A 54,405-nucleotide genomic window follows, 5' to 3' on the forward strand; every position below is an offset into this window, starting at 1 on the left:
TACTACTCCGGTCGAGTCCGGAGCGGGTGCACTCACTCCCCCGAAATGCGGTGCGGAGTGGAAAGGGGAATGAAACGATGGAGCACCTTTACCGCTCTTGGACTGTGAAGCGTGACGACGTAGCAAACCCTGTCACGTTCCACACCAACTCGAAAGCTGTCTCCTGGTGGGCAGAGGCTCCCGGCAATGCGGAGTTGAAGGAGAACATCCGGCGTATTGCATGCGGCATGGGATCGCGCGGATTCTGCGGACACTGCAACAACGGTATTCCACTGGTGCCTACGCTTCCCACTCCGCAGCCTGCGTAGTCCGGCAGTGCACAACGGTTCTTAGCGAGGGTTCGATTCCCTCGGTGCGCGCTCGTTTCCCAAAACCGGGAAGCGTGAAAGGGGAATAGATCATGGGATACATCAACGTCGGTGCCCGCATCAACGGTGAGCGCGTGAAGACGAAGAAGACGCTGCGTGAGGCTCTCAAGGACGCTCCGGAAACCGTGGTGTTCGACCGTACGTCCATCCTGGACGGAAGCAACGGTGAGAACATCAAGGGTGACGCGATTCCGACGGCGGACACCCTGACCGTCACCGGCCCGGACCCGTACAACAACCGCGCGTGGTTTGCGTCGGTCAAGCAGACCCCGACCGGCCCGAAGGTCATTCGGTAGCATCAACAGCCCTAGAGGTTACGGCCTCCGCCCCGGTTCGAGTCCGGGAAGGGCACTCACTCCCCGAAATTCGGGTGAGCGGAAAGGGGAATGATGGCAACGAACGACTACTGCTTCGTTGTTCCGGGAACAGTCACGGTTCGTGTCTCTGCTACGTCGGAGGCGAACGCACGTGAACTGCTGGAGATGGAAGCAGGCGACTCTCTCGAACTTGATACCGTCGCTCCGATACAAGTCGGGCCGCTCTCCATCGGCACGTTGGACCTGGTCGGCCCTGCGGCAAAGGTGGACTCGGTGGGTGAGGAGTTGACAAATGATTCCTTGCCGGACGCTGATTTCAGCGTCTCCACCATCGCTCGTGTAGCCGTGCGGAGTCTTCCGGGTACCTGGGACGTCTGTCCTGGAACTCTTGGCGTCAGTGCCTCGATGAGTGAAGGCGTCATCGGAGCTGAATACGTGCTCGAAGTCGTCGATGGAAGGCTTAGCCTCTTCGACTTCGTCACTTCGTGCTCGCTCGCAGTCATTGATGACAGTGCTTCGCTGGTTGAAATGGCGAAGGAAGTCGCAGACGCAATCCTGAAGCACGTCACTGCTGGTTGAGTGCTCGACCCAGTATCAGTTCAACAGCTCCGACTGGTGTCGGCGGTTCGATTCCGTCACGGAGCACTCGTTCCCCATCTCGGGTGAACGGTAAGGGGAAATGAAAAATGGAAAGCAACGGCACCATTTGGGTGTGTGTCGACTGCCTCATGCACCACGCTAACGGCGAGTGCGGTTCCTGCCACGACGAGGAGCACGGGCATGACGAGGAGCCTTTGAGCGCCATTACGGCGCCATTCCATGTGGCCATGGGTATGGCTTCCGAGGACCACTCCGACAACTGTCTTCGACACCCTCTGGAGTGCGAGTGGTGTTTCTCCCCGGCCACGCATGCCGTGTGGTGGGAGGAGCCCGATGGCACACGGCACGGTGAACCGCGTTGTATCGAACACCTGGACCCGGACGACACTGCGGTTGCCGGGGGAACGGCACCCATTCCCACGCCGTTTCCCGTCCCGGACGATTACGAATGCGACTGCGAGACCGACACCTTCAGCACGTCGCAGTGTGCGGGATGCGGTTCGTACCTGCACGGTGAGCGTCACGCAATGACCCTGTTCAAGGGGTAACAACGGCCCTAGACCTTATGGTGGTCTCCGGCCCGGTTCGACTCCGGGCTAGGGTGCTCGCTCCCCCGAATTTCGGGGTGAGTGGAAAGGGGAATGGATATGATGTTCAACTTTGAGGAACTCAAGGACGAGCGCACGGGACATCCCGTGTTCCTGGTGCGACAGAACGAAGGCTGGCATCACTACGCCATCCTTGGTGTAGTCCGCCAGGCGACACGGTCACGCTTCAACCTGCCGTTGATGTGGACGGCGGCGCTCTCCTTGGAGACCGACCCCATGCGCTGGCCGGAGAAGTCCACCAGTGGACTCTACGCCGAGAAAGAGCACGCAGCCATCTGGTTGCGTGGCGCTCGGGACGCTCTCCTTGTCGGGTCGAAGGATGCCGCACGGGCAATCCACGACGAAGAAATTCGTCAGATGACCGCGCCCAGCCTGTGCCCGGTATGTGAGGGCAAGGCCGTGGGTGACCCGAATACGCACCCGCAGGCCAAGAAGGACTCGTTCGGAAGGGATCGTCGTGACGACATCCGATGTCGCACATGCGATGTCGAGCTGTTCCGAATCAACGAGACGCTTCCCTACGGGCGTCGTCCCTTGTGGCAATTCGCGGGTGTCGTGCACTACGGCGAAAGCCGGAGTGCGTGTAATGAACTCAGTACGGCGGATGCGTGCGTGACCGACATTCCGAAGGTCACATGCGAAGAATGCATCCGCATCGTGCACCAGCCTGTCTAGCAGTGCAGCCCTAGAGACGTCAGGTCTCCCAGCCCGGTGCGACCCCGGGTGGGGCACTCACTCCCAGAAATTGGGTGAGTGGAAAGGGGAAACATGAAAGACGCAAAGGTCGTTCCGGCCACCACCGAGGAATATCGGAAGATGCTGGATTTGATCGGCCTGCACACGCGGGTTGTCGAAGATGGTATCGACGCGATCTGGTGGCTCGGCATGCGATCCTTCCGGCTCGCCTTTCGGCGCGAATTGAACGGATGGTGGAGTTTCTACACGGTCACTCCCCTAGGCGAGCTGGACACCGATATGTGGATGTCCGCTTATGCCAGTGCGGACACACGCGAGTTCATCACCAACTACATCGCCAGTAAAGACCCGCGTAAGCGCTGATGGTCGTTGGGGAGGTTCGACTCCTCCCGGCGCACAAGGTTCCCTTTGAGGGGGACCAGAAAGGGGAATGGAATGCAAAGGATTGAATGGCGTACGGTGCCCGGTGAGGCCGGGTTTGCCTACGCTGTGCAGGGAGGCCAGAGAGTTGCACACATCGTGCGCTCAAACGGCTCCTGGTCCGCCTTCGTGACGCATCCCACGCTTTCAACTGCCGGGAACCGACGGTCCGAGAAGGAAGCTAAGGCGTACGTCAGGGACTTCCTCAAGAAGAGGAGTGAGAATGCCTAGCTGCATGGACGCTCTCACCGGTGACGACAGGCACGAAGATGTTCGCAATGCCGACTACGAGGTACATACCGAGGAGTCGTTCGCCGCACAGAACTGGTGCGGTGACTGCATTCTCGAATACATCGAGTGCGGCATGGGCCGAAGCCTTCAGTACGTCACACAGCTTCGTCCGCTGGATACTCCGCAGCACAAGCAGGTCTTGCGTGAGTTGACGGCACTCAGCATCACGTGCAGGCAGCCCTGATCAGTTCGGTGATCGTTGCCGGGGTTCGATCCCCCGGCAGGGTGCTCGCTCTCCTGATATTCGGGAGGGTGGAAAGGGGATACACAATGCCGTTGCAGCCGGATATGGCTTCGATGGAATGGTTTTGCAAGCCGCTCAACCTGATCTTCAAGTGGTCGGGTGGCTCGTCCATCGAAGTCGGTCGCTACGAGGATTTCTCGGAGCGCCGCGTCTGGGATCAGTCGGTCGGCGTTTACGACCACGCCAGTGGCACTATCACCATCAGCGACTACGCGGGTTTCCGGGACAAGATTCAGCAGTGGATCATCGGGAACATGCCGGAAGTCACTGCGGAGAATGTGCGTGACCTGGTGGAGGGATTCGGAACCTCGAATCTCGTACTGTACCCGAACACGATGGAACTTCATCTGCGGAACAAGCTCGACCCTGAGGGCTGCGTTCTCCTCGATGCGGATTACGTCAGTGAGCTCGTCTCTGACTCCGACTATGACGAGGACGGCTGTCTCACCGACGAGGCCGCTCAACGTGTGGCCGAAAAGCTGAACTCGTCAGATGCAACGTTTCGTAACGTCTTCGGCTGACAGTCCCCACTCCCCCGTGAATTCGGCGGGCACGGATCAGATCCGAGAGTGGGACCATGCGGAAGCTATTTCCGCAGCAGGAAAGGGGAATGGATATGCAGGAGTTCACTGGCCCGGAGATCATCGAAGCCGTACGCAAGTGGGGCAACTTGGATGACTCCCCCGAGGCGGCTGCCTGGCTGTGGGAAACCCTCACCAAGATGAACTTGTGGCTCGAACGAGGAGACGGCATCGCCGTCTACGAGAACCAGGATCTCAGTCATTCCGAGCTCGGAGACAAGCGGTTTGTGTCCTTCGGCTCGTCCGCTGCCCAGCTGGAGACCGACACTCCGCCCAAGCAGTTGCCCGATACGAACAAGTCGATCAACTGGCGCTACCAGCTCATCGGTACATACAAGGGCGACCGACTGTCCTTCTGAGCTCCAACCGCCTGCCAGAGTAGGACTCCGCCGGTTCATGACCGGAGGCAGGCGCTAACCCGATTTTCGGGTTCTAGAAAGGGGAGGATTTTGGCGACAGAGGTGCATTTGTCAGTCAACTGGAAGGGTTCCCGTGAAGTAGCGGTGACTGTTTCGCAGTGTATCGACCGGATTGGTCAACGTGTCTTGTCCGGCGACTGTGCCACCACTTACCGAGCGGAGGACCGCAAGGGAATTTGGCACAGCATCGTGGCCATCGATAACAAGCTCCCCTCGCGGCTGGTGGATTCCGGCGTTGTGGAGGTGTTCGTGGTCGCCGATATCGAGAACTGAAGTAGAAGGTGATTGGTCCCGCGTTTTGGCGGCTCATATCAACGTAGGGAATCACCCCTAGTGATTCTGATGTGGGCACACGGTTCGAATCCGTGGCGGGGCACCACTCCCAAGAGGAGCTGATAGGAGGGGGAGTTCATGTCATTCGTTGATCTCGCGGTCAAGGTGAGGCTACTCACCCGAACGTGTTCCGTATGCCGCGAAAAGGTCGAGATCGTTTGGGTAACCAATGAGGTTGCCCGAGTTTCCGGCGGTACGACGTGGCGCGCTGCGGACAAGCAGCGCAAGGAATGGTGGGAAGGGCACAAGAGAAAGTGCTCTCCTACCTGATCAGCAGCCCTGTTCCGATGTGGTCGGACAGCCGGAGCGAGACCGGCACGGGGCGCCATGCTCCCGAGAATTTCGGGGGCAGTTGGAAAGGGGAATGCAGTGAGCGAGTTCATTCGTCGGATAGCTGCACAGTTCGACCCTCCGCCGGAGCCCTACGGGTGGATCATCACCAAGGACCACCTGTTCACCTCCGGCGACGAGATCAACGATGCGGGCCGAATGGGACCGGCAGACATCGATCCGTCGATAGCGGACCGACTCATGCACGGCGAGGGTCGTGAGTTCCGCACGTTGGACGGTGACGGGGAGCTGTACCACTCCGGCCGCATCCTCACGCCGAACGACGAGGAGGGCGGTGGTGACGAGGACTGGGCCCCCCTGCATGACTACAGCAGGCCGGGAGCCGGAGCTACCGACATCGAGTACTACGACAAGGCCAAGGAGGCATGGGTGGCGCTGTAGCGCTGCCTGGCCCTGTGAGAGTCCGGGAGACCGGGCGGTGGGTGCGACTCCCACCCAGGGCGCGAGGGGCTGTCAGAGGCTCCTACTAGGCTCCGCCTAGGCAACAGCGACAAAGGGGATACAGCATGAACGTCAAGACGGTCGACGCCCGTGTGGTCGAGGATGGTCTCCGCATGATCGTTCAGAACGTTGGGCGGCTGCGGATCAGGGACGGGGTCTACGCCGACCTGTGGTCCTGCACGCTGGCCTTCCCTGACGACGCTTCAGACATGTTCTGGATCAACACCGGCCAGACCGCACGGACCATGTCCGGCGTGATCTTCAGTGGTGCGGTAGTCGACCAGGGACTCAACCGGCACCCGGACATCGAGTCCGTGGTCCAGATGCTCTGCCAGGACGCCGTCAACGTCGAGAACTCCAGCAACCGCTTGGACGTCTACGTGAGCGACTTCCTGAAGTGCGGCGAGCCCCTCGACCAGGAGGAACTGGAGAGCCACGCCAGCCACTACCGGCAGATGCAGCGAAACACCGAACAGCTCCGAGACTTCCTGGGAGGGAAGTACGACTCCTACTTGCACAAGACGGTGTGGACTCGCTGATAACTGAACAGCAGCCTCAGGTCTGGTTGACCTTCGTCCCGGTTCGATTCCGGGATGGGGCGCTCACTCCTCGAAATTCGGGTGAGTGGAAAGGGGAAATGGATATGACGAAAGCACTGGGCGTTCCCGGACCGGACGAGCACGGTGGTCACATGGTCAAGCGGCTCACGACGAAGCCCCAGTGGACGTTCGAATGCCAGGACTGCCACATGCGTGGCGACGCTGGCGTCTTCAGCGTCGGCGTCCGGGGGTGCGCGAAGCGCCCGGAGAGCCTCGACTACCTCAGCATCTCGATGTTCGACGGCCTCGACAACATGACCACGCAGGACCGGGCCGTGGCCGCGCGAGAGCACTGGAAGGGGTTTGCTGACAGGATCGGGATGAAGATCCAGGGCTGGACCCCGGTCGATAGCGATCCCGAAGTGTGCGCCCGCTTCACGTTCTGGCCGCACGACGGGAGCCACGAAGCAAACGAAACCGGAGGCAATTACGAACTCCGGTTCGGTCAGAAGGGATCTCACCCCCACGAGGTTCACGCGGTCCGCGTCTGACCGCACACCCCGAAATCCGTCAAGGCGGATACACCCAGGTTCGAGTCTTGGGCGGGGGCCATGCGGTGAATATCCGCAGCAGTGAAAGGGGAGAGCATGAGCGGCACGGAGCAGTACAACGGATGCGCCAACTGGGCAACCTGGTACGTGGTTTCGCATCTGGACAACGTGGAGGACTGGTACAACGAGTCTCGGCGTATCGCCAACCGCAGCTCGAATACCAAGGATCTCCGTGAGTACGTGGAGGGCCTTCTCTTCGAGCCCATCAACGAGAACGCCTACCACGCCGACCAGGAAACGCAGCGCGGCTTCCAGCACAAGATCAGCCGCAAGGAATTCGAAGACGTCGACTGGGACGAAGTCCACGAACACGTCCTCGACGAAGGCTGAACAAACCCCGACCGTACTCAAGCGGCTCCCATGTGCAATGCATGGGCGGGGGCCGGGCTAATCCGATTGCCCCGAAAATCGGATGCGAGAGGGGAAAGTGGCTATGGACAAGCTGGACGAATTCGTTGCTTCCTACGACGGCGACGTAGGGCGTGCTCTGCTGGCCTTCGCTGGCCGGTTCGGCATCACGCCGTCCTACTTCGACCGGTACGGCATTGACAGTTACCTCACCCAACACCGGGCGGAGGAACTGACCGACGAGGAGTGGGAGCGTCTCAAGGAGCACTCCGACGACCCCGAGAAGCGTTACATTCTCGTGCTGCCCGATCTGGAGACCCGATTCATCAACGAGCGGTTGCACGCCGCCGGAATCGAGAGGCATGAGATCTAGACCTGTCCATAGGAAGCCCCGCTAGGTGCGGTAGGAGCGTTGCAAATGCGTTCCGGGGCGCTTGCTCGCCTGAAATTCGGGCGGGCGGAAAGGGGAAAAGGTATGCCGAAGTACGGACCCGACGTCGCCGTTCTCATCAGCACGGAAACGGGACACGTCATCATGCCGGGTGCCCGCGTGAAGGACTTCCGGCACGAGGAGCGGGAGTTCAAGTTCATCTCTCGGCTTCCCGGCGACGGCAGCTCGGGCAGGATCATCATTTCGGCTTCGGTCGGTGGTGAGGTCTTCCCAAGCGTGCTCAACGCGAAGATCATCGTCCTCGCGGACGCCGGTCCTCGGTGGAAGGTCACCAAGGACGACACCGAGATCGGCCGGGCCGAGCAGTGGGGCAACGACCGCCACGTGCTCAACATGGACAACCCGAAGACCGCCGGTGACTGGTACTGGCGGGCGCTGGACGCGGGCTGGAGCCGTACGGGCTCCCTGGAGCTCCGCGAGTCCGAGCGGGGTATCTGGGAGGTCCACGCCATCCCGGAGCCCTACACGCACGGTCAGGGGTACACGCACAAGGACACAGGCATCCGGGTCATCGATACCTGGCTGCACAGCACCACGTAGTACTGCGCTGACGGTCGCAGGGCGGTTCGAGTCCGCCCGGCGCACTCACTCCCCGAAATTCGGGTGAGTGGAAAGGGGAGAGATTATGGCGACGATGGACATCACGCCGGAGACGAACCAGAATTTCCCGCTCCAGATGTGGGCCATGAACCTCGGTATGTACGAGGTCACCGCCGACAACTGGTCCGAGTTCTTCGTCCGTATCCGGCTGTACGCGGAGCTCATCGACGGCCCGTTGCTCAAGTACGTCGAGACCAACAAGCCCGTCGAGATCACGCCGGAGCTGGCCAAGCAGCACATTGGGTGCAGGCTGGGCGGAATGAACGAGGAGCGCGGCGCCTGGTGGCTCCGTCTCATGAAGTCGCGGGCGCGTGAGCTGGAGTACGCGGTCGAGAAGTTCGACCCGTCCGTCGAGTTCCCGCGCACCGACGAGGACGACGAGCTGTAGGCGTGCAGCCCCGAGGACCCTGTTGGGGTCTTATCCGGTTCGACTCCGGCTCGGGGCTCCATGCTTCCCAGAACAGGGAGGCAGTAGGAAAGGGGATATGACATGACGGACTTCCGTATCCGTGTGGCGCTGGACGAGAGCGGCCAGCAGGACATCGACAACGGAAAGTTCAGCGACGTCGAGGAGTTGGCGGCCGAGACCAAGGAGAAGACGAACTCCGGCGAGTGGGGGTGCTACAACCTCCTCATCGAGAAGGCCGTCCTCGGCGGCTGGGAGGTCATCGAATCCCTCGGATGCTCCGTCCACAAGGGCGGCCTGGAGGGTACGTACGGCTCCCCCAAGGAGATCTCCGACGACGACCTGCGTGCGTCGGTGAACGATCTCTGGGAGCCCGCGATCATCGAACACGCGCCGCAGGTGGTGACGCTGCCACTCGGTCTCGCCGTCGGGCTCGATAAGGCGTACGACATCGAGCTGGGCGTCATCGGCTTCATTGCGAAGTCGAACACCGGCAACGCCGTCCTTCACGTGGGCAACCACCAGACCGGCACGTCCGGGTGGCACAAGGTATCCCACGTCGTCCTGACTCCGGCCGAGCGCGAGAAGCTGATTGCTGAGCTGATCGCACAGCGCTGAACAACGCCCACCGCCCGGAAGTTGCGGGTAGGTTCAAAGCCACGGTGGGCACTGGGCACGCTCCGGCCCGTTAATTCGGAGTGGTGAAAGGGGAATTCAGATGATGCATCTCACTCCTGCCCAGGTTGAGGAGCTTGCTCCTGGTGCCTTTGGCTGGGAGGCTTCGATCCTCATTCCGCTGCGGGAGTTTCCCGAGATTCAGGGGCGCCGGATGGTGCAACAGCGGGACGCTTACCAGCGAGGGTCGGAGCGGCTGGTCATCGAGTGGGACCGTGACTGGAATCTTCTCGCCCTGGCCCGGAACGGCGTTTGGGTCGAGAGGATGAGTTGGGTGCGGCTCCAGCTCCTCGTGCTGAAGGAGATTCCGCAGGAGATCGATGGTGAGACCGCGCAGCAGTTCCTCTCGGAGCTCTGCGACTTCGAACTGTGCGCCGACTGCGCGGGAGACGCTGATGATCACATTGCGATCATCGGCCCTCTTGGGAAGTGGCACGCACTGTGCCTCTTCGAAACTCCGGAAGACTGCCGGATCTCTATCCGGCCCGAAATGAAGTTCCAGGGTAAGACGGTCCGCTCTCGGGTGTATCTCGAACGGAAGCATTCGGACGAGGTCATCAGCAGTACCTACGTGCTGGCGGGAGGTGAGCCGCGTGAGCGGTTCGCGCGCTATTTTGACTCCGCGCTGGAACCGGAGATGAGCGAGGCTGAGCAGGAAGCCGCGCAGGACGTGCTTCGTGAGTACCGGACGGAGCAGCATAACAAGCGCTGACGGTCGCAGGGCGGTTCGAGTCCGCCCGGCGCACTCACTCCCCGAAATTCGGGTGAGTGGAAAGGGGAGATATGAAGCTCAATCCTGATGCCCTTGCCTCGTGTGGTGACGTGGAACTGGACGAGCGGGATGGCGTGCAGGAAGTAGACCACGTCATGATCCGCGAGTGGGTACTGTCGGAGAACGAGTTGCCGCCGGAAAGCGCCCGTCCGTTCGCTGAGTGGCTCCACTTCGAGTGGAACAGCTTCAACGAGGACGGAGATTGCACCGTCCGACAAGTTATCGAGGGTGGCCTGGTTCACTGGCGGGGCGGTAAGTAGCAAGCAGCCTCTCCCCCAATTAGGTCGGGCACCCGCGTCATGGCGGAGAGAGGCGCAGACTCCCCTTGCGATAAGGGTGAGTTGAAAAGGGGAGGAAAGAATGAGCAAGCTCAGTCCGCACGTGAGCCTCTGGCGCTATGAAATCAACGCCACCGCGCACGACTGCGACGGAGAGCACCACCGCGAGTCGGTCCTGATCAGCCACGAGGACCCCGACCGGATCGTCTTCAGCCGGGGAACACTCTTCGCGCCGGGCGGGCCGTCGGCGGTTCACCTCACGCCCATGTCCACTGAGAACAAGGGCTGGGCCAGCATTGGCAACGCCACCGACGAAGGCGGCCGGGGGTGGTCCTACCACTGGGAGCGCGTCACGGACCGAACGGTCCTGGACACGTACCTCCAGGAGGTCGAGGAGGGCCGTCACAGCCTCCCGCAGACCACGCTGGAGCGGTTGGTCCGGTACCGGTCCCTGGCGCTCGTGCAGGAGGCGTTCCCGGACGCCACCGGCATCGGGGTCAATCCGGCACCTCCTGAGGGCAAGCTGTGGGAGATCACCGATATCTTCGGTGACCCGACCCACGCGCCGAAGACGCTGTGGGCGGGTCCGGCTGACGAGTGCCCGCTGCCCATGGCCTCGGTCAAGAGGATCTCCGGGGACCTGGAGTTCCTGTACACCAACGAGCTCGTGGAGTACGGCTCGTACGTGCGCCTGCACTGATGCACAGCCCACTCCCCCGCTCCGGGCGGGCGCTGGTTCGCGACCTAGAGTGGGCGCCATGCTCTCCAATTCGGGGCGCAGTTGAAAGGGGTAGACATGACGTTCGTTGTTATCCGACCGAACAGCAACACCAACCAGAGCAAGGACTTCCTGGTGGTGGACAGCGCTGCGTGGGCACGCTACGCCGACGGTGAGACGGCTTCGCTCGGCTCGGTCGAGCGCGTCGCGACGAATGAGGAGGCGGAAGCAATCCGGGATCGCCTCAACAACGTGACCGCCTAACGCACCACCGCTCCGAGGACTTGACTGGAAGTCCTTGTCGGTTCAAATCCGGCTCGGAGCACCATGCCTTCGCACATCGGAGGCAGTAGGAAAGGGGAATGCACATGGTGTACATCGAAGGAATGCGCAAGCTCACCGAGGTCTCGCGCAGCCGGAAGAACATGGACAAGGTTCTGGACGCCATCGCTGACGTGGAGAACGATCGAGACACCCTGGAGAGCTGGGCGGAGTCGGTCAACGAGCTCCGGGACAACCTGTCGGCCTTCGCTGAGAAGACCCGTGAGCTCGACTCGGACTACTTCGACGACGGCGTGCAGGAGAAGCTGCTGGACGCCGTTGCCGCGCTCGAACCGTTCCTCCCGGAAGAGGACTCCACTGTGCTCGTCATCGCGGAGAAGTTCGACGAGGTGAAGGAAGGTCTGGAGGAGCTGGAGTCGCAGCTCGAAGACCGGGAGTACTCGGCCGCCGAGCGTGACGGCCAGTGGGAGTCCATTCAGGAAGCTCTGGGTGTGCTGGTGGAGGGGCTGGACGGGATGTCCGTCATCGGCCCGACGACCACGCAGGCAGAGGCCAACCCGTAGCATCTCAGCCCGCCCCGAATTCGGGGGCATGAGGTTCGAGTCCTCAGCGGGCACCACCCCGACTTCCGGGGGTTGCTGAAAGGGGAGAAGGTTATGGCTGGCAAGAACGGCAGCGGTAAGGGCACGAAGAACGGCGGTTCCCAGAAGGGTTCGTCGAACGGCAAGGGCCCGCGCCGCAGCGGTAAGTGAGAGGAACTCCGTGATCCCTTACGAGAAGATCTATCAGGATCTTTGCGACCGGTACTCCGCTGACGATGTGCACGCGTTCTTCAACGTGCATGAGCAGCGAGTTCGGGAGCGGGTGCAGGACGAGGGCCTGGTGCAGCAGGTTCGGCTCAAGTTCTCCTCACACGAGAACAAGCATGACACGCTCACCTTCCGTCTCAAGCTGGGGCGGTCGTGGGCTCCGCAGGCGGGCGCTGAGTTCGTTTTCGAGTCCTGCACGCTGCGCGTCTATGGGGTGCAGCGGTTCTACTTCGAAGGTGTGTCAGAGCCGACGGTCGAGCTCGTGTGCGTCGCTTCTGCCCGGCCGGAGGAGCTGAGTGCCACTGCGTCCTTCGCTGAGTGGCAGGAGGTGCTGAGCGAGATCGAGCACATCAGCGACATCCAGCACCAGTAGCAGGACGCCCTGTTCCGCTTGCAGGCGGACTCCCGGTTCGCGTCCGGGCAGGGCACCGCCTCGGTCTCGTTGCAAGTTAGGTTGTACGAGACGAGGGTAAGGAGGGGAGCAGATGAAGGCACGGCCTCATCAGTTGGATGCCCTGGCGGCGGTACGCCAAGTCGAGACAGACAGAGCACTTGTGCTCATGGCGTGCGGTACCGGCAAGACGCTTGTCGGGCGGGAAGCTGCCATTGAGCGTGCGGGTTCCACGGGTGCGATCATGGTGCTGGTTCCTAGCAAGGAACTGGTTCGCCAGACGTTCGTGGACTGGCGTCGAGAGGTGGCTGGTGGCGTTGATGGGCTACTGGTCTTCTCGGACTCTGCTGTTGACGACTCCATCGCTACGACCGACGCGCAGGACATCGCTGATTTCCTTTCGGGGAAATCCGACCGTCTGAAGTTGATCGTCGGTACGTATCATTCGGCGCAGCGTGTTGCGGAGGCTTACGTGCTGCGGCCTGGCATGAAGCCCTTTGACGTTCTCGTTCTTGACGAGGCGCATAGGACTGCGGGAAAGGCAACTGGCGAATTCGCCGCAGCGCTTGACAATAGCAAGATTCCCGCCGACTTCCGGCTCTTTCTTACCGCGACTACACGGGTCCATTCCGAAGAGGATGGTGCCGATGATGTCGTGAGTATGGACGATGCTGGTGTTTACGGGCCCTTGTGTTTTGAGCTGACCTTCGGGGCGGCCATTTCCGAGGCGCTTCTGTCGGATTTCACTGTGGCTGTGGCTGTGGTGGACGATGCAGAGGTGCATCGAGTGCTCAGTCAACAATCGTCAGCTCGTTGGGCCAAGGGATTGACGGCAAGTCAGGTAGCCACACAGATCGCGGTTGCCCGCGCTGTCGAGAAGTATGGGCTGGAGCGCATAATCGCGTTCCATGGGCGAGTTGAGCGAAGTGAGAGTTTCACTCGCTCTTTGTCCGGTGCCGCTCAGACAGTCGGGACCATCCCGATTGATGCGGTTCAAGTCTCGGGGACTACTCCGCAGGCACAGCGTCGGAAGGCTCTGGAACGCCTTGCAAGTCCCGCTGCCGGGCACGCCACGGTGCTGTCCAATGTTGCTGTTCTGACCGAGGGGGTGGATGTACCTGCGGTCGACTCAGTAGTGTTCGCAGACCCTAAAACCAGCAAGATCGCGATTGCACAAGCTGTCGGGCGTGCGCTGAGACTGCACCCTGGAAAGGGACGAGATGCGGTCATCGTGCTCCCGGTCTACCTGGCTCCAGGTGAGAACGCGGAGCAGGTCGTGGCAAGCAGCGAGTTCCGGCACGTGTACTCAGTTCTGACCAGTCTTCGTGACTACGATGAACGCCTGGATGCCGACCTCTCGGCGGCGCGAGTTTCACTGGGGCAGCAAGGGATCAAAGAAGTCGAGCTTCCGGCTCGAATCAACATTCTGAACAGTGACTCCGACCTGGAGGAAAGGCTGTTCTCCTCCCTCAAGGTGCAGCTGCTGCGCAACGTCACAGAGACGTGGCTGGAGCGCTACGGCCAGCTCAAGGCGTACATTGATTTCACGGGCGAGATCCCACGGAATCGGTATGTCACCCCTGATGGGGTTCCCCTCGGGCACTGGGCCAACACACAAAGAAGGGCGTACCGAAAGGGACGTCTGCTCTCTTCTCGGGTTGAAATGCTCGAACAGATTCCGGGCTGGACTTGGGGGGAGAGCAAGCCGTCATACAAGGATCTTGACCTTGACGCGATCAGAAAGCTGATCTCTGAATGGCAGGTGGCCATGCGGCTGAACCTGCCGAGTAATGCGCCGGTCAAGCAGGAACTCGCTCTGCGGTGCGCTGAACTTGTGCCTGATTTCAAGTACCCCATGACCAAGTTCAAGGCCAGTGATCACCAGGCCCTCATGGGCATGGAATTTCTGCACAAAAGGATCAAGCAAGCCCAGAGATAGGTTAAGGGCAGCCCACCCCGGACGCGGAGGTATGAGGTTCGAATCCTCAGTGGGCACCATGTCCCGTAGGTAGGGGCAGCTGGAAAGGGGAATGCAGTGGCAAGATTTCCGTTCGGTTCGGCAGAGCTATTTGAGCTTCACGCTCAGGTGGTGACCCTGGAGAGCCTCCTGAGCGAGGCTCCGCGCCTCCAAGACCGTTTCCGAGACTTGGCAGTTTGCTATGACAGGGAGCTGTCCTACTTCACCGACGAGAAGAACAGAAAGTTCTCGTCCTACAGCAAGCAGGTGGTGCAGGATGCGTTGGAGCGGAAGGGAGTTCCTTTTAAGTCCAGCACGTCAAAGGCGGACTTGATCACCTGTCTTATCCAGGCCGAATGGGAGGCCACCGAAACCTTCAGTGCCTTCGTGTCGGCACGTAAGGCCCATTCCCGCCTTCAGGAGTGGGCGGGCGCGCTGCGCAGTCTTCCGAACCGGCTCCAGAAAGTCGTCGACGCCGCAGACGCCCTTCATGCCCAGTTCGCGGCGGACTGCAACAAGGGTCTCTACGACGCGGCCCAGGCGGTTCGGCACTACGGGGTGCTGCTCCAGGAAGCGCTCTGGGCGTCTCAGGAGGCGCGTAGCGGGCTGCGCAAGATCGAGGCGGGCACCCCGCTGGCTGAGGTGGTCTTCTCCCTGTACGGCTCCATCGAGATCGCGGTCATGGGTCTCATCCCTCAGAACTGCTCCGCATCGGGCCAGGGCCTTCAGCACGTCGGCACGCTGGGTGGAGCCAGGCGCCTGAGCAACGAGCTACGCGGGATCACTCCACGCGAAATGGAGCGATTCTTCCCGACGCACTACACGCTCTGACAGCATCTCAGCCCGCCCCGAATTCGGGGGTATGAGGTTCGAATCCTCAGCGGGCACGCAGGTCTTCAACTGAATGAGGGGAGCTAAATGACTGCGCAGGTTATCGACCTGTTCTCGCGCAGATCTCCGGTGGAGCTTGCTCGTCCGGTCCAGGTGGATTTCTCTCCTCATCGTTTCACTGAGGATGAGTTGGTCTCCAAGTTCCTGTCTCTCAAGACGGCTACGACGGCGGACAATTATCGCCGGGACCTTAAGCACTACCGGAAGTGGCTGAGCGAGGACAGCGGCCACGGGATCGACCTCTATGAGGCCGAGGAATGGCATGTAGGCGACTGGAAGACCTACATGCTGGAAACGCTGGAGTGGGAGAACTCGACCGTCCGTCGGCGCATGTCAGCGGTCGGGGGGATGTACGAGTGGGCCCTTCGCTCCAACCTGCACACCCGGAATCCGGAGTGGGCGGTCGACCGGCCCAAGGTCGGGGACAATGTCCAGTACACGGGGCTCGACCTCGTGGACCTCAAGGAGCTGGCGCACCAGGCCCGGTTGCGGCCGGTTCGTACCACCGCCGTTGTCTCGACACTGATGACGACGGGGATACGGGTTTCCGAACTCTGCAATGCCTGCATCGAGGGTCTGGTGCGGGTCGGGCCGAAGGTCATGCTTCGGGTCGTCCGTAAGGGCGGCAAGCCGGACCTGGTTGAGATCCCTGAGGGCACGCACAGGGCCCTTCTGGCGTCCTTCAACGGGCGCACGTCCGGTCCGCTGATCCTCGGTGAGCGGGGCAAGGCGATCAGCCGTCACGTGGTGTGGCGGATGATCAGGACTCTGGGTGATGAGGCCCTTCCGCATCTGGCGGGGAAGCTGCACCCGCATGACCTCCGGCATAGCTTCGTGTCGTTGGTCCTGCTCCTGACCCGTGATGTTCGCATCGGGCGGGACCGTGCGGGGCACAAGGACATCAACCACACGCTCCGCTACTGGCATGCTCTGGAGGGGGTGGCAAGCACCGAGGTCGCGGACCTGGAGGCCACACTCGGTTTCTTGTGCTAGATGCCGGTTGTCACTGACCTGAGACGATCTTCCCAGTCGTCTAGTCTTGAATCATTCAAGTGGCTGGGGGAAGCTCAGGTCAGTAGGCAGCAGCACTCGGTCGCAGGGTCGGCGGGTGCGCTAGGAGCATGAACGAGGGAGTTACGGATGACTCAGAGCTTCCGTTCGGCAGGCGTGTTCGAGAAATACGACGACGCCACTGCACTGATCAAGGTGCTTCCGAAGATCCTCGCTGAGCTCGGTCTCCAGGAGCGCTTCAAGGTGAACTGGGCGCCGAAGGCGGTCACTGAGCGGCGGGTTCGAGGGCGGGCACGGGCCTACTTCGACGTTCTCATCCTGGACGAGCGGCCCAATGATCCTCCGCCCAGCATCACGTCTGAGGACATCGCTCGTGCCCGTGAGCGGGTAGAACAGCGAGAGCGGGACGAGTCCGCAAAACAATCCAGCGCTCTGTCCTTCGTGGAAGCGGCAGAACAGAAAGAGTCGCAGCTACCGAACCTGTACACTGCTTTCGGGCAGTCCAAGACCATCTCGGCATGGGCGCAGCTCTTCCAGACCAGCACTGCGACGGTCTGGAAGTACTGGGAATTGCATGACGATCTGGAAACCGCGCTGAGCCAGATCGCCGTGAAGAAGCACAACGCCGCATAGTCTGCGGCTGCACATTCACCTCCCTGGGCTGATCTGGCCTGCCACTGTGGTTTGTTTCCCCTTTCCCCGGTGGCAGGTTCAGATGAGCCCAGGGCTATTTGGGGGGAGAACATGGAGAACTTGCCCAGGCGTAAGTTCAACGGCTCGGCAGCTGCTGCGGAGCAGTACATGCAGAAGCACTCTCATCGCCTTGGCGGCGCTCTTACCGGGCACATTCGTTCGCTGGAGAAAACACTCAGCGACCTGGCCCTTAACGGCGAAGAAAAGTACGGTCCGGACGATCACGACCTGCTTATCAGGATTTCCCGGAAGGCGCTGACGGAGTCGGAGGACGCGCTTGCCGAGTTGGAAGCTCTCGCGCCGCAGCCCTTCCCTGATGACGAGCAGGACGGGCATGACGCCGTCAACCTGTACGATCGCCTGTTCCCGGAACATCCGGAACGTGATCGTTAGCTAACACCGCCCGGCCCCGGTTTTGGGGGCATGTGAGGTTCGATTCCTCAGCCGGGTACGCAAGAAAGGGGAAATGGATGACCATTGTAAAGCCTCGCGATCTTCCTGACGTGAGGCGCAAGGTGATTAGTTGGGTCGATACTTTGGGGGCCTCTACTTGGCTCGGAGGTCACACCAGTGGGAGTTTTTACTACATCCCGCCCGACCTGCGGGATAAACCCCTACAGGATGCGTTCGTGGAAATGACGCGGCGAGAGTCGCGTAAACTTGCGAATGCTCGGCTTTACGCGGTGACATCGGAGATGACGTTCTTGGCAGCCAGAACTGGTATGCCCAAGTGCCACTTGCCTCGCGAAGTCATCCCCTCTGACTGCGGCCTTCTAGTCTGGGGTAGTCCTGTCGGGGACGCAGAACAGTTCTACCCGCCCGTACTTGTACGGGGTCAAGAGGTATTGGCAGATATTCTGGACGAGCGGTTTCTCACGATGGACCGTAAGGCTCAGATGCCAATTGTCGCCGCATCTTGGGAGGTGCAGGGCGACTCAGTATTCGTCTGGTTCCTCACCAACCGAACTGATCTTGTGGCCAAGAACAGAATGAGTGCTCAGGAGGCAGAGAAATTCGCCTCGATTGCTCCTCCGCTCATGTACGAGCGGGAGCAGTTGATCCCCTTGGATCGCGAAATCGATTGGTTCACAGCCGAGAGTGACAATCGCCTGGAGATGACGGCGCAGGCCAACAGTGGGCACCGTCTAGGTAACCCAAGGGCCATCGAGCGCGACCGGGAGGTTCTTCCCATGGTCGAGCAGATGACTAAGACGCTCGTAGCTACGTGGCACCTTATGGCGTCGAGAATGGCGGCCCGTGAACCGCTGGCGACTCCACCTCGGACACGTAAAGCTGAACGCCGTCACGGAGTTACCCCGGAGGCGAGCGCGGCTGGCGTTCAGCTGGTAAAACTGGGTCAGAAGATCCGTTCGTCGAAGCCGAAGGACGGAGAACCGGCATTCCGCTGGAAGTATCGGCGCATCGTCGGTCCCTTCGTACGGAACCAGTGGTACCCCTCCGAGGAAACCCACAAGCCCAAGCTCATCGAGCCCTACATTGCCGGGCCCGAGGGGGCCCCTATCGGTAACGCAGAAAAGGTGTACCTGCTCAGTGAGTAACGCATCATGGAAACTGCCCCGTCGACCGTCACCGGTCACTGCTCCGACGCTCGTGGACTGGCTTGAAGAGGTTCTGCGGTCGGGGCAGGAGACCTCGCTCAAACGCTTCGGCGCTCTTGAGTACGCCCACGCTCTCGTGGACGGACAAGCCCTAGCTACTCCTGTGATGGCACCCAATCAGGCCATCGCAGACTCGATCAAAATCAGTGCGGGTGATGTCGCTGTGCGCCTCATGTGGCGCCGCACGAAAATCGTTTACGACATCGACCCCACGCTCATGCGCAGCCTCATCGAGATGGACACCACCGACGCGCTCCCTGGCGAGGTACTACGTCAGCTGCCACACCCCAACCCCATGTTCGTCTTCACTGAAGGTCACCCGTTCCTGCACAAGGACGGGGCATCTGCGGTACTGCGCGCCATGCAGGTCACGGGACGGCGTCAGGACGGGGTTTTGTGCAGCACGCACGCTGAGGAGGCCGGGCAATACCAGCTCACGTTCATCAGCGACATCCTTGACGACAAGGGTGCGGTGAAGGACATCGACAGCGTCCGCGTGTCCATCGAGCTCGACAACAAGAGCTTCACCATCCGCAAAATGATTGACGACATCATGGAGGGCTACGCCTGGGAACCCCTTCTGGCGTCCAGCGCCACAGAGGCGGACAAGCGCAGCTACCTCGAACAGCTCGCGGGTATCGGCATCGCCCACCTTCTCTACGTCTGTTCTGACAAGGCGGACACAGTCCGGCGGCCGGTCGGTCGGAAGCCCGTTAAGAAGGGCGGCCAACGCCCGCCCAAGCCGGTCCAGCTTCACCAGGTGGGGTACCGCATCGGCCCGGCTATCAAGAGCGCACACGAACGGATCGAGCGGGAGCGAGCCGAGGGCGTACGAACGGGCAGGAAGATGATCCCGCACGTGCGCAAGGCCCACCTTCATACCTTCCGGCATGGCAAGGGGCGAGCGCTCAGCAAGGTGAAGTGGCTCCCGCCGATCTTCGTCAACGCCAGCGGAGAGCAGCTTGACCTCAATGGGGTCATCATCCCCGTCCAGCGTTAGCAGACCAGAAACTATTCGACAAGCACCGGCCTAGGCCGGTGCTATTCTCATTCACCCGGTACACCATAAGGAGCACTGCCATGGCCCAGCGCGTTGTCGTTACCCACATTGACGACCTCACCCAGAAGGAGGGCGAGGACATCACCACGGAGACCTTCTCCCTCAACGGCAAGATGTACGAGATCGACCTGAGCCCCGCGAACCGGGCCAAGCTGGAGAAGGCCCTCAAGCCCTTCATCGAGGCAGGCCGTAAGGTCAAGAAGGGCCAGGCCGGAACCGCGACGCGCACTGCCCCCTCGGCCAGCGGCAACAAGGAGACGGCGGAGATCCGCGCCTGGGCCAAGGAGAACGGCCACTCGGTCAACGAGCGCGGCCGGATTCCCGCCGACATCAAGGCTCTGTACCTCGCCGCCAAGAGCTGACCTGATCCACCTGGCCCGCCCCCATTCCGGGGGGCGGGCCTTTTGTGGGTAGGAGGTGTTGTGAAAAAACAGAAAGCTCCTCAGCGACATGTCAACGCTCTCAAGGCGAACGACGTGACAGAAGTCTTCGTCAGGGAGTTTCAGCTTCTGGAGGCCGAGCTGCGGTCCCAGCATCAGTGGGTTCTTCCCACGCTCGACCTGATGAGCGCGGGTCGCCCCTTCAAGCCGGTGGAAACCCAGCACGACGTCTGGGAGCACGCGCACATCATCGACCGGGCCGGACACGTGGCCGCGTACAAGATGTGGGCCCGACAAGGCCGTGTCACCTACGACGTCAACGAGGCGCTGGCCGCTGAGCTGTACCGGAGTACGTACGACGAGCTGCCGGGGAACGTCTTCGCCCACCTGCCGCACATTAATCCGCTCGTGGTTCTTCCCGACCCGTGGCCAGTCCGGCATGGAGACGTGGATGGGCTAGTGCGCGGATTTTATGTGTATGGGTACCAGGACGACCCTCCGCAACTGGCCTTCACCAATGACGAGATCATCAACGCACTCGGGTTGCTCTTCGTCATTGACCTGGTCGCCATGGACACAGGCGAGGTCACAGGGCAGACTTTGATCCGGTTGAGCGTGCCCACGACGCTGGCTTCGTTCACCTTCGAGGATGCGGTCGAATTTTCAGCGGACCGTGTCGAGGGACGCTACGCCGTTCAGAATGCGCAAGAACAGGCTCTTGTCCGCGAGCTCATCAAGACACTGCTGCGTCCCGCCCTGTCCCTGCTGATCTACCTCTGCTGCGACAACCGGGACGCCGTCGAGGTGCCGGTGTCCAAGCCGGTCAAGCGGAAGGCCAGCCGGGCATCAGGGCGTGACCCGTTCTTCGTTGAGGTCGGCTGGCGCATGGGGCCGAAGCTACACGCGGCCCGCAGGCTGGCTGGGACTGACATCAGCGGCCCGGGAGTACCGACAGGTATTCGTCGGGCCGCACACCAGCGGGCAGGCCACTTCCACAAGTACCGGGTCGGCCCGGGTCGGCCGCAGGACCGTACCCAGACGATCACCCGCTGGGTCATGCCCACCTGGGTCGGCCTCGGAGAACTTCCCGAGGACGCCGACCCCATCACTACTGTGGTCTCTGTCGAGTCACAGCGTAGAGACCCGATGAGAAGGAGAGGATTGAAGTGACCGACGAGCACCCGTACACCAGACGCCAGCGTGAGATGGTCGAGTGGTTCGAGCACGCCCTGGAGCAGCGGCGCGGCTTCGGCAGCGATGCCGATATCGACGCCAAGCTCCTCATCATCAAGCAGTGGCGTTCCTGGGAAAGAGCTGCCCGGAAGTCGCGTGCTTCACAGGCAGCTGGGCTCATCGCCCTCACCTGGTCTCAGCCGCTGGCCATCCTGATCTCCACCGGCCGAGGCTGGGCTGGCTGGAACCCGGACTGGGACGAACAGTTCGACAGCTGGCTCTCCGACGCTACCTCAGCGAAATAGTTACACCTAGCCCCGGCCACCTTGGTCGGGGCTATAGGTGGTTGTAAGGAGGTTCACATGATCATTGTCCGAGCGCCGGACCACTTCGTCGCTCTCACGTACGATCCCGCCGAATATGGGCTGGCGCATCTCTGCATGTACGAGCTCCACGGCGATAACGGCATCGAAGTGCGTCCGGTCCTGGATGGGGGCGGTCGGCAGGTAGCTCTCTCCGTAGACACCTTCGAGAAGGAGAAGCCGGAGATTCTGGAGGAGCTGGAGCGGCTTCTGCCGGTGGCCGTGGATCTGTACGAGATGATCAACGCGGCGGCGAACTCCCGGCTGTTCCGTCCTGAGGACGCCACTGAGGAGGATGAGGACGGTCCGGAATCCGCGCTGACGATCGATGAGTTGCTTTCTCGGGCTCGTCTCGTAAGGGAACGACGACGGGAAGACTTCGATGTGGGTAAAGCACTGAGAAGGCTGGCCTACGACGCAACCGTTTACAACGAGGAGCTCAAACAGATCCGTAACATGGAACCGCGCGACTTCGGGGAGCCGCAGTGACCTTCCATCGGTATGACGAGCCTGAGGTCATCGAGGAGGGTCTCCGCCTCGGTGAAGACGACGAGTTCACCTACGAGTGCTGGCCGCAGATGTACAACGATCGTCTCGTGCTTCGTTCGAAGAAGGACCCGTACACGTACGAGTACGGGTGGTGCTTTCCGAAGCAGCTCGGGGTCGCGGTCGCAGCTGCATTGGCGGTATGGAACCCCGAGACTCAGGATGAGCCGGTCGGCTGGCACAAGCGGGCTGTGCAGAACATCCGCCGTGCACCCCGTCGCGACGAAGACCCGGCGTACAACCGGGAGCGCTGTGTGCACGGCAGCTACATGGACGCCTACTGCACCGTCGATCTCCATTGCCCTCGGGACCGCGCGAGAATGACGGAGGACTTCGATGAGCTCCTCCGGCGCAACAGCCTCGGCGGTGGCTTGACCGAAGAACAGAAGCGCGCAGAGGCTGAGCGGCAGCAGAGGGCGGAGTGGATTCGGGAAATTCGGGAGCTCCACCTCCTGCTGGAGCACACTCCCGCTCAGCTTCGGCGCATCGCGGAAATCGTAGAGGCGCTCGAAGGGGATGCAGCGGCTCGGGAGCACTGGGAACGAGCTGCTAGGGCTGGCAACCGGGATGCCAAGGACTACCTGACGGTGGTCAACGAGGAAGCGGCGGAGAAGGAGGAAGAACGTGGGTGAAGGCATGGAGCAGGGTCCTGCCCGGCGCCGAGCAAAGGAACTTGGGGGCATCGCCGTAAGCGCCAGGAAGGGCTCTGCGGGCCGCTGGATTACCGGAGGGTGGGGCGGCACCAACAACGTTTGGATCGTCGTCTCAGTAAGCGGTCAGACGGTTCTGGACGATGGAGGAAAGAGTGACAACGATCTTCGACGCTCTCGCGCGTGAAAACATGCTCACCGAGGAGCAGCAGCGGCTTCATGTTGCCGGGCTCCTCACGGAGGACGCCTTCGAGGCATTGTCGGCAGCGAAAGATGTTGGTGGGGAGTCCCTCCTTCCGTACATCTTGGAGTTGCCCTCAAGGTCGCTGAGTGTCGAGCAGGCGGTCGCCTGGCTGCGTCTCGGAGCGGGGGCAGCTAAGTCCGTCACGGAGGCGGGAGGAGACATCCTGGCGTGGTCGGCGGCCATGTCTGAGTTCGCGGAGGTACTGCCGGGCATCTTGCCTCAGGTCACGCATCCGCCAAGCCGGTACGCGAGCTTCACAAGGCTGGTGGAAACCGTGGCTCCGCTTGGGTACACACCTGACCGGTTGCTGGAGGAGGGACGGGGCCTCCTCCAGCGTGGAGTTCGTGTTGACGAGCTCTGGGCGGCCCTGCGCGGTGAGAAGCCGATTCCCGCCGATGTGCTGGCTTCGAGCCCGTACGCCCTGACCGAGGTCTTTCACTACGAAGACAGCAAGACGGATCTTCCGCTTCACGAGGTGCACCAGCTCGTGAAATCCGGGGTCACGCAGACCGGCTGGGTTAACTACCAGAAGGCCGGAGTCGCCAGTGTGAACGACATGATTGAACTGAGCGAGAACGGCGTCAGCGCCTACCTTGCCCATCGGTTCAAGGAGGAAGGCGTAGCCAGGGACGAGTGGCTCTCGTTCCGGCAGTTTTTGGCTCCGCTGGAAAACGTCGGACACATCCTCAGTCTGGGCCAGAACACCGCCATCACTCTGCGGAGGATGCTGGAGTTGCTCGCTGAAGGCGTCTCGGTGAACACCGTGGCAAAATGGAGCGCCAATCATCACGACTCTGCCGGAATCCGGAAGTTGGTCTCGGAGGACGAATGGGTCATGCTGATGCGTGCGGGCTGCTCCACGGCGTTTATTCGCCAGTTCCACATCCTGCTTGCGAAGCCGGACCCCTCGGCAGGCCCCTACGCATACACGTATGAGGTCGAGCAGGATGGCATTTTCGGTGGGCTCCTTCGTCTCCAGGAAGCCGGGGTCGACGAGGAATGGGCTCGGCGGTACAAGGTGGAGGCCATGGGCCGCAAGCTGATGACCCCCAGTGAGTACATTGACGGGTGGCAGAACAATCGGCACTCGGTGAGGAACTGGCGGACGGTATCTGCTTGAGGCCCGCAAGGGTGGAAACGGGTTGTACGCCTGCGCTTGCCAGCGAGTTGTGGTTAGCGTGGGCGTATGACTCAAGATATGACCGCCAGGCAGCTGTTCGGAGCGCTGTTCGCGGTACTCAAGGAGCAGCCTGAGGTGGCAGACCTTCCGGCGGTGGTGATGGAAGACGGTCATCTTGCCAACGTCGTGCGGGTCGACGTGTCATCGCTGGACGGCGGGATGCTGCTGCTGGACAGTCGGGATTATGACCGAGAGCGGCCCGCGTCGGCGTCCGTCCTACCGCTCCGCCCAGGGCCAGAAGGTCTGTAGGCAGACGAAGAGCCCCACCGACCGGTGGGGCTCTTCGCGTTCTTGCAGGTCAGGCGGCCAGATCCATTAGGAAAGAAAAAGCGCGTGATCTTGAGACTTTCAACACGTCGTCGGCGCGGCCGACGTAGGTGATGTAGCCGTCCTCGTCGCGGGCGCCGATGTCCCCGGTGCGGTAGTAGCCGCCGGCCATCGCCTCGGCGGTGCGGTCGGGGTCGCCGTGGTAGCCGGTCATCAGGCCGACGGGGCGGTCGGCCAGGTCGAGGGAGATCTCGCCCTCGGCCGCTCCGGGCTGTCCGGTGACCGGGTCGAGCAGTTCGACGGTGAAGCCGGGGCTCGGGCGGCCCATGGAGCCGGTCTTGAGGAGCTGGCCGGGGCTGTTGGCGACCTGGACGGCGGTCTCCGTCTGGCCGAAGCCGTCCCGGACGGTGACGCCCCACTCCCGCCGGACCGTCTCGATGACCTCCGGGTTCAGCGGCTCCCCGGCCGCCACGACCTCGCGCGGCGGGGTCTTCAACCGGCTGAGGTCGGCCTGGACGAGCATCCGCCAGACGGTGGGCGGGGCGCAGAAGCTCGTGACGCCCGAGCGGTCCATCTCGGCCATCAGGCGGGCCGCGTCGAACCGGGTGTAGTTGAAGATGAAGACGGTGGCCTCGGCGGCCCAGGGGGCGAAGAGGTTGGACCAGGCGTGCTTGGCCCAGCCGGGCGAGGAGATGTTCAGATGGACGTCGCCCGGCTGGAGGCCGATCCAGTACATCGTGGCTAGGTGGCCGACGGGGTACGACACATGGGTGTGCTCGACCAGCTTGGGGCTGGCGGTGGTGCCGGAGGTGAAGTAGAGCATCAGCGGCTCGTCCGCGTCGGTCTCCCGGTCGGGCGTGAACACGGCGGACGCCTCGGCCGCGCCCGCGTACGAGCGCCAGCCCGCCACCTCCCCGCCCACCGCGATCCGGGTGTAGCCACCGGGGACCTCGTCGAACTTGGCGGTGTCCGCGTCCCGCACCAGCACGTGGCGCACCCGGCCGCGTTCCACCCGGTCGCGCAGGTCGGCCGGGCCGAGCAGCGGGGTGGCGGGGATGACGACGGCGCGCAGCTTCATCGCGGCGAGCGCGGTCTCCCACAGCTCGACCTGGTTGCCCAGCATCACGAGGACGCGGTCGCCCTCCCGTACGCCCTGCGCCTTCAGCCAGTTGGCGGCCCGGGCGGAGCGTTCGGACATCTCCGCGAAGGACACCTCGGTGCGCCGGCCGTCCTCCTCGACGATGTGCAGGGCGGTGCGGTCGTTGCCCTCGGCGATGACGTCGAACCAGTCCAGGGCCCAGTTGAAGTGGTCCGGCCGGGGCCAGCGGAAGCCGGCGTAGGCCCGCTCGTAGTCCTCGCGGTGCTCCAGCAGGAAGTCCCGGGCGGCCCGGAACGTCTCGGTCGCGCTGGTTGCCGACATGTGCCCTCCTCATTGCCAACCGGTCGCCTGACATCATGTAAACAGTGACCCAGGTCTCACCACCCCCGGACGGGGGTGGTCGTCTCCCCGACCGGGGGGGCCGGACGGACCGGGGCGGAGGGGCGTCGGAGTGCCGGAAGCGGTCGAGGCGGTGGAGATGCAGGCGGCGCTGCTGAGGCTGCGCCGCACCAGCGGGCTCCCCGTGGTGTTCGGCGGTCTGCTGTCGGACGCGCGCCATGCGCGGATCGCCGAGCTGAACGGGGCGCAGACCACTGCTCTGCGGGGCCTCGTCGTCTCCGCCGGGAGCGGGCTCGGCGGCAAGTCCATCGCGTTGTCGCGGCCGTGTGCGGTGACGGACTACGCCTCCTCGCGCCACATCAGCCACGAGTACGACGCGGCGGTGGCGGCGGAGGGGCTGCGGTCGGTCGTGGCGGTGCCCGTCGTCGTACGGCGCACGGTGCGGGGCGTGCTGTACGGGGCGCTGCGCACCCCGGTCACGCTCGGCGGCCGGACGTTCGACGCGGTGGTGGCGGCGGCGCGGGACGTCGAGCAGTCGCTCGCGGTACGGGACGAGGTACGGCGGTTGCTGGCGGCGGGGCGCGAGCAGGTGAGCGAGCCGGGTACGGCGCCCGGCGCCTGGGAGGACGTGCGCGAGGCCCACCGCGAACTGCGCGCCCTGGCCCCCAAGGTCCTCGACCCGGCTCTGCGCGCCGAACTCCTCGACGTCTGCGGGCGGTTGGCCTCCGCGTCGGGGGCCCGGACGCCGACAGCCCGTGAGGTGCGGCTCGCGCCGCGCGAGGTGGACGTGGTGGCGTGCGTGGCGGCGGGTGCGACGAACGCGGCGGCGGCGGAGCGGCTGGGGCTGCGGCCGGAGACGGTGAAGGGGTATCTGCGGTCGGCGATGCGGAAGTTGGGGGCGCACACGCGGCTGGAGGCGGTGGTCGCGGCCCGCCGGGCGGGGCTGCTGCCCTGACCGGCCCCGGGACGGGCGGGCCCGCCGTCCCGCCCGTGCGCCGGTCCTCCCCGGCCCGGTCGAGCGTTCCCCGGGCCGCTCACTCCCCGAAGTCCAGGAACGTGCCGAACCGGATGTCGTGGTCCGGCGCGTCCGTCATCGCCGTGAGCATCCGGGCCGCCTCTTCGGTGATCCCGGCGCTCTCCGCGCGGGTCGGGCGCCGCAGCGGCTGGACGGTCAGGACCGCCGTGTCCTTCTCCCGCCGGACGCGCCAGAGCGCGTCGAGGAAGCCGTCGATCAGGACGCTCCCGTACGTCTGGTTGCCCACTCCGTTGCGGCCCTTGTTGGCCGCGGGGATGACGCGCGTGCGGTCGGCGTGGCCGAGCAGGACGTTGTCGAACTCGGGCAGGAAGCGGGGCGGGGCCGGGGTGTCGGGGTCGGGGCGCGGGGCGTCGGGGAGGTCGAAGAGTTCGACGCCGTTCTCGTCGCGGAAAACGGCCAGCCGGGGCCTGAGCCGTTCGAAGACCTCCTTCGTCCGGGTGGTCCCCGCCCAGCTCTGGAAGTCCTTCACCGAGGCGGGCCCGAACGCGCCCAGGTAGCGCAGCACGATGGTGTCGAGCCCGGGTCCGGGTCCGGCGGACCGGCCGAGCCAGTGCTCGACCGTGGTCAGCACGACCTGCCCGCTGCGGTCCCACAGTCCGCGCGGGGTGGCCTGGACCAGCGGCAGCAGGCACCGGGCGGCGGTGGTGAGCGCGAGGGGGTCGGCGTCCGGCCAGTGGGCGAGGAGGTCCTCGCGCAGCTCCTTGAGCGGGCGCGGGCGCTCCTCGACCAGCTCCCGGGCCACCGCCGCCAGCCGGTCCAGGTCCACCCCTTCCAGCCCGCGCCGGAACGACCTCAGCTCCCGTTCGCGCGGCGCCCGCACCAGGGGCGCCAGCGTGAGCGCGTCGTCCGCCGTATGGGTGTGGAGGGTGGAGCGCAGGGTGACGAGGCGGACCGCCTCGCGGGACTCCATCAGGGCGGACAGCTCGGCCGGGTCGAAGTCCGCGAGCCGGGCGTACAGCTGGAAGTACGGCGGTCTGGTGTTCTGGGCCTGGAGCCCGACGAGGTGGCCGACCGCCTCCTTCGCGGACATCGCCGACCGGCGCAGCAGGAGCTGGCGGTCCAGGGTCGCCCGGTTCAGCGCCCGGGCGGTGAGGCGGGCGGCGGGGCGGTGCGTCTGCGCGGCCATGGCCCGTACGCTACCGCCGCCCGTCCGGCCCCGGCCCGGGCGGGCGACGGCCGGACGGGCCGGGGGCGTCCCGGGCACCTGCGGCGCGTACGCCCCCCCCGGGTCTCGTACCGCGCGGTCCGGCCGGGCCGCGGCCATGATGAACCGGTGATCAGCATCCTGTTCGCCGTCCTCACCGCCCTCAGCAACGGTTCCGCCTCGGTGCTCCAGCGCCGGGCGGCGATGCGCGTGCCCGAGAGCGAGGCGATGCGGTTGTCGCTGTTCGGCCGGCTGCTGCGGCAGAAGGTGTGGCTGGCGGGGATCGGGCTGGTGGTCGTGGCGGCCGTCTGCCAGGCGGTCGCGCTGGCCACCGGGCCGATCGCGGTGGTCCAGCCGATCTTCGTGATCGAGTTGCCGGCCACGCTGCTGATCGCCGGGTACGTGATGCGGGTCCGGGCGGACCGGGCGCTCTGGTACGGCGTCGCGGCCGTGACGGCCGGTCTCGCGCTCGGGATGGCGTCGGCCGACCCGACGGGCGGTTCCGACACGGTCCGGGGCACGGCGTGGATTCCGGCGCTGGTGCTGACCGGCCTGTTCGAGGCGGCGCTGATCGGTGGCGCGCTGCGGACGCGCGGCAACCTCCGGGCGGCGCTGCTGGGGTCGGCCGCCGCGTGCGGGTACGCGCTGACGGCCGCTCTGATGAAGGACGCGATGGCGCGCCTCGACGACGGCGGGGCGCTCGCGCTGCTGTCGTCCTGGCAGCTGTACGCCACGGCGGTGGCCGGGGTGGGCGCCCTGTTCCTGCTGCAGAACGCGCTTCAGGCGGGCAGCCTGGTCGCCGTGCAGCCGATGCTCACCCTGGGGGACGCGCTGATCAGCATCGTGTACGGGGTGGCGCTCTTCGGCGAGGTGCTGCGGACCGGCTGGTGGCTGCTGCCCGAGCTGGCGGCGCTGGCCCTCATCACCGCGGGGTGCGTGCGCCTGGCCCGTACGCCGTTGGCGGCGGGCACGCTCGGCCCGCCGCCTGCTCCGCCGCGAGCGCGGTGAACGTCCGCTCAGGGGGTGGGCGCGAAGTCGCCGTGGACCTCGTAGGCGCCGCTCGCGGCGGTGGCCGTCGCCCGGTAGACGTCCGCACCGGCGTCGCGGCCCCCGGAGGCGTGGTCGTACTGTCCGGCGAACACGTGCGTACCGGCGGGCACGGTCCGTCCGGGCCTGAGGCTCCAGCGGTAGACGAGCATGCCGTCGCGCTCGTGCACGGAGAGGTCGAAGTCCGCGGCGGGCCGCGTCTCCCACCGCCCGGTGCTCCGCACCGCGTCCGTCCGGGCCACGAACAGCTCCAGGGTGAGCGCGGTGAGCGGTTCCCGGTTCTTGAGGGTGACGTTGCTCTGCGCCCAGTGGACGTTGTCGTCGGGGGCGACGGAACCGTCCGCCCACAGCGGGCCGTCCGTGGTGCGGCTCCGCCCCGGCAGCGGCGGGCGGCTGTCGCCGGTCGGGGAAGGCGTGACGGCCGGGGGCCGTGCCGGGCCGGTGGACACCTCCTGCGGTGGGGGCGCGTCCCCCGGTACGAGAGCGGTGACGGCCGCACCCCCGATCACACACACCGCTGCGGCGGCGCACGCCGCGAGGACGACGCGCGGCCAGGCGGGCCGGGCACCGCGGGCGCGGGAGCCCGGCGGCTCCGCGCCGCCGGACGAGCGGGCCCGCTCCACGCGGGCCAGCATCCGCGCCCGGTCGGGCCGGTGTGACTGGGCGGCTTCCTCCAGCCGCCTGCGCAGGTCGCTCATCGTCGTCCACTTCCCGCCGTCTCGAGGGCGGTCCGGTCGCCCAGCAGCCGTTCGAGCTCCGCCATCCCCTTGGAGGTCTGGCTCTTCACCGTGCCGACCGAGATGCCCAGGGCCAGGGCGGTGTCCTTCTCCGACAGGTCGAGCGCGTGCCGCAGCACGACACAGGCCCGTTTGCGGAAGGGCAGTCTCCGCAGCGCCCGGCGCACGTCGAGGACGGCTGCCACGTCCGGTCCTTCGGCGGGGTCCTGGCGCCGGGACCAGAACAGGGCGACGCGCCGGCGCTCGCGCACGGCCCCCCGGATGCGGCTGCGCGCCATGTTGGCGACGACTCCGCGGGCGTACGCCACGGGGTGCTCGGCGGCGCGTACCCGGTCCCAGCGGTCCCACAGGGCGACGAGGGCGTCGGCGGCCAGGTCGTCGGCGACGTCGGCCTCCCCGGTCAGGAGGAAGGCGAGACGGGCCAGTTCGGCGTAGTGACGGTCGAAGAAGTCGTGGAACTCCTCGGATGCGTCGTCGGTCATGCCGGGCAACCCCTCCGTGGTACGCGCCGATGCGGGCAGAGCGCCGGATCCTACGCTCCGGGGCCGGGCTGCCGCCCCCCGGCCCCGGAGCGTGGTCTTTTCCCGGTCCGGCGCCGGGCTACCTCATCTCCGCGCCGACGACCGGGGTACCGGTCACCAGGAAGCCCGTGGCGGGCAGGGAGCCGTCCGCGCGCCGGGGCCCGTACGCGGTGGCGGGGTCGGTGACGGCGGGGCGCACGTCCGGGCCGCCCGCGTCCCAGGTGTTGGCGGCCGAGACCACGCGCTTGCCGAGCTTCGCGGCTCCGGTGGCGTTGTCGAGCGCGAGGTTGCGGGAGAGCCGCGAGGGCGAGGAGGCGGCGTAGAAGCCGGAGGCGTCGTTGGCGTACGCGGTGTTGCGGTGCAACCGCAGCGGACCCGGGTTGCTGTTGTCCGTGAAGCCGTGCTTCTCGTTGCCCCAGGCGGCGTTCTGGGTGATGACGTGGCCGGCGCTCGCCCCGCCGCCGCCCAGCTTGAAGCCGTTGCCGTTGCCCTCGAAGGCCGGGTCCTTCCAGCGGTTCACGCCGTTCCCGTACGCCCAGCTGCGCTCGATGCGGATCGGGCTCGCCCACTGCCACAGGTCCACGCCGTCGTCGGCGTTGTGGAAGAGGCGTGCGCCGACGACCCGGTTGCCGGTGCCCGAGCCGAACTTGACGGCGAGCCCGTCGGCGTTCTGGCCGTGGTTCTCCGCGTCGTAGTTGCCGTAGGAGTCCAGGTTCTCGATGAGGTTGTCCGTGGTCCCCTCGCCGCGCAGGGTGAAGCCGGAGTTCCCGTTGCCGTGGGTGGTGAGGTTGCGGAAGATCCCGCCGGTGGACGAGGTGACGACGACGCCGTGGGCGCGGGAGTTGCGGAACGTCAGGTCCGACAGGGTCCAGTGGTCACCGCCTATCGCGACCAGCCACGCGTCCTCGGGGAGGCGGGAGCCGTCGACGACCGGCTTCTCCGTCCCGTACGCGGTGACGGTGATCCGGCTGCGTGCGGTGCCGTCGGCCTGGCTCTTGAGGCTCTTGGCCGGGTGGTACGTGCCGCCGCGCAGCTGGACGGTGGTGCCGGGTCCGGCGTCCGCGAACGCCTTCTCCAGTCCGGCGGTGGTGGAGACGACGACCGTTCCGGCGGCGCGGGCGTCGTCGGGGCCGCTGGTCAGCCAGACGCCTGCCGCGCCCGCTGCCACGGCGACGGCCGCGGTGGCCGAGAGCGTGCGGGTCCTGCGGTGTCGTCCTCTGCTGGTGCTCACGTGAGGTGGTTCCTTCGCTCGGCGGGGAGTCGTCCGGCCCGGTGCGGCCGGACGGCTCCTTGTCGCCGCCGAGGCTCAGAAGGTTGCCGCCGGGGACACTTCCTCCCCCGGCGGCACGGGGCCGGGCGGCGTGCCGTCGCCGAACGGGCGGCCGCCGAGCTGTTCGCGGTGGTGGGGGGTGGTCCAGCCGGAGAGGTCGGGGCCGAGGGGGACGATGCCGGTCGGGTTGATGCCGGTGTGCACCTGGTAGTAGTGCCGTTTGATGTGGTCGAAGTCGACCGTGTCGCCGAAGCCGGGCGTCTGGTAGAGGTCGCGGGCGTACGCCCACAGGACCGGGTCCTCGGTCAGCTTGTTCCGGTTGCACTTGAAGTGGCCGTGGTAGACGGGGTCGAAGCGCACCAGGGTGGTGAAGAGGCGGATGTCGGCCTCGGTGATGGTGTCGCCGACCAGGTAGCGGCGGTCGGCGAGGCGGGCGGAGACCTGGTCGAGGCGGGCGAAGAGGGCCTCGTACGCCTCGTCGTACTCCTGCTGCGAGCTGGCGAACCCGGTCTTGTAGACGCCGTTGTTGACGTCCCGGTAGATGCCGTCCATGACCTCGTCGATCTCCGCGCGCAGCGGTTCGGGGTAGAGGTCGGGGGCGCCGGGGCGGTGCAGGGCGGTCCACTCGGTGGCGAGGTCGAGGGTGAGCTGCTGGTAGTCGTTGGTCACCAGCTTCCCGCTGGGGACGTCCACGACGGCGGGCACGCTGACGCCGCCGGGATAGCCGTGCTCGCGGGCGTCGTACGCCTCGCTGAGGTGGTGGATGCCGAGCACCGGGTCCTTGCCGCCCGGGTCGAGGGTGAAGCGCCAGCTGCGGTCGTCCTGGATCGGGTCGGCGACGGCGAGCGAGAGGGCGTCCTCCAGGCCGAGGAGCCGCCGGGAGACCAGGGCGCGGCTCGCCCAGGGGCAGGCCCGGCTGACCACGAGCCGGTAGCGGTCGGCCTCGACGGGCCAGCCGTGGCGGCCGTCCGCGGTGATCCGGTCGGCGAAGTGGCTGCGGGACCGTGTGAACGGCTTGCGGCCGTAGGAGGCGTTGCCCTCGGTCCCGGCGCTGCCGGTCGTCGTGTCGCTCATGCCGTGCTCCTCGGCGCTGTCGTTCGTGTCCTCATGCCGTGCTCCTCGCTGTGTCGGTGGTGCGGTCCGCTGTGCGTCGTCTGCCCCGCCGGTCCGCGCCCACGTCGGCCAGGGCCACGATGAGCCCGGCCACCACGAAGGCGACGGAGACGATGAGCCCGTGGTCGTAGGCGTCGGCCCAGCCGTCGGGGCCGACCTGGGCGAAGAACACCGCGCCGACCGCGGCGATCCCGATCGCGGAGCCGACCCGCTGCCCCGTCTGGAGGGTGCCCCCGGCGCTGCCGGCCCGGTCCACCGGCACCTCCGCGAGGGTCAGGGTCTGGTTGGGGGCGATGACCAGGCCGCTGCCGAGGCCGGCGAGGAGCAGCGGAGCGGCCATGGCCCAGCCCCCTCCGGTGCCGGGGACCAGGTGGACGGCGAGCGCGGTGCCGCCGAGGCCGAGGGCGACCATGGCCAGCCCCGCCACCACCAGGGGGCGGCCGAAGCGGCCGACGAGCCGGCCGCCGAGGGACGCGGCGGCGCCGGAGCCGAGGGCGAAGGGGGTGATGGCGAGCCCGGCCTGGAGCGCGGAGTAGCCCAGACCCGACTGGAGGTAGAGGGTCGTGATGAAGAAGATGGAGGTGAATCCGGCGAAGTAGAGCAGGATCAGCAGGCAGCCCAGCCAGTAGGAGCGCAGCCGGAACAGGGACAGGTCCAGGACCGGGTGGACGCGTCCGCCCGTGCACCGCGCCTCCCAGGCCACGAACGCGCCGAGCAGGGCGGCGGCCAGGACCAGCAGGAGCCACTTGCCGTTGCCGGGCCACTGCTGGGCCTGGACGAACGGCAGCAGCAGCGCCAGCACCCCGGTCCCGAGGAGGAGGACGCCCACCGGGTCCAGGTCGCGCGGCCGCACCCGGCCGGCCGACGGGGTATCGGGGAGCAGCCGGTGGGCGAGCAGCAGGCAGAGGGCGCCGAGCGGGAGGTTGACGTAGAAGACCCAGCGCCAGCCGTGGTCGGGTCCGGCGGCCTGGATGAGGAGTCCGCCCAGCAGCGGGCCCACGGCGGTGGAGATGCCGACGACGGTGCCGAACATGCCGAAGGCCCGGCCGCGCTCGCGCCCGGAGAACATCTGCTGGATCAGGGCGGAGATCTGCGGGGAGATCAGGCCGCCCGCGATGCCCTGGACGAGGCGGGCGATCACCAGCCACAGGCTGGACTGGGCGGCTCCGCAGGCGGCGGAGGCCAGGGTGAACAGGGCGAGCCCGGCCATGAAGACCGCCCGGCGGCCCCGTGCGTCGCCGAGGCGTCCGGCGGGGATGAGGAAGAGGCCGAAGGCGAGGGCGTAGCCGGAGAGCACCCATTGGAGGTCGGACTCGGGGGTGTGCAGCCCCGTTTTGATGGAGGGGAGGGCCACATTGACGATGGAGACGTCGAGCAGGGTCATGAACCCCGCCACCAGGCAGACGGCCAGCGCCCGCCACCTCCGGGGGTCGGGGCCGTCCGGGGCGGCGTCGCCCCCGGTCGGCCCGGTGTGCGCCGCGCTCCGTGCCATGGTTCGCACCTTAGGTCGGGTGGAGTGTTTCCTCATCCGGGACGCGGCCGCGCCGGTGGCCCGGGTTCCGGTTTCCCGGCCCCGGCCCGGTACGGCGTGCGCGCTCCCGGTGGGGGTAGGGGTTCCCGCATGACTGTGGAGAAAACGAGCGTCCTCGTCCTTGACTGTGCCGAGCCCGTGGAGCTGGCCGAGTTCTACGCCGGTCTCCTCGGCGCGGAGACCCGGATCGGCAGCGACCCCGATTTCGTCGAGGTCGTCGGCAACGACGGCGTCCGGCTGGCGATCCGCCGCGATCACGGCTACGCCCCGCCGAGCTGGCCCCGCCCGGAGGACTCGCAGCAGGCGCATCTGCGGATCCTGGTGGCCCGGGAGGACATCGACGAGGCGGAGCGGGAGGCGATATCCCTGGGGGCCCGGCCCGTCGACACCGGTGACGCCAACAGCGGGCCCCGGGACGTGCGGACGTACGCGGACCCGGCGGGGCACTCGTTCACCCTGGCGGTCTATCCGCTGCCGGAGGGCTGAGCGGAACCGCCGGGCCTTCGGGAGGAGCGCGTGGCGGAAGGGCCCCAACGGGCCCTTCCGCCACGCGCGTTAATAGACAGGAAAGTTTCCCAACACCGTTGACGGCAATTGGAAGGAACCCTTACTTTCGTTGCTGCCGACATGGCGTCTCCCACCCCCTCCGAAGGGAGCACCACCATGCACCAGCGCACCACTCCCCCCACCGGCTCCGCCTCCACGCCCGGCCGTCGCCGTCTGGCGCGCAAGGCCCTGATCGCCGCGTCCACGCTCGGCGTCGTCACCGCGCTCATGGCTCCCGTCCGGGCGGGCGCCGCCCCGGCCCCGGCGGCTCCCACCGCCGCCACCCCGCTCGCCGCCAACGGCCAGCTCTCCGTCTGCGGCCGCCAGCTCTGCAACGCCTCCGGCGAGGCCGTGGCCTTGAACGGGATGAGCACGCACGGCACCCAGTGGTACGCCCAGTGCGTCACCGGCGGTTCGCTCGACGCCCTCGCCAAGGACTGGCGCGCCGACGTGCTGCGCGTCTCCACCTACGTACAGGAGGACGGGTACGAGACCGACCCGGCCGGATTCACCGCCCGCGCGCAGAAGTTCGTCGACGCGGCGCACGCGCGCGGCATGTACGCGGTGATCGACTGGCACATGCTCGACCCGGGCGACCCGAACGCGAACCTCTCGCGGGCGAAGACCTTCTTCACCGCGATGGCGAAGAAGTACAAGAACCATCCGGGCGTGCTCTACGAGATCGCCAACGAGCCCTCGGGGGTGAGCTGGTCGGCCGTCAAGTCGTACGCCGAGAAGATCATCCCGGTGATCCGCGCCCAGGACCCCGACGGGGTCGTGCTGGTGGGGACGCGCGCCTGGTCCTCGTTCGGGGTGTCCGAGGGCGCGAACGAGTCGGAGGTCGTGAACAACCCCGTCCGCGCCTCGAACATCATGTACACCTTCCACTTCTACGCGGCCTCGCACCGCGACGAGTACCTGAAGACGCTCGACCGGGCGTCCGACAAGCTCCCCGTGTTCGTCACCGAGTTCGGCACCCAGAACTACGCGGGCGAGGGGGCCAACGACTTCACCATGTCGCAGCGCTACCTCGACCTGATGAAGCGCAAGAAGATCTCCTGGACCAACTGGAACTACTCCGACGACCACCGCTCGGGGGCCGTCTTCAAGACCGGCACCTGTAACGGCTCCACCTGGACGGGCACCGGGGTCCTCAAGGAGGCCGGGGTCTGGATCCGCGAGCGCATCCGCCAGTGACCCGGTCGCGGTGGGCCCCGGCGGGGCCGGAAGCCGCGTGACGCGCCCGGCGCGCGCCCCTCCCGCGGGGCCGCGCCGGGCGCGTTGCCGTGGAGCTCACCCCGAGTGCGCCCGGAATTAACCTTCCACGCCTTGTCATACCCTGTTCTACGCGCATAGTTTTTGCCCCTACTACTCAGTTGGGGGCACCTCCCGTGCAGATATACAGATCCGGTTCCGTCCTGCTGACCGGAGCCGTCGCCGCCGCGCTCGCGGTGACCGCCCTGCCCGCCGCCCACGCGGCCCCGTCGGCCACCGCCGTCATCTCCGAGGTGTACGGCGGCGGGGGCAACTCCGGCGCGACGCTCACCCGGGACTTCGTCGAGCTGGCCAACGCCGGCTCCGCCCCGTACGAGGTCGACGGAGTCAGCGTCCAGTACCTGCCGGGCAGCCCCTCGGCCGGATCGCAGTGGCAGGTCTCCGCCCTGACCGGTTCGATCGCCCCCGGCGGCCGCTACCTGGTCGCCCAGGCGGCGGGCACCGGCGGCACGGTCGCCCTGCCCACTGCGGACGCCACCGGTACCGTCGCCATGGCGGCGGGCAGCGGCACCGTCGCCCTGGTCTCCGGAACCACCCCGCTCACCTGCAAGACGGCGGCGGAGTGCGCGGCCGACACCCGGATCGTGGACCTGGTCGGCTACGGCTCCGCCGTCGTCCGGGAGGGCGGTCCGGTGCCCGGCGCCTCGGCCACCGCCTCCGTCGCGCGCGCCGCCTCGCTCGCCGACACCGACGACAACGCCGCCGACCTCGTCTCCGGTGCGCCCACCCCGGTCAACACCAAGGGCGAGACCTCCGGCGGCGGACAGCCGCCGCAGGAGCCCGGCCCCACCGAGCCCGGCGACGTCCGCGTCCACGACATCCAGGGCGCCACCAGGGTCTCCCCGCTCGCCGGCACGGCGGTGACCGGCGTCCCGGGCGTCGTCACCGGCGTACGGACCGGCGGATCGCGCGGCTTCTGGATCCAGGACACCGCGCCGGACGAGGACCCGCGTACGGGCGAGGGCCTGTTCGTCTACACCGGCTCCGCCGCGCCGACCGTGAAGACCGGGGACTCCGTCCTGGTCAGCGGCAAGGTCGCGGAGTACTACCCGGGCACCGGCACCCAGTCGCTCACCCAGATCACCTCGCCCCGCACCACCGTGCTCTCCTCCAGCAACGCGCTGCCCGACGCGGTCGTCCTCGACGCCTCCTCGGTGCCCGGCCGTTACGCGCCCTCGGCGGACGGCGGATCGATCGACGCGCTGCCCCTGGAGCCGGCCCGGTACGCACTGGACCTCTACGAGGCGCTGGAGGGCTCCCGGGTCGCCTTCGCCGACACCCGCGTGACCGGGGCGACGACCGCGTACGACGAGATCTGGGTGACGGTCAAGCCGCAGGAGAACCCGACCCGGCGCGGCGGCACGCTCTACGCCTCCTACGAGGACCAGAACACCGGCCGCCTCAAGGTGCTGTCGCTGGACCCGGCGCGGCCGATCCCGACGGCGAACGTCGGGGACGTGCTGGAGGGCCGCACCACCGGCGTCCTCGACTACGCGAGCTACGGCGGCTACAACGTCCAGGCCACCGAGCTCGGCACGCTCGTCGACAAGAAGCTGCGGCGGGAGGTGACCCGCAAGCAGAAGAAGAACGAGCTGGCGGTCGCCACGTACAACGTGGAGAACCTCGACGCGCGCGACGACCAGACCAAGTTCGACACCCTGGCCGAGGGCGTCGCGGTCAACCTGTCCTCCCCCGACATCGTCTCGCTGGAGGAGATCCAGGACGACAACGGCGCGGTGAACGACGGCACGACGGGCTCCGAGGCGACGCTGAAGCGGTTCACGGACGCGATCGTCGCCCAGGGCGGCCCGCGCTACGCCTGGCGGTACATCGCCCCCGAGAACAACAAGGACGGCGGCGAGCCCGGCGGCAACATCCGCAACGTCTTCCTCTACAACCCCGCGCGGGTCTCCTTCACCGACCGGCCGGGCGGCGACGCCACCACCCCGGTGCAGGCCGTCGACGGCTGGAAGGGCGTCCGGCTCTCCGCCTCCCCGGGCCGGATCAACCCGGCGAGCCCGGCGTGGGCGAACAGCCGCAAGCCGCTGGTGGGCGAGTTCGTCTTCCGGGGCAAGCCGGTCTTCGTCATCGGCAACCACTTCGCGTCCAAGGGCGGCGACCAGCCGCTGCACGGCCGCTTCCAGGAGCCGACGCGCTCCTCGGAGACGCAGCGGGTCCAGCAGGCCGCCGAGGTCAACACGTTCGTCGCCTCGCTGCTGAAGGCGGACAGGTCGGCGCAGGTCGTGGCGCTCGGCGACTTCAACGACTTCGAGTTCTCCCCGACGATGAAGGCGCTGACGAAGGACCGGGCGCTCAAGCCGCTGATCACGACGCTGCCCGAGGACGAGCGGTACAGCTACGTCTTCGACGGCAACTCGCAGACGCTGGACCACATCCTGACGAGCCCCGGCGTCCGCCGTCCCGACTACGACGTGGTGCACATCAACGCCGAGTTCGCCGACCAGGCGAGCGACCACGACCCGCAGGTGGTCCGGATCAAGATCGGTGGCAACCCCTGGCCCTGGTCCTGGTAGAGCACGGTGCCCGGGCGGGGCGGACGGTTCTCCGGCCCACCCTGCCCGGCCCGCCCTCGGGCCGTCCCGACCCGCCCCGCCCGGCCCGTCCTCGGGCCGGGCGGGACCGTCTCGGGTCCGGGCCCGGCCCGGGCGCCTCAGGCCCGCCCCACCCGGGCGCCCGCCTGGCGCGGCAGCGTGACCGCTCCGGCCGCCGGCCGCCGCCCGGTGAAGAACCCGGCGACCAGCGTGGCCACCTCCTCGGCCCGCTCCAGGACCACCCAGTGGTCGGACTCCTCGATCGTGTGGAACCGGCTGCCCTCGATGGTCGCGGCGAACTCCCGCTGCCGGGCGGGCGAGGTCACCGTGTCGTGCTCCCCGGCGAAGACCAGCGCCGGTACGCCGGTGAGCCCGCCGGAGAAGTCGGGCCGGTCGGCCAGCGCCCGGTAGAGGGAGTCCGCCGCGTGCGGCGAGTGGGTGAGCGCGTGCAGGAAGGAGCGCCGCACATAGCGGCGCGCCAACTCCCTTCTATGCACGGGGCGTTCGGGGTCCAGGCACATCAGCGCGTCGGCTGCCGTCGCGGCGAACCCCTCCCGGTCCCCGGCGGCGAGCTGTCGCCGGGCACGCTCCCAGCGGTCGACCTGGGCGGCGTCGATGTGGACCGGTACGCCGCCGAGCGCCAGACGCGCGACCCGCTCGGGGTGGTGGCGGGCGAACCCGAAGGCGATGGCGGTGCCGTAGGAGAAGCCGAACACGTTGAGCCGCCGGGCTCCGACGTCGTCCGCGACGGCGAGCACCGCGCGGCGCAGCAGGCCGCCGCTGGGCCCGGGCGGCAGCGGGTCGGCGCTACCCATGCCGGGCAGGTCGGCGGTGACCACGTCGGCGGCGTCGCCGAGGTGGTCGTCCATCTGGGGCCAGCCGAACATGCCCTGGAGCGCGCCGCCGAGAATGAGCGTCGGTTCCGTGGCGGGGACGCCGCCGGGGCGGGAGTGCGGCAGGAGGCGGTAGCTGAAGCGCACTCCGTCGACCGACAGGGGCCGGATGATCTCCTCGGGCATGGGTGGGCCGCGTTCCCTTCTGCTCCGTCAGGCTCGGGTGAGGACGAGCGCCGCGTTGTGGCCGCCGAAGCCGAGCGAGGTCTTGACGGCGCAGTCGAAGGAGGCGCCGCGGGCCTCCTTGGCGACGACCTCGATCGGGATCTCCGCGTCGGGCGCGTCCAGGTTGACGGTGGGCGGGACCAGTTGGTGCTGGAGGGCGAGCACGGTGAGCGCGGTCTCGATGCCGCCCGCCGCGCCGAGGGTGTGGCCGGTCATGGCCTTGGTGGAGGTCACCAGGGGGCCCTCGCCCAGGACCCGGCGCAGCATCGTCGCCTCGATCAGGTCGTTGGAGAGCGTCGAGGTGCCGTGGGCGTTGACGTGTCCGACGTCGGCCGGGGAGAGGCCGGCGTCCGCGAGGGCGGTGCGCAGGGCCCGTTCGATGCCGAGGCCGTCCGGGTCGGGGGCGACGGCGGAGAGCGCGTCATTGGTGGCCCCGTAACCGCTGACGTGGGCGCGGACGGCGGCCCCCCGGGCGCGGGCGTGGTCCGGGTCTTCCAGGACGAGGAGCCCGGCGCCCTCCCCGACGACGAAGCCGTCGCGGTGGGTGTCGAAGGGGCGGCAGGCGGCGGCGGGGTCCTCGCGACGGGTGGAGACGGCCTTGAGGCTGCACGCGCTGGCGATGAGGAGCCGGGTGCAGGTGGATTCGGCGCCACCGGCGATGACGATGTCGCAGGCCCCGGAGCGGAGCATCTGGTGGGCGGTGCCGATGGCGACGGTGCCGGAGGAGCAGGCGGTGGAGACGGCCTGGCTGGGCCCGTGGACGCCGAGGTCCAGACTGACGCTGCTGGCCGCGCCGTTGACGACGGTGAGCGGCGCGAGTTTCGGGGAGACCCGCCGGGGGCCCCGGGCCGCGAGGGCGGCCTGCTGCTCGTCGTAGAAGGGGAGCCCGCCGTGGGCGGAGCCGATGACGACGCCGACCCGACCGCTGTCCCAGACGGACGGGTCGAGACCGGCGTCCGCGACGGCTTCGCGGGCGGCGATGACGGCGAGCTGGGCGAAGCGGTCCATCAGCCGCTGGGCGGCCACCCCGAGGACCGCCCCCGGGTCGCAGTCGGTGACGGAGTAGAAGAAGTCGCAGGGCAGGTCGGCCAGTTCGGGCCGGGGCCCGGCGGAGGGCGCGAGGTGCTCGGTGACGCCGTGCCAGGCGGCGGCCGCTCCCGTGCCGGCCGCGGTGACCAGGCCGACGCCGGTGACGGCGGCGGCGTACGGGGCGGGCGGGCGCCGGCGGTAGGGCCCGGCGGTCGCGCTCATGCGGAGACCTTCCCGTGGACGGCCTCGACCAGGCGGCCGACGGTGTCGCGCGAAGTGAGCGCGACGTCCTCCAGGTCCACGTCCAGCCGGTCCTCGATGTGCAGCCGCAGCTCCTCCAGCGCGAGGGAGTCCAGCCGCAGTCGGCGCAGCGGGGCCTCGGGGCGGACGGCGTCGGGGTCGGTTCCGAACTTCGTCACCAGCAGCGTGCGGATCTCCGTCCACGTACCGGCCTCCGCGAACGTTCCGGTCTCCGCGGTCCCGTCGGCCACTTCCGACGTGCTGATCTCTTCCGACGTGCTCATTCGGCTCTCCTGGGCTCGGTGACGCGGTGACGCCTGCCGCGTGGTGAGGGGAGTGGGGGAGGGGCCATCGGGGGACGCCGGCTGCTCCGGAGGACATCTTTATACGCCTTCGCGGGCGGGTTCCCGGCCCCCGTTCCCCCGTGCGACGGGAGTGCTGCGCAGGTGTACGAATTCGGGACGCGGCAGCGGGGGTGCCAGGATGGGGCCCAGCCCGTACCGGACGGCACGACCGAAGGAGACGCCCATGACGGCCGAGCAGGACGGCACCGCCGAGGTCACCCCCAGCCCCGCCGCGTGGGTCGCCCGGCAGGCGGAGCTGTACGAGTCCTCCGGCGGCACACGGGGCACCACCCAGCTCGGCGTCCCCTGCCTGCTGATGGATTACGTGGGGCGGCGCAGCGGCACGGTACGGCGCACGGTGCTGATGTACGGGCGGGACGGCGAGGACTACCTGATCGTGGCGTCCAACGGCGGCTCCGACCGGCCTCCGCTGTGGTACCTGAACCTCCAGGCGAACCCGGAGGTCGAACTCCGGGTGGGGACCGAGCGGTTCGGGGCCGTGGCGGCGACACTTCCCGCCGAGGAGAAGGCGCGGGTCTGGCCGGGGCTGGTGGAGCTGTTCCCGCGCTACGGGGAGTACCAGGCGGGCACCGAACGGGAGATCCCGGTCGTCCGGCTGACGCGGCGCTGAGCCGTGGGGGCCGGGGGCGTCCGGCACTTCCGCGTCGCCCGCCCGCGCGGAACTGTTCAAAGGCCCCCTCGGCCTCGGCGTCGGCGGGCAGCTCGGCGACGGCCGCGCGGTACTCCCGGTACACGGCCGAGACGTCCATCCCGGAGGCGGCCCCCTGCCGTCGGGCGGCCCACAGGTCGATGAGGATACGGGCGAGTTCGGGCTCGGCCGCGACCATGTCGAGCACCGACCGCTCCAGTCCGTCTCCCGGGCCGGTGCGGGCCTGCCGGCTCACCGTCCGTGAGCGGGGCTCTGTACTCCTCGAAGGCGGCTGTGGGCAAGGCGTCCCGGCTGTCGGAGTGGAGATAGACGCTGCCCTTGGCGACCCCCGCTTCCGCGGCGATGTCGTCCACCCGGGTCGCGGCGAACCCCGGCCGGGCGAACACCCGCACCGCGGCCTTCAGGATCAGCTCCCGGCGCACCGCCGGGTCGGCTCTTCCGGCCACGTCATGGTCCCCCTGCCGCATGACTGACCGGTCAGCCATGGCAGGGCACGGTGTGACGCCGACTGCCGCCTCCGCTGCGGGAACCGGGGCGGACCGCACCTTCGCACGCGGGCGGGGAGACAGCGGAGGAGGTACCTGCCTAAACTCCGCGATCATGACTATGGAAACGGTTCTGCCCGACCCGTCCGCCCTCGGCGGCCCCGCCCTCTTCGACACCATGTCCACGATGCGCGCCATGCGCCGCCTCAAGCCGGATCCGGTGCCGGAGGAGACGGTCGAGCAGCTGATACAGGCGGCCGTCTGGGGGCCCAGCGGCGGCAACATGCAGCGCTACGAGTACGTGGTGGTGACCGACCGCCAGGTGATGGCGCGGCTCGCCCCGCTGTGGAAGCGGTGCGTCGACGCGTACCTGGCGACGACCGGAAAGCACGCGCCCCAGGGCATGGCCGATGCGGCGTACGGCCGGATGGTCGCGGCGATCGAGCACCAGCGCGACCACTTCGCCGACACGCCGGTGCTGATCATCCCGTGCTACCGGTTCCCGGAACCGCGCCTGGACGAGGAGGGCCTCGCCGCCTCGGCGCGCGCGCTCGGCCCCGACGGCACGCGGCACATGGCGGAGACGCAGACGCGCTTCCAGGCGCTGGCGGAGGGCTCCTGCGTCTACCCGGGCGTCCAGAACCTGCTGCTCGCGGCCCGGGGGCTCGGGCTCGCGGCGAACATCACCATCTGGCACCTGATGCTGGAGCAGGAGTGGAAGCGGGAGCTGGGCATTCCGGAGGAGATGAACACCTTCGCGGCCGTCCCGGTGGGGTGGCCCGCGGGCAACTTCGGACCCGTCCGGCGGCGCCCGGTGGCGGACGTCGTCCACCGCGACCGCTGGTAGCCTCCGGCCTCGCGTCAACCGCGGCCCCCTCCCCTGTCGGGTGACGCTCGACGTCACCCGACAGGCTCAGCGCTTCCGTCAACTCCCCACGTTTTGCAGGATGTTGCCACCCTCAACCCCCTAGTCACTCATTGTCATGCCCTGCTCATATCGATAGCCTGGCCGCGTTCGTCGACCCTCCGGACCCGTCTCGGGTCCGGAGGCTTTTCTCTTCGCGCGCCACCCTTCCCCCCCCCCACTTCCCCACCGAGCAGGAGCCCTCATGCCCCAACGCACCGCCGCCCGCGCCCGGGCCCGCGCCTGCGCCGTGGCGGCCCTCACCGCCGCCGCGCTCCTCGCCACCGGACACCCCGCGACCGCCGCCCCGCACGCGGACACGGCCGGCCCGCTGAACCGCGCCTTCGCCGAGGCGGCCCGGGAGTACGGCGTACCGCGCGACCTGCTGGCCGCCGTCGGCTACGGCGAGTCCCGCCTCGACGGCCACGCGGGCACACCCAGCCAGGCCAACGGCTACGGCGTGATGCACCTGGCGAGCAACCCGGCCAACCACTCCCTGGAGAAGGCCGCCGAGCTGACCGGCGCGAGCACGGCGAAGCTGCGCCGGGACACCGCGGCCAACATCCTCGGCGGCGCGGCCGTCCTGCGCGACCACGCCGACGCGCTGGGCCTGGACGCCGCCGAGCGCCGGGACGTGGACGCCTGGTATCCGGTGGTGGCCCGCTACAGCGCCGCCGGGGCGACGGCCGCCGCCCTCTACGCGGACGCCGTGTACACGTTCCTCGCCCAGGGCGTGTCCGCGACGGTCTCCGGCGGCGAGGAGGTGCTCGTGCCGTCCCGTCCCGTCGATCCGGACAAGGGCGTCACGGCCGCCTCCGACGTGGCCCCCCTGAGCACGGACTACCCCTCGGCGCTCTGGGTGCCCGCCTACTCCGGGAACTACGTCGTCGGCCGCAAGGCCGCCGTCGACAAGGTGGTCGTCCACACCACCCAGGGGTCGTACGCCGGTTCCATCAGCTGGTACCAGAACCCGGCCTCCCAGGTCAGCGCGCACTACACGATCCGCTCGTCGGACGGCGAAGTGACCCAGTCCGTCCGGGAGAAGGACACCGCCTGGCACGCCGGCTCCACCAACTCCTCGTCGGTGGGGATCGAGCACGAGGGCTACGTCGACAACCCGGCCTGGTACACGGAGGCGATGTACCGCTCCTCCGCCGCCCTCACCAAGCACCTCGCGGCGCGCTACAACATCCCGAAGAACCGGTCGCACATCATCGGGCACAGCGAGGCGCCCGGCGCCACCCACACGGATCCCGGCCCCAACTGGGACTGGAACCACTACATGGAGCTGATCGGCGGCGACCCGGCCCCCGGCGGCGACGGCCTGACCTTCTCCTCGTACACCACGCAGAAGGCCGGCTCCACCGGCCCGCAGGTCAAGGCGGTGCAGACGCTGCTCAACACCCAGGGGTACGAGGCGGGCGCGGTGGACGGCAGCTTCGGACCGACCACCACCAGCGCGGTGCAGGCCTTCCAGCGGGCCCGTTCGCTGGTGGCCGACGGCACGGTCGGCCCGAAGACCTGGACGGCCCTGCTGTCCGCCGGGACGACCCCGGCGCTGGCGAAGGGCGCGTCGGGCGACGCGGTGAAGCGGCTCCAGCGGGCGCTGACGGCGGCGCTCGGCACCACGGTGAACGCGGACGGCGCCTTCGGCCCGGCCACGGAGACGGCGGTGCGCAGCTACCAGACCGGCCGCAACCTCACCGTCGACGGCAAGGTGGGCCCGGCCACCTGGGGGGCGTTGCAGAGCGGGAAGTGAGCACGGCCCGGGCGGCCCCACCCCACCGGCGCGGAGGGGCCGACCGGGGCCTCCCCCGGCGTCCCGGGGCCTCCCCCGGCGTCCCGGGGCCTCGGCCGGCGTCCCGGGGGCGGCCGGGAACATCACTCCCCCGCGACGGCCGGGTAGCCGATCTCCTCGACGTCCTCGGCCAGTTCGGCCAGGACCCGGTCGGGGTTGAGTGCGGCGACCACCGCGTCGGTGAGCGGCCTGAGCGCGTACACGTGCCGTACGGCTTCGAGGTCGACGGAGACCTCGAAGTAGTCCTCGGCCCACTCCTGGTAGGACTCGGGGGTTCCGGTGACGAGGAGGTGGAAGAGCCAGTTCGCTCCGTCGGAGTCCTCCCCCTCCTCCGGGAACTCGACGGGCCCCGTCCGCCAGCGGTCGTCTCCGCTCTCGCGCCAGAGGCAGGCGGTGACGACGGGCAGGCCGGACTCGTCGCAGAACGAGGGCTCGTCCACGTAGCGGCGGAAGACGGCGGGCACCTCGTCGAGCACGCCGGGCCAGGGCGCGTCGTCCACGTACGGGCTCATCGGGGCCTCGTGGTCGAAGCCGCGCGCGTAGGCGCCGGCGGCGGAGAAGACCACCGAGTACTCCCCGCCCGACCCGTCCCGCATCGAGGCCGTCGCCTCGGTCGGCGACCACCGCGCGTCGAAGCCGTGCCAGCGGTGGTCCCACTCGGCGCACAGGATCGCGTCGAGCATCGCCAGGGATCGGCAGCGGTCGGAGAGGGTGGATATGTCCGGCAGCCTGCGGGCCACGTCGTGAACGCTCATACGCTCATCCAACCGCACCGGCCGACGCGCCCCGTACCTGGTCCCGCGCCCGGAAGGGACGTTCAGGCCACCGGCGCGAGGGGCGGGCCACCGGTGTCGTGGTGGATGGGGGTGCGGGCCCCGGTGAGCGGTGCGCCGCTGCCGCCGCGCCGGACCGCGACGATCTCGGCGGCGATGGACAGGGCCGTCTCCTCCGGCGTACGGGCGCCGAGGTCGAGGCCGATCGGCGAGTGGAGCCGGGCCAGTTCGCGGTCGGTGAGCCCGACCTCGCGCAACCGGTCCTCGCGCTCCAGATGGGTGCGGCGCGAGCCCATCGCGCCGACGTAGGCGACCGGCAGGCGCAGGGCGGCCTCCAGGAGGGGCACGTCGAACTTGGCGTCGTGGGTGAGGACGCAGAGCACCGTACGGGCGTCGGTGGCCGTCCCGGCGAGGTAGCGGTGGGGCCAGTCGACGACGACCTCGTCGGCCTCGGGGAAGCGGGCTGCGGTGGCGAAGACCGGGCGGGCGTCGCAGACGGTGACCCGGTAGCCGAGGAACTTCCCGGCCCGGACGAGGGCGGAGGCGAAGTCGATGGCGCCGAAGACGATCATGCGGGGCGGCGGGACGCTGGACTCGACCAGCAGTTCGACGGGCCGGCCGCACCGGGAGCCCTCCGCGCCGATGGCGAGCGGTCCGGTGCGCCCGGCGTCGAGCAGGGCGCGGGTCTCGGCGGCGGCGGTGCGGTCGAGCGCCGGGTGGCCGCCGAACCCGCCCTCGTGGCTCCCGTCGGAGCGGACCAGGAGCGGGCGGCCGAGCAGTTCGGCGGGCCCGTCCGTGATCCGTGCGAGCGCCGCCGCCGCCCCCTCGGCGGCGGCCGCGAGGGCGGCGGCGAACACCGGGCGGGCGGGGTCGTCCACCCGCAGCGGTGTCACCAGGATGTCGATGACGCCGCCGCAGGTCAGGCCGATCGCGAAGGCGTCCTCGTCGCTGTAGCCGAACCGTTCGCGGACGGACCGCCCGTCCTCCAGGGCCTGGCGGCACAGCTCGTACACCGCCCCCTCCACGCAGCCGCCGGAGACCGAGCCGACGGCCGTGCCGTCGCGGTCGACGGCGAGCGCGGCGCCGGGCTGCCGGGGCGCGCTGCCGCCGACCGCCACCACGGTGGCGACGGCGAACTCCCGTCCCTGCGAGACCCACCGGTGCAGCTCTTCGGCGATGTCCAGCATGCGTGTCTCCTCGGAGGGTGAAGGGGGCGGGGCGGGTGCGTCAGTGGACGCCCAGCCAGCTCTCGATCGGGTTGAGGGCGAAGAAGACGGTGAAGATCACCGTCAGCCCCCACATGAAGGCCCCGACCTCGCGGGCCCGCCCCTGGGCGAGTTTGATGGCGCTGTACGAGATGACGCCCGCGGCGACACCGGTGGTGATGGTGTAGGTGAAGGGCATCAGGACCACGGTCAGGAAGACCGGGACGGCGACCGAGCGGTCCCCCCAGTCCACGTGCCGGGCGTTCTGCATCATCATCGCTCCGATGACGACGAGAGCGGCGGAGGCCACCTCGGTCGGGACGATCGCGGTGAGCGGGGTGAAGAAGAGGCAGGCGGCGAAGAAGAGGCCGGTGACGACGGAGGCGAGCCCGGTCCGGGCCCCTTCGCCGACGCCGGTGGCCGATTCGACGAAGACGGTCTGGCCGGAGCCGGAGGCGACGCCGCCGATGACGCCGCCGGCGCCGTCGATGAACAGCGCCTTGGACAGGCCCGGCATCCGCCCCTTGTCGTCGGCGAGCTTCGCCTCGGTGCCGACGCCGATGATGGTGGCCATCGCGTCGAAGAAGCCGGCCAGCACCAGGGTGAAGACGATCATGCCGACGGTCATCACGCCGACGTCGCCCCAGCCTCCGAACTCGACGTTCCCGAAGAGCGAGAAGTCGGGGGCGGAGACCGCGCCGCCGGTGAGCTCCGGCGGTCCGCTGCTCCACGCCTTGGGGTCGATGTCCATGATCGCGTTGATCACGATCGCCACCGCGGTGCCGACGACGATGCCGATCAGGATCGCGCCGGGGACGTTGCGCGCCTGGAGCATGAAGATGAGCAGCAGGGTGACGCAGAAGATGAGGACGGGCCAGCCGGTGAGTTCCCCGGCGGGGCCGAGGGAGACCGGGGTGGCCTTGCCCTGGTGGACGAAGCCGGCCTTGTAGAGGCCGATGAGGGCGATGAAGAGCCCGATGCCCATGGTGATGCCGTGCTTGAGCGCGAGCGGGATCGCGTTCATGATCAGCTCGCGGAGGCCGGTGACCACCAGGAGGCAGATCACCACACCGTAGACGACGCACATGCCCATGGCCTGCGGCCAGGTCATGGTGGGCGCGACCTGCGAGGCGAGCACGCCGGAGACGCTGAGCCCGGCGGCGAGCGCGAGCGGCACCTTGCCGACGAACCCCATGAGCAGGGTCGTGGCGGCGGCGGCGAAGGCGGTCGCGGTGATCAGGCCGGGCTGGCCGAGGAGGTTTCCGTCGACGTCCTCCCCGCCCAGGATCAGCGGGTTGAGCAGGAGGATGTACGCCATGGCCATGAAGGTCGTGACGCCGCCGCGCAGTTCGCGCGCGACGGTGGAACCCCGTTCGGATATGTGGAAGTACCGGTCGAGCCATGATCTTCCGGCGGGTACGCGCGAGCCGGGGCCCGCCTCCTCCGGACTGGTCTTCGGTTCCACTGACTGCTGGGTCATGATGCCTGACTCCCAAGGTTCACAGGGGCACCCGCCTGGAGATTCCTGAATGCGGGATTTGGGATGGCTGCGTCGGCCGCACGACCCGGGGACGGCCGGGACGGAGTGGTGAGGCAGAACGGATGCGCCGGAGGCACGGATGATCCGTGAGGCATGCCGTGCACGGCGGTACGGCGGTGAGGAACCGCGAGCGGTGCGGTACTCGGTGGCTCCGGGCGGTGCGGGGTGCGGAGAAGTGTGACGTTCCCGGCGCCGCGCACCGCCCGGAGGGTTCGGAGGGCCGCCGGGCGGACGGCCGGGGGGGGCGCCCGCCCGGCGGGCTCTCAGGTGCCGGTGAGGTGTTCGGGCCGCACCGGCGTCCTGTCGAGCGCCAGGCCCGTCGCGTTCCGGATCGCCGCGAGGACGGCCGGGGTGGACGAGAGGGTGGGGGCCTCGCCGATGCCGCGCAGCCCGTACGGGGCGTGCTCGTCGGCGAGTTCGAGCACGTCGACGGGGATCGTCGGCGTGTCGAGGATGGTGGGGAGCAGGTAGTCCGTGAAGGACGGGTTGCGCACCTTCGCGGTCTTCGGATCGACGATGATCTCCTCCATCACCGCGACGCCCATGCCCTGGAGGGTGCCGCCCTGGATCTGGCCGAGGACGGAGAGCGGGTTGAGCGCCTTGCCGACGTCCTGGGCGCAGGCCAGTTCGATGACCTTGACCAGGCCGAGTTCGGTGTCGACCTCGACCACGGCGCGGTGGGCGGCGAAGGAGTACTGGACGTGGCCGTTGCCCTGGCCGGTACGCAGGTCGAAGGCTTCGGTGGGCCGGTGGCGCCACTCCAGCTCGACGTCGACGACCTCGTCCTCCAGTACGTCGGCGAGGTCGGCCAGCACCTCGCCCCCGTCGGTGACGACCTTGCCGCCCTCCAGGAGGAGTTCGGCGGTGGCCCAGGCCGGGTGGTAGGAGCCGAACCTGGTGCGGCCCAGCTCCAGGACCTTCTCCCGTACGGCTTCGCAGGAGTTCTTGATCGCGCCGCCGGTGACGTACGTCTGCCGGGAGGCGGAGGTGGAGCCCGCGGAGCCGACGCGGGTGTCGGCCGGGTGGATGGTGACCTGGTTGACGCCGAGTTCGGTCCGGGCGATCTGGGCGTGGACGGTGACGCCGCCCTGGCCGACCTCGGCCATCGCGGTGTGCACGGTGGCGACCGGCTCGCCGTTGATGACCTCCATCCGGACGCGGGCGGTGGAGTAGTCGTCGAAGCCCTCGGAGAAGCCGACGTTCTTCAGGCCGACCGCGTAGCCGACGCCGCGCACGACGCCTTCGCCGTGGGTGGTGTTGGAGAGTCCGCCGGGCAGCGCCCGTACGTCCACGGAGGCGCCCTCGCTGCCGGCCGTCAGCCACTCCTGCTCGGGCGGCATCGGCCGGGCCTTGACCCGGCGCAGCAGTTCGGCGACCGGGGCCGGCGAGTCGCAGGGCTGTCCGGTGGGCAGCAGGGTGCCCTGCTCCATGGCGTTGAGCTGCCGGAACTCGACCGGGTCCATGCCGAGCTTCGCGGCGAGCTTGTCCATCTGCGCCTCGTAGGCGAAGCACGCCTGGACCGCGCCGAAGCCGCGCATCGCGCCGCAGGGCGGGTTGTTGGTGTAGAGGGCGATCGCCTCGATGTCGACGTCCTCGACCTTGTACGGTCCGACCGAGAGCGAGGAGGCGTTGCCGACGACGGCCGGGGAGGCGGAGGCGTAGGCCCCGCCGTCCAGGACGATGCGGCACTTCATGTGGGTGAGCTTGCCGTCCTTGGTGGCGCCGTGCTCGTAGTGGAGCTTCGCCGGGTGCCGGTGGACGTGTCCGAAGAAGGACTCGAACCGGTTGTAGACGATCTTGACGGGCTTGCCGGTGCGGAGCGCCAGCAGGCAGGCGTGGATCTGCATCGAGATGTCCTCGCGGCCGCCGAAGGCCCCGCCGACGCCGGAGAGCGTCATGCGGACCTTGTCCTCGGGCAGGCCGAGGACGGGGGCGATCTGCTTGAGGTCGGAGTGCAGCCACTGGGTGGCGACGTACAGCTCGACGCCGCCGTCCTCGGAGGGTACGGCGAGGCCCGACTCGGGGCCGAGGAACGCCTGGTCCTGCATGCCGAAGGTGTACTCGCCGGTGACGACGACATCGGCGCGCTTGGCGGCCTCGTCGGCGTCGCCGCGGACGATCGGCTGCCGGTGCACGATGTTGGGGTGCGGTACGTGGCCGATGTGGTGGTCGTCGCGGTTCTCGTGGACGAGGACGGCGTCGGGCGCGGTCGCCGAGGCCTCGTCCGTGACGACGGGCAGCTCGCGGTACTCGATCCTGATCTTGGCGGCGGCACGGCGCGCGGTCTCCGGGTGGTCGGCGGCCACGAGGGCGACCGGTTCACCGTGGTGGCGGACCTTGCCGTGGGCCAGGACCGGGGTGTCCTGGATCTCCAGGCCGTAGTTCTTCATCGCGGCGGGCAGGTCGTCGTAGGTCAGGACCGCGTAGACCCCGGGCGTCGCGAGCGCCTCGGAGGTGTCGATGGAGACGATCTCGGCGTGCGCGACGGTGGAGCGCAGCGTCTGGCCCCACAGCATGTCCTCGTGCCACATGTCGGAGGAGTACGCGAACTCGCCGGTGACCTTGAGGGTGCCGTCGGGGCGGAGCGTGGACTCGCCGATGCCGCCCTTCGTGGGCGACCCCTGGGTGATCTTGGTGGGTGTTCCGGCCGGTGCGTTCCGGGCCTGGGGCGTGGTCATGACCGGTCCGCCTCTCCCTGGCGGGCGGCCGCGAGGCGGACCGCGTCCAGGATCTTCTCGTACCCGGTGCAGCGGCACAGGTTGCCGGAGAGCGCCTCGCGGATGTCCTGGTCGGACGGGGAGGGGGTGTTCTCCAGCAGTTCGTCGGCGGCGACCAGCAGGCCGGGGGTGCAGAAGCCGCACTGGACGGCTCCCGCGTCGATGAACGCCTGCTGGATCGGGGCCAGTTCGACGGCCTCGCCGGTCTGGCCGTCGGTGGGCCGGGCCTGCCACCGCTGGGCGGCGTCCAGGGTGGTGCCGCACCCGCCGGAGGCGCAGCCGCCGCCGGGGTGGGCGTCCTCGCGGTGCTTGGCGTAGTCGGCGAGCCCCTCGACGGTGACGACCTCGCGGCCCTCGACCTGGCCGGCGGCGACGAGGCAGGCGCAGACCGGGACGCCGTCCAGGCGGACCGTGCAGGAGCCGCATTCGCCCTGCTCGCAGGCGTTCTTGGAGCCGGGCAGCCCCATGCGCTCCCGCAGGACGTAGAGGAGGGACTCGCCCTCCCACACGTCGTCGGCTTCCTGCCGACGGCCGTTGACGGTGAAATTGACTCGCATGGTTACGCGGCTCCTTCCAGCGCGCGGCCCGCGCCGCGGTACTGCTCCCAGGTCCAGCCGAGCGTGCGGCGGGCCATGATGCCGACCGCGTGCCTGCGGTACTTCGCCGTACCGCGTACGTCGTCGATCGGGTTGCAGGCGCCGGAGGCGAGGGCGGCGAACTGCTGGGCGATCGACGGGGTGATGATCTTTCCGTTCTCCCAGAAGCCGCCCTCCTCCAGCGCGGCGTTCAGGAACTCCTCGGCCTCCTTGGCCCGGATGGGCGTCGGGGCGGCGGAGCCGATGCCGGTGCGCACGGTGCGGGTCTCGGGGTGCAGGGCGATGCCGAACGCGCAGACGGCGATGACCATGGCGTTGCGGGTGCCGACCTTGGAGTACTGCTGGGGTCCGTCGGCCTTCCTGATGTGCACGGCGCGGATCAGCTCGTCCGGCTCCAGGGCGTTGCGCTTGACGCCCGTGTAGAAGGCGTCGATGGGGATCAGCCGCTTTCCGCGTACGGACTCGGCCTCGACCTCGCCGTCGGCGGCGAGCAGGGCCGGGTGGGCGTCGCCGGCCGGGGAGGCGGTGCCGAGGTTGCCGCCGACCCCGCCGCGGTTGCGGATCTGCGGGGAGGCGACGGTGTGCGAGGCGAGCGCCAGGCCGGGCAGCTCGGCGCGCAGGTGCTCCATGATGCTGCTGTACGGCACGGAGGCGCCGAGACGTACGTTCTCCTGGCCCACCTCCCACTCGGACAGCTCACCGATCCGGTTCAGGTCCAGGAGGTACTCGGGCCGCCGGTGGTCGAAGTTGATCTCGACCATGACATCGGTGCCGCCCGCGATGGGCACAGCCGTGGGGTGCTCGGCCTTGGCGGCGAGCGCCTCCTCCCAGCTGGCGGGGCGAAGGAAGTCCATGAGTGGCTCTCTTCTCGATCGGGTGGTTCGCCGGGACTGGGGACGGCCGGCCCTCGACTGGGCGTTCATGCGGTGTTCACGCGGTGTGTGGCCCAGTACACAAGCCGGGCCCGGGCCGGTGCAGTCACCGAAACACCGAAGGAGTTGGCTGGTCTCCGTTCTCGTCTTGTAGATTCGAACGAATGGCGGAGGTTCGTCATCTCTCCGCAATTCACAGGTACCCGCTCCACCCCACCCCTCCCCCCACCCCACGGCCCCCTTCACCCCCTCGCGGCCACCGGCCCCACCCCCACCCCCCTCACCCACTCCTTCCACGAAAGATCGGCGGCGACGAGATGCGGCTGCGCGCACTGCTGGAGACCGACGCGCTGGGCCTCCGGCTGCTCGGCGGCGAGGACGAGCTGGACCGCACGGTCCGGGGCGTCATGACGACCGACCTGCGCGACCCCAGCCGCTACCTCTCCGGCGGCGAACTGGTGCTCACGGGCCTCGCCTGGCACCGGGGCGCGGCGGACTCCGAGCCGTTCGTCCGGATCCTCGCGGGCGCGGGGGTGGCCGGCCTCGCGGCCGGCGAGGCGGAGCTGGGGGACGTCCCCGCCGATCTGGTGGAGGCGTGCCGGCGCCACCGCCTCCCGCTCTTCGCGGTGCACGAGACGGTGGCCTTCGCGACGATCACCGAGCACGTCGTACGCCAGGTGTCCGGCGAGCGGGCGGGGGACCTGGCGGCCGTGGTGGACCGGCACCGGAGGCTGATGACCTCGGGCCCGGCGGGCGGGGGCCCCGAGGTGGTCCTGGACCTCCTCACCTCCGACCTGGACCTGCGGGCCTGGGTGCTGTCCCCCACCGGCCGCCAGGTCGCCGGGGCGGGCGCCCCGCTGCCGGGTCCGCTGGGCACGGCGCTGGCCGGTCACCACCTGGCCGCGACCCGCGCCGGCCGCCGGGCCCCGCACCGGGCGGCCGTCGCCGGTACGACGTACTCGCTCTTCCCGATCCGGAACACGGGGCGGGGTTCGGCGGCCGCCGTCCGCGATGTACGGGAGTCGGTCCTCTCCGACTGGCTGCTGGCGGTCGAGGCGGACGCCTCGGACTGGCCCGCCGCCCGCCTCGACCTGCTCCAGGGCGTCACCCAGCTGATCGTGGTCGAGCGGGACCGCCGCGACGCGGCCCGTACCGTACGCCGCCGGCTCGCCCAGGAGGTGCTGGAGCTGGTCCAGGCGGGCGCCGCCCCCGCGGAGATCGCGGCGAGGCTGCGGGTCGCCGCTCCGGTCCTGCTGCCCGGCCTCGGCGCCGCCCCGCAGTGGCAGGTCGTGGTGGCCCGGCTCGACTGGAGCGCGGCGGGCGGGCCGGCCGCCGCGGGCGACATCGCGAGCGGGCCGGTGGCGCAGGCGCTGCTGGAGGAG

61 protein-coding genes and 1 pseudogene (1 of these 62 running past the window's edge) are annotated in these 54,405 nt (G+C 68.0%); 45 read left to right on the top strand and 17 right to left on the bottom strand.

The window, feature by feature from the left end; translation table 11 throughout:
• The first annotated feature begins 400 nt into the window (after positions 1-400).
• The 36 genes from ACH4K1_RS05125 (at position 401) to ACH4K1_RS05300 (ending at position 24,564) form a co-directional block, all read left to right on the top strand.
• Positions 401-664 (top strand): hypothetical protein, encoded by a 264-nt coding sequence (locus ACH4K1_RS05125; protein WP_398086811.1) that lies wholly within the window; start codon positions 401-403, stop codon positions 662-664.
• A gap of 93 nt (positions 665-757) precedes the next feature.
• The gene (locus ACH4K1_RS05130) at positions 758-1,264 is read left to right on the top strand and encodes a hypothetical protein (protein ID WP_398086812.1); all 507 of its coding nucleotides are present in this window, start codon (positions 758-760) and stop codon (positions 1,262-1,264) included.
• A gap of 662 nt (positions 1,265-1,926) precedes the next feature.
• Entirely contained in the window at positions 1,927-2,568 is a 642-nt protein-coding gene (locus ACH4K1_RS05135) for a hypothetical protein (RefSeq protein ID WP_398086814.1), read from the top strand.
• A 93-nt stretch (positions 2,569-2,661) separates the two neighbouring features.
• Positions 2,662-2,952 (top strand): hypothetical protein, encoded by a 291-nt coding sequence (locus tag ACH4K1_RS05140; RefSeq protein ID WP_398086816.1) that lies wholly within the window; start codon positions 2,662-2,664, stop codon positions 2,950-2,952.
• 292 nt (positions 2,953-3,244) lie between these two features.
• Positions 3,245-3,484 (top strand): hypothetical protein, encoded by a 240-nt coding sequence (locus ACH4K1_RS05145; RefSeq protein WP_398086818.1) that lies wholly within the window; start codon positions 3,245-3,247, stop codon positions 3,482-3,484.
• Between the two features lie 86 nt (positions 3,485-3,570).
• Positions 3,571-4,065, top strand: a complete 495-nt coding sequence (locus ACH4K1_RS05150) for a hypothetical protein (RefSeq protein ID WP_398086820.1) — start codon at positions 3,571-3,573, stop codon at positions 4,063-4,065.
• Positions 4,066-4,154: 89 nt separating this feature from the next.
• Entirely contained in the window at positions 4,155-4,484 is a 330-nt protein-coding gene (locus ACH4K1_RS05155) for a hypothetical protein (protein WP_398086821.1), read from the top strand.
• Positions 4,485-4,628: 144 nt separating this feature from the next.
• Positions 4,629-4,817, top strand: coding sequence for a hypothetical protein (locus tag ACH4K1_RS05160; protein ID WP_398086822.1), 189 nt, complete (start codon positions 4,629-4,631; stop codon positions 4,815-4,817).
• Between the two features lie 429 nt (positions 4,818-5,246).
• The gene (locus ACH4K1_RS05165; protein ID WP_398086824.1) at positions 5,247-5,609 is read left to right on the top strand and encodes a hypothetical protein; all 363 of its coding nucleotides are present in this window, start codon (positions 5,247-5,249) and stop codon (positions 5,607-5,609) included.
• Between the two features lie 173 nt (positions 5,610-5,782).
• Entirely contained in the window at positions 5,783-6,208 is a 426-nt protein-coding gene (locus ACH4K1_RS05170; protein ID WP_398086825.1) for a hypothetical protein, read from the top strand.
• 104 nt (positions 6,209-6,312) lie between these two features.
• Positions 6,313-6,759, top strand: a complete 447-nt coding sequence (locus ACH4K1_RS05175; protein WP_398086827.1) for a hypothetical protein — start codon at positions 6,313-6,315, stop codon at positions 6,757-6,759.
• 147 nt (positions 6,760-6,906) lie between these two features.
• Positions 6,907-7,149 (top strand): hypothetical protein, encoded by a 243-nt coding sequence (locus ACH4K1_RS05180; RefSeq protein ID WP_398086828.1) that lies wholly within the window; start codon positions 6,907-6,909, stop codon positions 7,147-7,149.
• Positions 7,150-7,252: 103 nt separating this feature from the next.
• The gene (locus ACH4K1_RS05185) at positions 7,253-7,540 is read left to right on the top strand and encodes a hypothetical protein (protein ID WP_398086830.1); all 288 of its coding nucleotides are present in this window, start codon (positions 7,253-7,255) and stop codon (positions 7,538-7,540) included.
• Between the two features lie 102 nt (positions 7,541-7,642).
• Positions 7,643-8,158, top strand: coding sequence for a hypothetical protein (locus ACH4K1_RS05190; protein ID WP_398086831.1), 516 nt, complete (start codon positions 7,643-7,645; stop codon positions 8,156-8,158).
• An 85-nt stretch (positions 8,159-8,243) separates the two neighbouring features.
• Positions 8,244-8,606, top strand: coding sequence for a hypothetical protein (locus ACH4K1_RS05195; protein ID WP_398086833.1), 363 nt, complete (start codon positions 8,244-8,246; stop codon positions 8,604-8,606).
• A 102-nt stretch (positions 8,607-8,708) separates the two neighbouring features.
• Positions 8,709-9,242 (top strand): hypothetical protein, encoded by a 534-nt coding sequence (locus ACH4K1_RS05200; RefSeq protein WP_398086835.1) that lies wholly within the window; start codon positions 8,709-8,711, stop codon positions 9,240-9,242.
• Positions 9,243-9,342: 100 nt separating this feature from the next.
• Complete coding sequence (locus ACH4K1_RS05205) at positions 9,343-10,011, top strand: hypothetical protein (RefSeq protein WP_398086837.1); 669 nt, start codon at positions 9,343-9,345, stop codon at positions 10,009-10,011.
• 71 nt (positions 10,012-10,082) lie between these two features.
• Positions 10,083-10,331, top strand: coding sequence for a hypothetical protein (locus ACH4K1_RS05210; protein WP_398086838.1), 249 nt, complete (start codon positions 10,083-10,085; stop codon positions 10,329-10,331).
• A 100-nt stretch (positions 10,332-10,431) separates the two neighbouring features.
• Complete coding sequence (locus tag ACH4K1_RS05215) at positions 10,432-11,049, top strand: hypothetical protein (protein WP_398086840.1); 618 nt, start codon at positions 10,432-10,434, stop codon at positions 11,047-11,049.
• Between the two features lie 96 nt (positions 11,050-11,145).
• A complete protein-coding gene (locus ACH4K1_RS05220; RefSeq protein WP_398086842.1) occupies positions 11,146-11,331 on the top strand; it encodes a hypothetical protein in 186 nt (61 codons plus the stop codon).
• Positions 11,332-11,435: 104 nt separating this feature from the next.
• Positions 11,436-11,912, top strand: coding sequence for a hypothetical protein (locus ACH4K1_RS05225; protein WP_398086844.1), 477 nt, complete (start codon positions 11,436-11,438; stop codon positions 11,910-11,912).
• Positions 11,913-12,111: 199 nt separating this feature from the next.
• Positions 12,112-12,531, top strand: coding sequence for a hypothetical protein (locus ACH4K1_RS05230; RefSeq protein WP_398086845.1), 420 nt, complete (start codon positions 12,112-12,114; stop codon positions 12,529-12,531).
• A 112-nt stretch (positions 12,532-12,643) separates the two neighbouring features.
• Positions 12,644-14,488: a DEAD/DEAH box helicase family protein gene (locus tag ACH4K1_RS05235; protein ID WP_398086847.1), complete on the top strand. Its 1,845-nt coding sequence runs from the start codon at positions 12,644-12,646 to the stop codon at positions 14,486-14,488.
• Positions 14,489-14,638: 150 nt separating this feature from the next.
• Complete coding sequence (locus ACH4K1_RS05240) at positions 14,639-15,337, top strand: hypothetical protein (protein WP_398086849.1); 699 nt, start codon at positions 14,639-14,641, stop codon at positions 15,335-15,337.
• 87 nt (positions 15,338-15,424) lie between these two features.
• A complete protein-coding gene (locus tag ACH4K1_RS05245; RefSeq protein WP_398086851.1) occupies positions 15,425-16,390 on the top strand; it encodes a tyrosine-type recombinase/integrase in 966 nt (321 codons plus the stop codon).
• Positions 16,391-16,537: 147 nt separating this feature from the next.
• Positions 16,538-17,041 carry a hypothetical protein gene (locus tag ACH4K1_RS05250; RefSeq protein ID WP_398086852.1) on the top strand — a complete coding sequence of 168 codons (504 nt, stop codon included), beginning with the start codon at positions 16,538-16,540 and terminating at the stop codon, positions 17,039-17,041.
• Positions 17,042-17,152: 111 nt separating this feature from the next.
• On the top strand, positions 17,153-17,494 hold the full coding sequence (locus ACH4K1_RS05255) for a hypothetical protein (RefSeq protein WP_398086854.1): 342 nt from the start codon (positions 17,153-17,155) through the stop codon (positions 17,492-17,494).
• A gap of 77 nt (positions 17,495-17,571) precedes the next feature.
• Positions 17,572-18,660, top strand: coding sequence for a hypothetical protein (locus ACH4K1_RS05260; RefSeq protein WP_398086856.1), 1,089 nt, complete (start codon positions 17,572-17,574; stop codon positions 18,658-18,660).
• Between the two features lie 166 nt (positions 18,661-18,826).
• Positions 18,827-19,720 (top strand): hypothetical protein, encoded by an 894-nt coding sequence (locus ACH4K1_RS05265; protein ID WP_398086858.1) that lies wholly within the window; start codon positions 18,827-18,829, stop codon positions 19,718-19,720.
• 80 nt (positions 19,721-19,800) lie between these two features.
• Positions 19,801-20,142, top strand: coding sequence for an Lsr2 family protein (locus ACH4K1_RS05270; RefSeq protein ID WP_398086859.1), 342 nt, complete (start codon positions 19,801-19,803; stop codon positions 20,140-20,142).
• A gap of 60 nt (positions 20,143-20,202) precedes the next feature.
• A complete protein-coding gene (locus tag ACH4K1_RS05275; protein ID WP_398086861.1) occupies positions 20,203-21,330 on the top strand; it encodes a hypothetical protein in 1,128 nt (375 codons plus the stop codon).
• Complete coding sequence (locus ACH4K1_RS05280; protein WP_398086862.1) at positions 21,327-21,638, top strand: hypothetical protein; 312 nt, start codon at positions 21,327-21,329, stop codon at positions 21,636-21,638. The genes ACH4K1_RS05275 and ACH4K1_RS05280 overlap by 4 nt, the downstream gene beginning before the upstream one ends.
• A gap of 57 nt (positions 21,639-21,695) precedes the next feature.
• On the top strand, positions 21,696-22,184 hold the full coding sequence (locus ACH4K1_RS05285) for a hypothetical protein (RefSeq protein ID WP_398086863.1): 489 nt from the start codon (positions 21,696-21,698) through the stop codon (positions 22,182-22,184).
• Positions 22,181-22,873, top strand: coding sequence for a hypothetical protein (locus ACH4K1_RS05290; protein WP_398086865.1), 693 nt, complete (start codon positions 22,181-22,183; stop codon positions 22,871-22,873). Before ACH4K1_RS05285 ends, ACH4K1_RS05290 begins: the two co-directional genes overlap by 4 nt.
• A gap of 173 nt (positions 22,874-23,046) precedes the next feature.
• Positions 23,047-24,255 carry a hypothetical protein gene (locus tag ACH4K1_RS05295; RefSeq protein ID WP_398086866.1) on the top strand — a complete coding sequence of 403 codons (1,209 nt, stop codon included), beginning with the start codon at positions 23,047-23,049 and terminating at the stop codon, positions 24,253-24,255.
• A gap of 78 nt (positions 24,256-24,333) precedes the next feature.
• Positions 24,334-24,564, top strand: coding sequence for a hypothetical protein (locus tag ACH4K1_RS05300; protein WP_398086868.1), 231 nt, complete (start codon positions 24,334-24,336; stop codon positions 24,562-24,564).
• Between the two features lie 55 nt (positions 24,565-24,619).
• Here the strand turns inward: ACH4K1_RS05300 and ACH4K1_RS05305 are convergent.
• A pseudogene (locus ACH4K1_RS05305) lies at positions 24,620-26,002 on the bottom strand (AMP-binding protein); the annotation flags it as partial.
• A gap of 130 nt (positions 26,003-26,132) precedes the next feature.
• Here ACH4K1_RS05305 and ACH4K1_RS05310 point away from each other — a divergent pair.
• Positions 26,133-26,975 carry a response regulator transcription factor gene (locus tag ACH4K1_RS05310; protein ID WP_398086870.1) on the top strand — a complete coding sequence of 281 codons (843 nt, stop codon included), beginning with the start codon at positions 26,133-26,135 and terminating at the stop codon, positions 26,973-26,975.
• 79 nt (positions 26,976-27,054) lie between these two features.
• Here the strand turns inward: ACH4K1_RS05310 and ACH4K1_RS05315 are convergent, their stop codons facing one another.
• Entirely contained in the window at positions 27,055-28,182 is a 1,128-nt protein-coding gene (locus ACH4K1_RS05315; protein ID WP_398086872.1) for a winged helix DNA-binding domain-containing protein, read from the bottom strand.
• Between the two features lie 147 nt (positions 28,183-28,329).
• Between ACH4K1_RS05315 and ACH4K1_RS05320 the strand changes: the two genes are divergently transcribed.
• The gene (locus ACH4K1_RS05320; RefSeq protein WP_398086874.1) at positions 28,330-29,208 is read left to right on the top strand and encodes a DMT family transporter; all 879 of its coding nucleotides are present in this window, start codon (positions 28,330-28,332) and stop codon (positions 29,206-29,208) included.
• 8 nt (positions 29,209-29,216) lie between these two features.
• Here the strand turns inward: ACH4K1_RS05320 and ACH4K1_RS05325 are convergent, their stop codons facing one another.
• From ACH4K1_RS05325 to ACH4K1_RS05345, 5 genes are all read right to left on the bottom strand, one after another.
• Positions 29,217-29,945 carry a hypothetical protein gene (locus tag ACH4K1_RS05325; RefSeq protein WP_398086875.1) on the bottom strand — a complete coding sequence of 243 codons (729 nt, stop codon included), beginning with the start codon at positions 29,943-29,945 and terminating at the stop codon, positions 29,217-29,219.
• Entirely contained in the window at positions 29,942-30,466 is a 525-nt protein-coding gene (locus ACH4K1_RS05330) for a SigE family RNA polymerase sigma factor (RefSeq protein WP_397672840.1), read from the bottom strand. The genes ACH4K1_RS05325 and ACH4K1_RS05330 overlap by 4 nt, the downstream gene beginning before the upstream one ends.
• Before the next feature lie 118 nt (positions 30,467-30,584).
• Entirely contained in the window at positions 30,585-31,736 is a 1,152-nt protein-coding gene (locus ACH4K1_RS05335) for a right-handed parallel beta-helix repeat-containing protein (protein WP_398086876.1), read from the bottom strand.
• Positions 31,737-31,811: 75 nt separating this feature from the next.
• Complete coding sequence (locus tag ACH4K1_RS05340; RefSeq protein ID WP_398086878.1) at positions 31,812-32,849, bottom strand: glutathione S-transferase family protein; 1,038 nt, start codon at positions 32,847-32,849, stop codon at positions 31,812-31,814.
• Between the two features lie 31 nt (positions 32,850-32,880).
• On the bottom strand, positions 32,881-34,380 hold the full coding sequence (locus ACH4K1_RS05345) for an MFS transporter (protein ID WP_398086880.1): 1,500 nt from the start codon (positions 34,378-34,380) through the stop codon (positions 32,881-32,883).
• Positions 34,381-34,509: 129 nt separating this feature from the next.
• Between ACH4K1_RS05345 and ACH4K1_RS05350 the strand changes: the two genes are divergently transcribed.
• The 3 genes from ACH4K1_RS05350 to ACH4K1_RS05360 all read left to right on the top strand — a co-directional run bounded on the left by ACH4K1_RS05350 (position 34,510) and on the right by ACH4K1_RS05360 (position 38,774).
• A complete protein-coding gene (locus ACH4K1_RS05350; RefSeq protein WP_398086881.1) occupies positions 34,510-34,905 on the top strand; it encodes a VOC family protein in 396 nt (131 codons plus the stop codon).
• Positions 34,906-35,082: 177 nt separating this feature from the next.
• Positions 35,083-36,162, top strand: a complete 1,080-nt coding sequence (locus ACH4K1_RS05355; protein ID WP_398087431.1) for a glycoside hydrolase family 5 protein — start codon at positions 35,083-35,085, stop codon at positions 36,160-36,162.
• Positions 36,163-36,356: 194 nt separating this feature from the next.
• Positions 36,357-38,774, top strand: coding sequence for an endonuclease/exonuclease/phosphatase family protein (locus ACH4K1_RS05360; RefSeq protein ID WP_398086882.1), 2,418 nt, complete (start codon positions 36,357-36,359; stop codon positions 38,772-38,774).
• A gap of 137 nt (positions 38,775-38,911) precedes the next feature.
• Here the strand turns inward: ACH4K1_RS05360 and ACH4K1_RS05365 are convergent, their stop codons facing one another.
• The 3 genes from ACH4K1_RS05365 to ACH4K1_RS05375 are packed head-to-tail and all read right to left on the bottom strand — an operon-like array spanning position 38,912 to position 41,313.
• Entirely contained in the window at positions 38,912-39,811 is a 900-nt protein-coding gene (locus tag ACH4K1_RS05365; protein WP_398086884.1) for an alpha/beta fold hydrolase, read from the bottom strand.
• A 27-nt stretch (positions 39,812-39,838) separates the two neighbouring features.
• Positions 39,839-41,101, bottom strand: coding sequence for a beta-ketoacyl-[acyl-carrier-protein] synthase family protein (locus tag ACH4K1_RS05370; RefSeq protein WP_398086886.1), 1,263 nt, complete (start codon positions 41,099-41,101; stop codon positions 39,839-39,841).
• Positions 41,098-41,313 carry an acyl carrier protein gene (locus ACH4K1_RS05375; protein WP_398087432.1) on the bottom strand — a complete coding sequence of 72 codons (216 nt, stop codon included), beginning with the start codon at positions 41,311-41,313 and terminating at the stop codon, positions 41,098-41,100. The genes ACH4K1_RS05370 and ACH4K1_RS05375 overlap by 4 nt, the downstream gene beginning before the upstream one ends.
• 334 nt (positions 41,314-41,647) lie before the next feature.
• Between ACH4K1_RS05375 and ACH4K1_RS05380 the strand changes: the two genes are divergently transcribed.
• The gene (locus ACH4K1_RS05380) at positions 41,648-42,094 is read left to right on the top strand and encodes a nitroreductase family deazaflavin-dependent oxidoreductase (protein WP_398086888.1); all 447 of its coding nucleotides are present in this window, start codon (positions 41,648-41,650) and stop codon (positions 42,092-42,094) included.
• 56 nt (positions 42,095-42,150) lie between these two features.
• Here ACH4K1_RS05380 and ACH4K1_RS05385 read toward each other — a convergent pair whose 3' ends face one another.
• Positions 42,151-42,816, bottom strand: a complete 666-nt coding sequence (locus tag ACH4K1_RS05385; RefSeq protein ID WP_398086889.1) for a TetR/AcrR family transcriptional regulator — start codon at positions 42,814-42,816, stop codon at positions 42,151-42,153.
• Here ACH4K1_RS05385 and ACH4K1_RS05390 point away from each other — a divergent pair.
• Positions 42,734-43,465, top strand: coding sequence for a nitroreductase family protein (locus ACH4K1_RS05390; RefSeq protein WP_398086891.1), 732 nt, complete (start codon positions 42,734-42,736; stop codon positions 43,463-43,465). The genes ACH4K1_RS05385 and ACH4K1_RS05390 overlap by 83 nt on opposite strands.
• Before the next feature lie 262 nt (positions 43,466-43,727).
• Positions 43,728-45,281, top strand: coding sequence for a peptidoglycan-binding protein (locus tag ACH4K1_RS05395; protein WP_398086893.1), 1,554 nt, complete (start codon positions 43,728-43,730; stop codon positions 45,279-45,281).
• 122 nt (positions 45,282-45,403) lie between these two features.
• On the opposite strand, the gene ACH4K1_RS05400 is transcribed toward ACH4K1_RS05395, so the two are convergent.
• From ACH4K1_RS05400 to ACH4K1_RS05425, 6 genes are all read right to left on the bottom strand, one after another.
• Positions 45,404-46,075: a hypothetical protein gene (locus ACH4K1_RS05400; protein WP_398086895.1), complete on the bottom strand. Its 672-nt coding sequence runs from the start codon at positions 46,073-46,075 to the stop codon at positions 45,404-45,406.
• A 62-nt stretch (positions 46,076-46,137) separates the two neighbouring features.
• A complete protein-coding gene (locus ACH4K1_RS05405; protein ID WP_398086897.1) occupies positions 46,138-47,280 on the bottom strand; it encodes an XdhC family protein in 1,143 nt (380 codons plus the stop codon).
• Between the two features lie 40 nt (positions 47,281-47,320).
• A complete protein-coding gene (locus ACH4K1_RS05410; RefSeq protein WP_398086898.1) occupies positions 47,321-48,778 on the bottom strand; it encodes an NCS2 family permease in 1,458 nt (485 codons plus the stop codon).
• A gap of 323 nt (positions 48,779-49,101) precedes the next feature.
• Complete coding sequence (locus ACH4K1_RS05415) at positions 49,102-51,516, bottom strand: xanthine dehydrogenase family protein molybdopterin-binding subunit (protein WP_398086900.1); 2,415 nt, start codon at positions 51,514-51,516, stop codon at positions 49,102-49,104.
• Entirely contained in the window at positions 51,513-52,112 is a 600-nt protein-coding gene (locus ACH4K1_RS05420) for a (2Fe-2S)-binding protein (RefSeq protein ID WP_398086901.1), read from the bottom strand. Before ACH4K1_RS05420 ends, ACH4K1_RS05415 begins: the two co-directional genes overlap by 4 nt.
• A 2-nt stretch (positions 52,113-52,114) precedes the next feature.
• Positions 52,115-53,005, bottom strand: a complete 891-nt coding sequence (locus ACH4K1_RS05425) for an FAD binding domain-containing protein (protein ID WP_398086903.1) — start codon at positions 53,003-53,005, stop codon at positions 52,115-52,117.
• A gap of 335 nt (positions 53,006-53,340) precedes the next feature.
• Between ACH4K1_RS05425 and ACH4K1_RS05430 the strand changes: the two genes are divergently transcribed.
• Positions 53,341-54,405, top strand: partial view of a PucR family transcriptional regulator gene (locus ACH4K1_RS05430; RefSeq protein ID WP_398086904.1) — the 5' portion only. It continues 681 nt past the right edge of the window; 1,065 of the gene's 1,746 nt are visible here — the first part of the coding sequence; it begins with the start codon at positions 53,341-53,343; its stop codon lies beyond the right edge, outside the window.

Source organism: Streptomyces sp. NPDC017448, assembly GCF_044330565.1.
In the GTDB taxonomy this organism is placed as follows: Bacteria; Actinomycetota; Actinomycetes; order Streptomycetales; family Streptomycetaceae; genus Streptomyces.

What these genes read in the sequence shown, in the direction of transcription:
- ACH4K1_RS05125 (WP_398086811.1), top strand. Translation starts at nt 401, where the DNA reads ATGGGATACATCAACGTCGGTGCCCGCATCAACGGTGAGCGCGTGAAG.
- ACH4K1_RS05130 (WP_398086812.1), top strand. Translation starts at nt 758, where the DNA reads ATGGCAACGAACGACTACTGCTTCGTTGTTCCGGGAACAGTCACGGTT.
- ACH4K1_RS05135 (WP_398086814.1), top strand. Translation starts at nt 1,927, where the DNA reads ATGGATATGATGTTCAACTTTGAGGAACTCAAGGACGAGCGCACGGGA.
- ACH4K1_RS05140 (WP_398086816.1), top strand. Translation starts at nt 2,662, where the DNA reads ATGAAAGACGCAAAGGTCGTTCCGGCCACCACCGAGGAATATCGGAAG.
- ACH4K1_RS05145 (WP_398086818.1), top strand. Translation starts at nt 3,245, where the DNA reads ATGGACGCTCTCACCGGTGACGACAGGCACGAAGATGTTCGCAATGCC.
- ACH4K1_RS05150 (WP_398086820.1), top strand. Translation starts at nt 3,571, where the DNA reads ATGCCGTTGCAGCCGGATATGGCTTCGATGGAATGGTTTTGCAAGCCG.
- ACH4K1_RS05155 (WP_398086821.1), top strand. Translation starts at nt 4,155, where the DNA reads ATGGATATGCAGGAGTTCACTGGCCCGGAGATCATCGAAGCCGTACGC.
- ACH4K1_RS05170 (WP_398086825.1), top strand. Translation starts at nt 5,783, where the DNA reads ATGATCGTTCAGAACGTTGGGCGGCTGCGGATCAGGGACGGGGTCTAC.
- ACH4K1_RS05175 (WP_398086827.1), top strand. Translation starts at nt 6,313, where the DNA reads ATGACGAAAGCACTGGGCGTTCCCGGACCGGACGAGCACGGTGGTCAC.
- ACH4K1_RS05185 (WP_398086830.1), top strand. Translation starts at nt 7,253, where the DNA reads ATGGACAAGCTGGACGAATTCGTTGCTTCCTACGACGGCGACGTAGGG.
- ACH4K1_RS05190 (WP_398086831.1), top strand. Translation starts at nt 7,643, where the DNA reads ATGCCGAAGTACGGACCCGACGTCGCCGTTCTCATCAGCACGGAAACG.
- ACH4K1_RS05195 (WP_398086833.1), top strand. Translation starts at nt 8,244, where the DNA reads ATGGCGACGATGGACATCACGCCGGAGACGAACCAGAATTTCCCGCTC.
- ACH4K1_RS05200 (WP_398086835.1), top strand. Translation starts at nt 8,709, where the DNA reads ATGACGGACTTCCGTATCCGTGTGGCGCTGGACGAGAGCGGCCAGCAG.
- ACH4K1_RS05205 (WP_398086837.1), top strand. Translation starts at nt 9,343, where the DNA reads ATGATGCATCTCACTCCTGCCCAGGTTGAGGAGCTTGCTCCTGGTGCC.
- ACH4K1_RS05210 (WP_398086838.1), top strand. Translation starts at nt 10,083, where the DNA reads ATGAAGCTCAATCCTGATGCCCTTGCCTCGTGTGGTGACGTGGAACTG.
- ACH4K1_RS05215 (WP_398086840.1), top strand. Translation starts at nt 10,432, where the DNA reads ATGAGCAAGCTCAGTCCGCACGTGAGCCTCTGGCGCTATGAAATCAAC.
- ACH4K1_RS05220 (WP_398086842.1), top strand. Translation starts at nt 11,146, where the DNA reads ATGACGTTCGTTGTTATCCGACCGAACAGCAACACCAACCAGAGCAAG.
- ACH4K1_RS05225 (WP_398086844.1), top strand. Translation starts at nt 11,436, where the DNA reads ATGGTGTACATCGAAGGAATGCGCAAGCTCACCGAGGTCTCGCGCAGC.
- ACH4K1_RS05235 (WP_398086847.1), top strand. Translation starts at nt 12,644, where the DNA reads ATGAAGGCACGGCCTCATCAGTTGGATGCCCTGGCGGCGGTACGCCAA.
- ACH4K1_RS05245 (WP_398086851.1), top strand. Translation starts at nt 15,425, where the DNA reads ATGACTGCGCAGGTTATCGACCTGTTCTCGCGCAGATCTCCGGTGGAG.
- ACH4K1_RS05250 (WP_398086852.1), top strand. Translation starts at nt 16,538, where the DNA reads ATGACTCAGAGCTTCCGTTCGGCAGGCGTGTTCGAGAAATACGACGAC.
- ACH4K1_RS05255 (WP_398086854.1), top strand. Translation starts at nt 17,153, where the DNA reads ATGGAGAACTTGCCCAGGCGTAAGTTCAACGGCTCGGCAGCTGCTGCG.
- ACH4K1_RS05260 (WP_398086856.1), top strand. Translation starts at nt 17,572, where the DNA reads ATGACCATTGTAAAGCCTCGCGATCTTCCTGACGTGAGGCGCAAGGTG.
- ACH4K1_RS05265 (WP_398086858.1), top strand. Translation starts at nt 18,827, where the DNA reads ATGGCACCCAATCAGGCCATCGCAGACTCGATCAAAATCAGTGCGGGT.
- ACH4K1_RS05270 (WP_398086859.1), top strand. Translation starts at nt 19,801, where the DNA reads ATGGCCCAGCGCGTTGTCGTTACCCACATTGACGACCTCACCCAGAAG.
- ACH4K1_RS05285 (WP_398086863.1), top strand. Translation starts at nt 21,696, where the DNA reads ATGATCATTGTCCGAGCGCCGGACCACTTCGTCGCTCTCACGTACGAT.
- ACH4K1_RS05300 (WP_398086868.1), top strand. Translation starts at nt 24,334, where the DNA reads ATGACCGCCAGGCAGCTGTTCGGAGCGCTGTTCGCGGTACTCAAGGAG.
- ACH4K1_RS05315 (WP_398086872.1), bottom strand. Translation starts at nt 28,182, where the DNA reads ATGGCCGCGCAGACGCACCGCCCCGCCGCCCGCCTCACCGCCCGGGCG.
- ACH4K1_RS05325 (WP_398086875.1), bottom strand. Translation starts at nt 29,945, where the DNA reads ATGAGCGACCTGCGCAGGCGGCTGGAGGAAGCCGCCCAGTCACACCGG.
- ACH4K1_RS05330 (WP_397672840.1), bottom strand. Translation starts at nt 30,466, where the DNA reads ATGACCGACGACGCATCCGAGGAGTTCCACGACTTCTTCGACCGTCAC.
- ACH4K1_RS05340 (WP_398086878.1), bottom strand. Translation starts at nt 32,849, where the DNA reads ATGAGCGACACGACGACCGGCAGCGCCGGGACCGAGGGCAACGCCTCC.
- ACH4K1_RS05345 (WP_398086880.1), bottom strand. Translation starts at nt 34,380, where the DNA reads ATGGCACGGAGCGCGGCGCACACCGGGCCGACCGGGGGCGACGCCGCC.
- ACH4K1_RS05350 (WP_398086881.1), top strand. Translation starts at nt 34,510, where the DNA reads ATGACTGTGGAGAAAACGAGCGTCCTCGTCCTTGACTGTGCCGAGCCC.
- ACH4K1_RS05355 (WP_398087431.1), top strand. Translation starts at nt 35,083, where the DNA reads ATGCACCAGCGCACCACTCCCCCCACCGGCTCCGCCTCCACGCCCGGC.
- ACH4K1_RS05365 (WP_398086884.1), bottom strand. Translation starts at nt 39,811, where the DNA reads ATGCCCGAGGAGATCATCCGGCCCCTGTCGGTCGACGGAGTGCGCTTC.
- ACH4K1_RS05370 (WP_398086886.1), bottom strand. Translation starts at nt 41,101, where the DNA reads ATGAGCGCGACCGCCGGGCCCTACCGCCGGCGCCCGCCCGCCCCGTAC.
- ACH4K1_RS05380 (WP_398086888.1), top strand. Translation starts at nt 41,648, where the DNA reads ATGACGGCCGAGCAGGACGGCACCGCCGAGGTCACCCCCAGCCCCGCC.
- ACH4K1_RS05390 (WP_398086891.1), top strand. Translation starts at nt 42,734, where the DNA reads ATGACTATGGAAACGGTTCTGCCCGACCCGTCCGCCCTCGGCGGCCCC.
- ACH4K1_RS05385 (WP_398086889.1), bottom strand. Translation starts at nt 42,816, where the DNA reads ATGGCGCGCATCGTGGACATGGTGTCGAAGAGGGCGGGGCCGCCGAGG.
- ACH4K1_RS05395 (WP_398086893.1), top strand. Translation starts at nt 43,728, where the DNA reads ATGCCCCAACGCACCGCCGCCCGCGCCCGGGCCCGCGCCTGCGCCGTG.
- ACH4K1_RS05400 (WP_398086895.1), bottom strand. Translation starts at nt 46,075, where the DNA reads ATGAGCGTTCACGACGTGGCCCGCAGGCTGCCGGACATATCCACCCTC.
- ACH4K1_RS05405 (WP_398086897.1), bottom strand. Translation starts at nt 47,280, where the DNA reads ATGCTGGACATCGCCGAAGAGCTGCACCGGTGGGTCTCGCAGGGACGG.
- ACH4K1_RS05410 (WP_398086898.1), bottom strand. Translation starts at nt 48,778, where the DNA reads ATGACCCAGCAGTCAGTGGAACCGAAGACCAGTCCGGAGGAGGCGGGC.
- ACH4K1_RS05415 (WP_398086900.1), bottom strand. Translation starts at nt 51,516, where the DNA reads ATGACCACGCCCCAGGCCCGGAACGCACCGGCCGGAACACCCACCAAG.
- ACH4K1_RS05420 (WP_398086901.1), bottom strand. Translation starts at nt 52,112, where the DNA reads ATGCGAGTCAATTTCACCGTCAACGGCCGTCGGCAGGAAGCCGACGAC.
- ACH4K1_RS05425 (WP_398086903.1), bottom strand. Translation starts at nt 53,005, where the DNA reads ATGGACTTCCTTCGCCCCGCCAGCTGGGAGGAGGCGCTCGCCGCCAAG.